This window comes from Pontibacter chitinilyticus (assembly GCF_039748935.1).
In the GTDB taxonomy this organism is placed as follows: Bacteria; Bacteroidota; Bacteroidia; order Cytophagales; family Hymenobacteraceae; genus Pontibacter; species Pontibacter chitinilyticus.
Genome location: NZ_JBDIZJ010000007.1, coordinates 172,337 through 212,815 on the forward strand (window position 1 = coordinate 172,337; position 40,479 = coordinate 212,815).

37 protein-coding genes and 1 CRISPR repeat array (1 of these 38 running past the window's edge) are annotated in these 40,479 nt (G+C 50.2%); of the genes, 16 read left to right on the top strand and 21 right to left on the bottom strand.

Translation table 11 applies throughout. The features are described from left to right. Nucleotides 1-1,652: the 5' portion of a Tex family protein gene (locus tag ABDW72_RS12635; protein ID WP_347158933.1), read on the bottom strand. Its footprint begins 610 nt before the window's first position; the window shows 1,652 of its 2,262 coding nt (coding positions 1-1,652); it begins with the start codon at nucleotides 1,650-1,652; the stop codon falls past the left edge of the window. 174 nt (nucleotides 1,653-1,826) lie between these two features. On the opposite strand from ABDW72_RS12635, the gene ABDW72_RS12640 reads away from it, so the two are divergent. The 6 genes from ABDW72_RS12640 to ABDW72_RS12665 all read left to right on the top strand — a co-directional run bounded on the left by ABDW72_RS12640 (nucleotide 1,827) and on the right by ABDW72_RS12665 (nucleotide 8,840). Next, nucleotides 1,827-3,314, top strand: a complete 1,488-nt coding sequence (locus ABDW72_RS12640) for a mechanosensitive ion channel family protein (RefSeq protein WP_347158934.1) — start codon at nucleotides 1,827-1,829, stop codon at nucleotides 3,312-3,314. 389 nt (nucleotides 3,315-3,703) lie between these two features. After that, a complete protein-coding gene (locus ABDW72_RS12645; protein ID WP_347158935.1) occupies nucleotides 3,704-5,068 on the top strand; it encodes a neutral/alkaline non-lysosomal ceramidase N-terminal domain-containing protein in 1,365 nt (454 codons plus the stop codon). A gap of 322 nt (nucleotides 5,069-5,390) precedes the next feature. Continuing rightward, nucleotides 5,391-5,624, top strand: a complete 234-nt coding sequence (locus tag ABDW72_RS12650; RefSeq protein WP_347158936.1) for a hypothetical protein — start codon at nucleotides 5,391-5,393, stop codon at nucleotides 5,622-5,624. 215 nt (nucleotides 5,625-5,839) lie between these two features. Then, nucleotides 5,840-6,400 (top strand): hypothetical protein, encoded by a 561-nt coding sequence (locus tag ABDW72_RS12655; protein WP_347158937.1) that lies wholly within the window; start codon nucleotides 5,840-5,842, stop codon nucleotides 6,398-6,400. A gap of 223 nt (nucleotides 6,401-6,623) precedes the next feature. Beyond that, complete coding sequence (locus tag ABDW72_RS12660; RefSeq protein ID WP_347158938.1) at nucleotides 6,624-7,982, top strand: MptA/MptB family glycosyltransferase; 1,359 nt, start codon at nucleotides 6,624-6,626, stop codon at nucleotides 7,980-7,982. 237 nt (nucleotides 7,983-8,219) lie between these two features. Beyond that, on the top strand, nucleotides 8,220-8,840 hold the full coding sequence (locus ABDW72_RS12665; protein ID WP_347158939.1) for an HAD family hydrolase: 621 nt from the start codon (nucleotides 8,220-8,222) through the stop codon (nucleotides 8,838-8,840). Between the two features lie 111 nt (nucleotides 8,841-8,951). Here ABDW72_RS12665 and ABDW72_RS12670 read toward each other — a convergent pair whose 3' ends face one another. From ABDW72_RS12670 to ABDW72_RS12700, 7 genes are all read right to left on the bottom strand, one after another. Continuing rightward, nucleotides 8,952-9,638 (bottom strand): DUF2461 domain-containing protein, encoded by a 687-nt coding sequence (locus tag ABDW72_RS12670; protein WP_347158940.1) that lies wholly within the window; start codon nucleotides 9,636-9,638, stop codon nucleotides 8,952-8,954. 238 nt (nucleotides 9,639-9,876) lie between these two features. Then, on the bottom strand, nucleotides 9,877-10,485 hold the full coding sequence (locus tag ABDW72_RS12675) for a TIGR04282 family arsenosugar biosynthesis glycosyltransferase (RefSeq protein WP_347158941.1): 609 nt from the start codon (nucleotides 10,483-10,485) through the stop codon (nucleotides 9,877-9,879). A gap of 60 nt (nucleotides 10,486-10,545) precedes the next feature. Beyond that, nucleotides 10,546-11,613 (bottom strand): arsenosugar biosynthesis radical SAM (seleno)protein ArsS, encoded by a 1,068-nt coding sequence (arsS, locus tag ABDW72_RS12680; protein WP_347158942.1) that lies wholly within the window; start codon nucleotides 11,611-11,613, stop codon nucleotides 10,546-10,548. Between the two features lies 1 nt (nucleotide 11,614). Continuing rightward, a complete protein-coding gene (locus ABDW72_RS12685) occupies nucleotides 11,615-11,950 on the bottom strand; it encodes an arsenosugar biosynthesis-associated peroxidase-like protein (protein WP_347158969.1) in 336 nt (111 codons plus the stop codon). A gap of 179 nt (nucleotides 11,951-12,129) precedes the next feature. Further along, nucleotides 12,130-12,843: a TIGR04282 family arsenosugar biosynthesis glycosyltransferase gene (locus ABDW72_RS12690; RefSeq protein WP_347158943.1), complete on the bottom strand. Its 714-nt coding sequence runs from the start codon at nucleotides 12,841-12,843 to the stop codon at nucleotides 12,130-12,132. 138 nt (nucleotides 12,844-12,981) lie between these two features. Further along, nucleotides 12,982-13,815: an anti-sigma factor gene (locus tag ABDW72_RS12695; protein ID WP_347158944.1), complete on the bottom strand. Its 834-nt coding sequence runs from the start codon at nucleotides 13,813-13,815 to the stop codon at nucleotides 12,982-12,984. Continuing rightward, a complete protein-coding gene (locus ABDW72_RS12700) occupies nucleotides 13,808-14,362 on the bottom strand; it encodes an RNA polymerase sigma factor (RefSeq protein ID WP_347158945.1) in 555 nt (184 codons plus the stop codon). Before ABDW72_RS12700 ends, ABDW72_RS12695 begins: the two co-directional genes overlap by 8 nt. A 191-nt stretch (nucleotides 14,363-14,553) precedes the next feature. On the opposite strand from ABDW72_RS12700, the gene ABDW72_RS12705 reads away from it, so the two are divergent. Next, entirely contained in the window at nucleotides 14,554-15,918 is a 1,365-nt protein-coding gene (locus ABDW72_RS12705; RefSeq protein WP_347158946.1) for an NAD-dependent succinate-semialdehyde dehydrogenase, read from the top strand. Between the two features lie 160 nt (nucleotides 15,919-16,078). Here the strand turns inward: ABDW72_RS12705 and ABDW72_RS12710 are convergent, their stop codons facing one another. From ABDW72_RS12710 to ABDW72_RS12725, 4 genes are all read right to left on the bottom strand, one after another. After that, entirely contained in the window at nucleotides 16,079-16,843 is a 765-nt protein-coding gene (locus ABDW72_RS12710; protein ID WP_347158947.1) for a YdcF family protein, read from the bottom strand. Between the two features lie 139 nt (nucleotides 16,844-16,982). Beyond that, nucleotides 16,983-17,204: a DUF2905 domain-containing protein gene (locus ABDW72_RS12715; protein ID WP_347158948.1), complete on the bottom strand. Its 222-nt coding sequence runs from the start codon at nucleotides 17,202-17,204 to the stop codon at nucleotides 16,983-16,985. Nucleotides 17,205-17,228: 24 nt separating this feature from the next. Beyond that, a complete protein-coding gene (locus ABDW72_RS12720; RefSeq protein WP_347158949.1) occupies nucleotides 17,229-17,840 on the bottom strand; it encodes a hypothetical protein in 612 nt (203 codons plus the stop codon). Between the two features lie 16 nt (nucleotides 17,841-17,856). Next, entirely contained in the window at nucleotides 17,857-18,687 is an 831-nt protein-coding gene (locus ABDW72_RS12725; protein WP_347158950.1) for a metallophosphoesterase family protein, read from the bottom strand. A gap of 261 nt (nucleotides 18,688-18,948) precedes the next feature. Here ABDW72_RS12725 and ABDW72_RS12730 point away from each other — a divergent pair, with 261 nt between their 5' ends. Continuing rightward, nucleotides 18,949-21,408: a type IA DNA topoisomerase gene (locus ABDW72_RS12730; protein WP_347158951.1), complete on the top strand. Its 2,460-nt coding sequence runs from the start codon at nucleotides 18,949-18,951 to the stop codon at nucleotides 21,406-21,408. A 59-nt stretch (nucleotides 21,409-21,467) separates the two neighbouring features. On the opposite strand, the gene ABDW72_RS12735 is transcribed toward ABDW72_RS12730, so the two are convergent. Continuing rightward, the gene (locus tag ABDW72_RS12735) at nucleotides 21,468-21,878 is read right to left on the bottom strand and encodes a hypothetical protein (RefSeq protein WP_347158952.1); all 411 of its coding nucleotides are present in this window, start codon (nucleotides 21,876-21,878) and stop codon (nucleotides 21,468-21,470) included. Between the two features lie 449 nt (nucleotides 21,879-22,327). Between ABDW72_RS12735 and ABDW72_RS12740 the strand changes: the two genes are divergently transcribed. Continuing rightward, the gene (locus ABDW72_RS12740; RefSeq protein ID WP_347158953.1) at nucleotides 22,328-23,248 is read left to right on the top strand and encodes an SWFGD domain-containing protein; all 921 of its coding nucleotides are present in this window, start codon (nucleotides 22,328-22,330) and stop codon (nucleotides 23,246-23,248) included. A 49-nt stretch (nucleotides 23,249-23,297) separates the two neighbouring features. On the opposite strand, the gene ABDW72_RS12745 is transcribed toward ABDW72_RS12740, so the two are convergent. After that, complete coding sequence (locus ABDW72_RS12745; protein ID WP_347158954.1) at nucleotides 23,298-23,429, bottom strand: hypothetical protein; 132 nt, start codon at nucleotides 23,427-23,429, stop codon at nucleotides 23,298-23,300. A gap of 18 nt (nucleotides 23,430-23,447) precedes the next feature. Here ABDW72_RS12745 and ABDW72_RS12750 point away from each other — a divergent pair, with 18 nt between their 5' ends. Further along, nucleotides 23,448-24,068, top strand: coding sequence for a porin family protein (locus ABDW72_RS12750; RefSeq protein ID WP_347158955.1), 621 nt, complete (start codon nucleotides 23,448-23,450; stop codon nucleotides 24,066-24,068). Between the two features lie 168 nt (nucleotides 24,069-24,236). Here ABDW72_RS12750 and ABDW72_RS12755 read toward each other — a convergent pair whose 3' ends face one another. The 4 genes from ABDW72_RS12755 to ABDW72_RS12770 all read right to left on the bottom strand — a co-directional run bounded on the left by ABDW72_RS12755 (nucleotide 24,237) and on the right by ABDW72_RS12770 (nucleotide 28,741). Further along, entirely contained in the window at nucleotides 24,237-24,911 is a 675-nt protein-coding gene (locus ABDW72_RS12755) for a carbonic anhydrase (RefSeq protein ID WP_347158956.1), read from the bottom strand. Between the two features lie 41 nt (nucleotides 24,912-24,952). Next, on the bottom strand, nucleotides 24,953-26,527 hold the full coding sequence (locus ABDW72_RS12760) for a SulP family inorganic anion transporter (RefSeq protein ID WP_347158957.1): 1,575 nt from the start codon (nucleotides 26,525-26,527) through the stop codon (nucleotides 24,953-24,955). A gap of 145 nt (nucleotides 26,528-26,672) precedes the next feature. Next, the gene (locus tag ABDW72_RS12765; RefSeq protein ID WP_347158958.1) at nucleotides 26,673-28,064 is read right to left on the bottom strand and encodes a HAMP domain-containing sensor histidine kinase; all 1,392 of its coding nucleotides are present in this window, start codon (nucleotides 28,062-28,064) and stop codon (nucleotides 26,673-26,675) included. Next, a complete protein-coding gene (locus ABDW72_RS12770; RefSeq protein ID WP_347158959.1) occupies nucleotides 28,061-28,741 on the bottom strand; it encodes a response regulator transcription factor in 681 nt (226 codons plus the stop codon). The genes ABDW72_RS12765 and ABDW72_RS12770 overlap by 4 nt, the downstream gene beginning before the upstream one ends. 414 nt (nucleotides 28,742-29,155) lie before the next feature. On the opposite strand from ABDW72_RS12770, the gene ABDW72_RS12775 reads away from it, so the two are divergent. The 3 genes from ABDW72_RS12775 (at nucleotide 29,156) to ABDW72_RS12785 (ending at nucleotide 29,704) form a co-directional block, all read left to right on the top strand. Continuing rightward, nucleotides 29,156-29,320, top strand: coding sequence for a hypothetical protein (locus ABDW72_RS12775; protein WP_347158960.1), 165 nt, complete (start codon nucleotides 29,156-29,158; stop codon nucleotides 29,318-29,320). A gap of 85 nt (nucleotides 29,321-29,405) precedes the next feature. Beyond that, entirely contained in the window at nucleotides 29,406-29,555 is a 150-nt protein-coding gene (locus tag ABDW72_RS12780) for a hypothetical protein (RefSeq protein ID WP_347158961.1), read from the top strand. Beyond that, entirely contained in the window at nucleotides 29,549-29,704 is a 156-nt protein-coding gene (locus ABDW72_RS12785) for a hypothetical protein (protein ID WP_347158962.1), read from the top strand. Before ABDW72_RS12780 ends, ABDW72_RS12785 begins: the two co-directional genes overlap by 7 nt. 31 nt (nucleotides 29,705-29,735) lie before the next feature. Here ABDW72_RS12785 and ABDW72_RS12790 read toward each other — a convergent pair whose 3' ends face one another. The 3 genes from ABDW72_RS12790 to ABDW72_RS12800 all read right to left on the bottom strand — a co-directional run bounded on the left by ABDW72_RS12790 (nucleotide 29,736) and on the right by ABDW72_RS12800 (nucleotide 34,992). After that, nucleotides 29,736-30,095 (bottom strand): DUF1801 domain-containing protein, encoded by a 360-nt coding sequence (locus tag ABDW72_RS12790; protein WP_347158963.1) that lies wholly within the window; start codon nucleotides 30,093-30,095, stop codon nucleotides 29,736-29,738. 187 nt (nucleotides 30,096-30,282) lie between these two features. Continuing rightward, nucleotides 30,283-30,927 carry a DsbA family protein gene (locus ABDW72_RS12795; RefSeq protein WP_347158964.1) on the bottom strand — a complete coding sequence of 215 codons (645 nt, stop codon included), beginning with the start codon at nucleotides 30,925-30,927 and terminating at the stop codon, nucleotides 30,283-30,285. Between the two features lie 657 nt (nucleotides 30,928-31,584). Then, complete coding sequence (locus ABDW72_RS12800; protein WP_347158965.1) at nucleotides 31,585-34,992, bottom strand: ThuA domain-containing protein; 3,408 nt, start codon at nucleotides 34,990-34,992, stop codon at nucleotides 31,585-31,587. Between the two features lie 492 nt (nucleotides 34,993-35,484). On the opposite strand from ABDW72_RS12800, the gene cas9 reads away from it, so the two are divergent. The 3 genes from cas9 to cas2 are packed head-to-tail and all read left to right on the top strand — an operon-like array spanning nucleotide 35,485 to nucleotide 39,860. Further along, entirely contained in the window at nucleotides 35,485-38,634 is a 3,150-nt protein-coding gene (gene cas9, locus ABDW72_RS12805; protein WP_347158966.1) for a type II CRISPR RNA-guided endonuclease Cas9, read from the top strand. A gap of 3 nt (nucleotides 38,635-38,637) precedes the next feature. Continuing rightward, nucleotides 38,638-39,540 carry a type II CRISPR-associated endonuclease Cas1 gene (gene cas1 / locus ABDW72_RS12810; protein WP_347158967.1) on the top strand — a complete coding sequence of 301 codons (903 nt, stop codon included), beginning with the start codon at nucleotides 38,638-38,640 and terminating at the stop codon, nucleotides 39,538-39,540. Further along, a complete protein-coding gene (cas2, locus tag ABDW72_RS12815; RefSeq protein ID WP_347158968.1) occupies nucleotides 39,525-39,860 on the top strand; it encodes a CRISPR-associated endonuclease Cas2 in 336 nt (111 codons plus the stop codon). The genes cas1 and cas2 overlap by 16 nt, the downstream gene beginning before the upstream one ends. Nucleotides 39,861-40,008: 148 nt before the next feature. Then, a CRISPR array of direct repeats spans nucleotides 40,009-40,440; the repeat unit is 37 nt; unit sequence ACTTTATACTTTAAATCTCTGAAATCAAATCACAACT. Nucleotides 40,441-40,479: the final 39 nt, after the last annotated feature.

The following is a 40,479-nucleotide window of genomic DNA, read 5'->3' on the forward strand; positions in this document are numbered from 1 at the left end:
TTTTTCGCGTCGCGGATGCGGAGGAAGCCGGCTGCCTGCTCAAACGCTTTGTCGCCCAGGCGCGCTACTTTCTTCAGCTCAGTGCGTGTTTTAAAAGGGCCATTCTGGTTACGATACTCCACAATATTCTGCGCCAGCGCCGGGCCCAAACCGGACACGTAGGTTAGCAACTGCTTGCTGGCGGTGTTTACTTCCACACCCACGGCATTTACGCAGCTCATCACCACGTCATCCAGCGTATGCTTCAGGGCTGATTGGTCCACATCGTGCTGGTACTGGCCCACGCCAATGCTTTTCGGGTCTATCTTCACCAACTCCGCCAGCGGGTCCATTAGGCGGCGACCAATGGAAACGGCGCCGCGCACCGTCACATCATAGTCCGGAAACTCCTCGCGGGCCACGTCAGAAGCTGAGTAAATGGAGGCGCCGCTTTCGTTCACCATCACCACCTGCACGGAGGTTGGCAGGCCTAAGCTGCGCACAAATGTTTCGGTTTCGCGGCTGGCGGTGCCATTACCAATCGCCACGGCTTCTACCTCGAAGCGGCTCACCAGGTATTTTACCTCCTGCCCCGCCTCCTGTGCCTTGTGCTGGCCAGTGTGCGGGTAAATGGTTTCGTTGTGCAGCAGCTTGCCCTGTTTGTCGAGCACTACCAGCTTGCAGCCGGTTCTAAAGCCCGGGTCCAACGCCAGCACAGTTTTCTGGCCTAACGGCGAAGAGAGCAGCAACTGGCGCAGGTTATCAGCAAATACGCGGATAGCCTCTTCGTCAGCACGCCGCTTAGAGCTCAGGCGCACTTCGGTTTCCATACTTAGCTTGAGCATGCGCTTGTAGCAGTCTTTTGCCGCCAGCCGCACCTGCTCCGAAGCCGCATTATGGCCTTGCACAAACAGGCTTTCCAGCTTCGCCAGTGCCAGCTCTTCATCTGGCTGGGCGCTCAGCATGAGCACCATCTCTGTTTCGCCACGGCGCATAGCCAGCACACGGTGCGAAGGCGCTTTCTCAATCGGCTCCTCCCACTCAAAGTAATCTTTAAACTTTTGGCCTTCTTCCTCCTTGCCCAGCATCACACGGCTCTTGAACACACCATTCTTCTCGAATAACTGGCGCATGGTGGCGCGTGCTTCGGCGTTCTCGTTCATCCACTCCGCCATAATGTCGCGCGCTCCGGCAAGGGCTTCGGCGGTGTCTTTTACCTCTTTTTCTTCGGAGATAAAATTGGCTGCCTCTGCCTCCACATCAAAGTTCTCCTGCTGAAAAATTCGCTCGGCCAGCGGCTCCAGCCCTTTCTCGCGGGCGATGGTGGCTTTGGTGCGGCGCTTGGGTTTGTAAGGCAGGTAGATGTCTTCCAAAGCGGCCATTGTCTCGGCAGCCATAATTTGCGCCTCCAGCTCCGGCATCAGCTTCTCCTGGTCGCGGATGGATTTGAGGATGCTCTCGCGGCGCTTGTCCAGCTCACGCAACTGCTCCATGCGGTCGCGGATAGCGGCAATCTGTACTTCGTCGAGTGAGCCGGTTGCTTCTTTGCGGTAACGGGAAATAAAGGGTACGGTCGCTCCCTCGTCCAGCAGTGTGGCCGTGGCCTCTACTTGCTTGATGGTGATAGAAAGCTCCGAGGCAATCTTCAATAAGTGTTCTAGATTTGGTTCCATTATAGTTTAAAGGACTGTAGACAAAAGAAGAAAGGCGAAAGAAATGACGTTACATATACATGGTGCTATACCAGACCCTGCACTTCGCCTCCACGTTCATGCTGTTATGCGTTGTTACGGATATTCTGAACGTCAAATTTAAGGCTTATTGCCCAAACCCGGAAACAAGTTGCCTTGCAAATAACCTACATTGGCAAATCAGGCAAGTATAAAACTGGCTTGCGTTGCTGCCCTCCCGACGAAAGTGCTTTAACGAAAGAACTTATACTTCAAACGTTTACTTCTCTGTTTATACTTCCTACCTTTGCGGTGCCGCACGAAGTATATCATATTTCCATGAAAATTGCCTTTCTTAAAAACCAGCTCAACCATTGGGCTTACCACCAGCTGGTAAAATTGGGCGTGCCCGCCCAAACGGCTACCTACCTGAACATGCTCGCGCTGCTGGCACTCCTGCTGCTGCTGATGTATACCTGTAAGGTGATCACCAAAAAGCTGCTGGTTGGCTCGGCTCAAAAGCTGGCGGGCAAAACAGCTTCCAAGTTCGACGATTACCTCATTCAGAACAAAGTGCTGGTATACCTGGCCCAGGTCGTACCGCTGATTATGGTAGTGCAGGCGCTACCTATCATCTTTTACGCTTTTCCGGGGTGGATGCTGCTCCTGCGGCGACTCACGGATGTATACACGGTGCTGCTGGGCATGTGGACGGCACAAGCTTTTCTGCGCACCTGCAAAGACTACATGAAAACGAAGGAGACCTTCCGCGGCAAGCCCGTGGAAAGCTTTGTACAGGTATTTGTGATTGCGCTATACTTCATCGGCGGCCTGCTCATCTTCTCCTTACTGACGGGCAAGTCGGTGTGGGCTTTTGTGACGGCGATGGGCGCGGCCTCGGCCATTCTTTTACTGGTGTTTAAAGATACCATACTTGGTTTTGTTGCCAGCATCCAGGTTTCTAGCAACGACATGGTGCGCATCGGCGACTGGATCACGATGGAGAAGTATGGGGCAGATGGCGACGTGATCGAGATCAACCTGACGACGGTAAAGGTGCAGAACTTCGACAAGACCATCACCACCATCCCTACATATTACCTTATTTCTGATTCGTTCAAGAACTGGCGCGGCATGCAGAGGGCCGGCGGCCGACGCATTAAACGCTCTATTCACATCAAAATCTCCAGCATCCGCTATTTGTCTGATGCTGATATCGAACGCTTTAGCAAAATACAGCTTATTAGCGGCTACCTGGCGCAGAAACAGCAGGAGATCAGCGCTTATAATGAGCGGAAGGACATCGACAAAAGCCTGCTCATCAACGGCCGCAGCCTCACCAATGTGGGCGTTTTCCGGAAATATATCGATGCCTATATTGCCCAGCACGAGTTTACGCACAAGCAGATGACCATGATGGTGCGGCAGCTGGAGCCCACCACCACAGGCATGCCGATAGAGCTGTATGTGTTTACGAATGAAGTACGCTGGGAGCGTTACGAGCTGATCATGGCTGATATTTTCGACCATTTGCTGGCAGCTGTACGGTATTTTGACCTGGAGGTGTTTGAGATGCCTGCCGCCGATGATGTGCGCAGCCTGCAGTTTCTGCGCCATGGCTATGCATCCGGCTTATACCCTAACATGGAGCAGATGCAGAACTGAAGGTGCAATGGTCAGGCACAAAGAGAAGCGGAAGTATAGACTCGTGCGCTATACCTCGCTAAGCTAGCACTGCAGATACTTACTTTGTTCCGGCAACAAGTTTCGGATGGCAAGCAGCTTTACGGCGTTTTCGTTGGATACGCCAGTGCCTGCGCCGTGCGCGAAACCGGAGAAAGTATGCTCTAAAACTCTCCGGCTGAAAAAGCAGCCAGAAAGCGGAAGCAGCAATGAAACACAATATTATCAGCCACCATATCATAGTTTAGTTTACGCATGCAACAAAGGAGTGGTTTATGTAAACCTCAGAATATATCAGTTTAGGTATAGACTTAAGCTGCGTTGTAGTACTTACCTGTTTTCTGGTGTTGCTGCTATTTTGTACTTTCGCCTTGTTGAGATCTCACCGCTACCATACGATCCTGCTGTTTTACCTGGCCGGGCTTGGGCTGTTTTGCCAAAGCTGCGTGGTACGGCCCCTGGATGAAAAACCTTTTGCACAATCCAGCTACTACCAGGCCACTTTGCACCAATTGCAAAACACAGACTCTGGTTATCTTGAAGGCGATACGCTGCAGGTGGGCTGGGCAAAGGTGAACATTACACCGCCTGTGGGCACACCGCTGGCAGGCTATGGCAAACGGCGCGGCATGCGCTACGAGCAGGTCCACGACTCGGCCTGGGTGCGCACGTTTGCTTTCAACAATGGCTCCCACACCGCATTCCTGGTAGCAGTAGATATGCTGATCGTGCCGATGCGCGTGGCGGCGCAACTGGAGCAGGCATACCCCAAGTTGGGACTAGGTCCGGAACAAGTATACCTCACCGCCACCCACAGTCACACTAGTTTCGGCGGCTGGCAGAAGAAGCTGGCCGGTCGGTTAATGGCGGGCAAGTATAACAAGGCTGTCGTGCGGCAAACGGTAGAGCACATCCTGCAAAGCATCCGGCTCGCGCAGCAACAGCTGCAGCCTACGCGTATTGGCTACGGGCAGGTAAGTGTACCGGACCTGGTACAGAACCGCCTTACCGGCTCGCGCATTAACCTCGATTCTACCCTGCGTTTTATTCGGTTTGAGCAAGCATCCGGCCGCACCGCTGTATTTTGCACCTTCGCTGCCCACCCTACTATCCTGCCTTCTATGCAACCTATACTTTCGCGCGATTACCCTGGTGCGTTGGTGGATGCCCTGGAGGAGCAGGTAGATTTTGCTGCTTTTGCTGCGGGTGCGGTAGGCAGCCACCAGGCAGTATATACCGGCGACACCTTTGCCAGCACCCGGCAAGTAGGCCAGCAACTTGCCCAAGCTGTCACACAACAGATGGCAGCAACTCCGATGGCCTATACCGCTACCCTGGGCTACAGCCGGGTGCCGCTCCTGCTGCCAGATCCGCAGTGGCGCATCGGCGACCATAAGCGCTTCGCACCGGCTCTGTTCTATACTTTCTTTGGCAGGTACCCCGCTGCTGTTAACGCGCTGCAGCTGGGAGATATGGTGCTGCTGGATGTACCTGCCGATTATTCCGGCGAATTTATGCCGCTCCTGGAAGCGCAGGTTGCCCGACAACAACAGCATGTGCTGCTAACAGGCTTCAACGGCGGCTATGTTGGGTATCTGGTTCCGGAAGAACATTATGCACTGCACAAGTATGAGGTGCGTGCCATGAATTTCTATGGTCCGCTTGCCGGCAATTATGTTACAGCAGTACTGCTGCAACTCCTGCAACAGCATCGCCCTGCTCACCAGCGGCGGTGAGTCTGATACAGCACCGCTACAAGGGCTGCCTTATACCTTAAAGGAAGTACCTGGAACCTGCCTCGCTTTGCTACTGCCGCTGACAGAAAAAGTGTTCTGACGCAGCTTGGGATGTAAATTTCACATGCCTAGAAAGGTTTGTTCCTCCTGTTCATAAAGTGCCTGATTATACAATTTTAGAATAATACAACTACATAGTATAACAAAACCTACTATCGCAATTATTATCTTTATAAAATACTAAACAAAAGTATCGGAATAGGGGTTTAATTAATTGTACCTGTACAGGTAGTATGGATGTGAATATTAAAGACGAAAAGAGATGGAAGCGACACTATTTACGTTACCGAATATAATTTTCCTAACCTTACTGGTAATATACCTGCTGCTTTTGGGGCTTATGCTAACATGGGTCTACTTTGATGCAGAGCAACGCGGCATAAATGGCTGGTTTATACTTACGATTACCTTTTTGTCCGGTACACTGGCCGGCATCCTGGGCTGGTTGCTACTACGCCCAAAACTGCAGCCACAACCTATTCCCGTCAGAAAGTAACAGAAAGACTGCTATAACGCTTAAATCCGGCCGCTTACAGAAATTATACTTCCGTAAGCGGCCGGATTTTGTTTTGAACCGTGGCAATCAATCCGTGCGCATGCTGGTACTCTTGCTGGTGTTTTAGGACTTCGTGCCGGGTTCTGTAACCCTTTGCTCCTTTCAGGAGTTTTTCCGGAAGAGAAATATTCCTGTCCTAGCATAAGTCACATTACATGAAAGCATCCGTACGTATAGCGCTGATCCTGCTTTTAAGTCCTGTTCTGTTCTCCTCCTGCAATAATTGCGATACACCCGTTGTCACATCCCTACAGCCGGAGGATACCGCCTGGTTGCCTTACAAACAAGGCGACACAATACGTTACCTAAATGAAAGCAATGCCGCCGTCTTTTTTATCTGTACAGAAGTTGCTCAAGGCACCATACCTGCCGACGGCTATAGTCCTGACGAGAAGTGTATCGATAAGCAGAATACGCAGGCTGACTATATCATCAAAGACATAAAGGACAAGTATAATGCTCTGGCTACACTTATTGTGAGAAAGCCAGAAAGCCTGGAGGTTAAACTGGCGGCAGAGAAAAACAGCTCCTGGGAGATAGATGAGAACAACCCGAAGTACCCAAGCCTGGAACTGAACGGCACGACATACAGCCAGGTGTTTGAAGTAAACCTGGACAGTACCAAAACGGGTAGCCTAAAGCGCCTGCTCTACAGCCAAACCAACGGCTTCATTCGGGCAGAATACTATGACGGGAGGCTGCTGCAGCTTAGATAACAAACACCGGTAAGCAACTCATGCGTGTTTTGGTGCTGGAGCAAGAGTTTGCCGGCTTCTACATGTAGTTATACTATAATTTTAATCTTCTGTTTCTTTTCAGGTCACCCGCTCCGGCCTGTTACTATTGCTGCGAATTACTTATCTTTCCTTTAGTGAAGCGCCTGGCACACCGGAAGTAAAACGTCGGGCACACGCTTCTGTCAGGCTATAGTTGCAGCACATGTATGAACATCCTGTACCCTCGCTTCCCCGTGTGGCACCCGCCAGGCGCCACAGGCTAGCCTATGCGCTTCTTGCGCTATCGGGGCTGTCTTATATGGTGCTGGGCTATGCCACGCCACGCACCAGTTTTACGCTATTGCTGGTGTTATTTACTTGCTGCTTCGGCGGGTACCTGTACATTACCAACCACCGGATAAACCTCTGGCACGGCATTGCGGCAGCCATCCTCTTCCGGGTGCTGCTGCTTTTTGCCACACCAGCCCTCTCTTTCGATTACCTGCGACTTTTGTGGGATGGTCATGTACTAGCAGCAGGCCTAAACCCGTACGCCCACCTGCCCGCAACACTGCTGCCAAACACGCTGCAGGTGGCAGGCATCACCAGGACAGAGAAGTGGCACCTGATCGCACCGGCAGCCTACAGTACTAATCTGCCGGTGGCACTGGCAGTTGGTTGGCTGGGCGCGAAGCTTTCCTCCGGTAACCTGCAAGGCAGTGTGGTAATCATCCGGCTGGTGCTGGTGCTGGCTGATATTGGAAGCATCCTGCTGCTCCTGCGGCTACTGCGCAAGATGGCAGTCCCCGAGAAGCACCTGCTGCTATATGCTCTTAATCCCTTGGTTATACTTGAATTAACCGGCAACCTGCATACTGAAGCGTTGCTGATCTTCTTCCTGTTACTCACCCTGCTGCTGCTGTTTCAGTTGCGGGTAGTACCGGCAGGGCTTGCCTTCGGGCTGGCGATAGGCGTCAAGCTGCTCCCGCTACTGTTTCTTCCTTTTGTGCTCCGCCGCCTTAGCGCCAGGCAGTTTGCGGTGTTTGGGCTAGTGCTCCTGCTTACGCTGGCAGGCCTCTTTTTCCCGCTGCTGTCTACTGTCAATCCGGCGCAATTCCTGACGTTATACTTCCAACAACCCAGTTTCAATGCCAGCTTATACTATGTGCTGCGATGGCTTGCCATGCAGGTGGCTTTGCCTAAGTTGGTGCCGCTGCTGCCATTGCTGCTTGCTGCAGCGACAGCGGGAGCTATTTTGTCGATGGCTGCGGTAAAAAGGCTGGGCTCCACGCACCGCCTGATGGGCTATATGGCTGCCACACTGACTGTGTGCCTATTACTGAATACAACAGTTCAGCCCTGGCACATTCCGCTGCTGCTGGCACTTACCATCGTTAGCCATTTCCGGTTTGCAGTCGTATGGAGCGGCCTGATCATACTACCTTATGCTGCTTACCATACTCAGCCTGTTGCGGAGCATTTGCTACTGACGGCACTGGAACATGGCCTGGTCATTGCCTGGATGCTGGCAGAGTTGTACCTATATCGCCAGCGGCGGAAGCAGGCTAACCTGGTGAGCTAAGGAAGAGAGCCTGTAAGATCACATTCGCCTGTTCTTTGCTGAGGCAGCCGGTTCATTCATTCCTATAATTCAGGCTCTTGTGCAGTTGGAGATGAATGGTATATTTTCGCTTCCTTCTTTTGCCAGCAGTACGGCAAGTTGGTTACACAGCAGCACCGCTTCATTTAAATACGGGCTTGGCCTGCCTCTTTTTTTTCTTAACCGTACTATTACCCTAAACCACAACCAGGGCCGATAATGGAACAAACGGATGGAAAAGTGCAGGTAGTCGTTTTCGACCTGAATGGTACCTTTTACAACAAAAGCTCGAAAGATGAATTCTTTAAATTTGTTTGCTCTAAAAAGCCGCAGAATGCCAGGTTTTACTTTCAGATGCTATACTATAAGCTCCTGGTAAAACTGCACCAGGTCAGGCAAACAGAATTCAAGGAGAACTTTTTTAACTACCTCGACAACATTCCGCCCGAGCAGGTGGAGACTTATGCCCGTGAGTTCTGGCAAAAGGAATATCCGGAAAACTTTAACGACGAGATCAAAAGCCGCCTGGATACCTTGAAAAAAGAAGGTGCTGAAATTTGTTGTGCCACCGGAGGTTTAGAACTCTATGTGAAGCCGCTGTTTCAGCTTTACCCGGTTGATTACCTGGCCGGGACCAGAGTAACCTACGTCGATAATACTTATAAAGTAGAAGGAGAAGCGTGCAAGGACGAAGAAAAGCTAAAGCGCCTGGAACAGCATTACGACGGCCGCTCCATTACAATCATCGAGGCTTACTCTGATAGCAAGGAAGCTATCCTTGACAAGGCAAAGAAGGCGTACCTGGTAAAAGACGGCAAAATAACACCGTATGAGCAGTAAGACTGCTACTGCCCCTGCAGTTGATGCGCTAGCGTTAGTCTCACAAATATCAAATTACGCAGGAGCTGCATGGCGCGAAAACAACATGCGGAAACAGAATTCAAGCAACTACTAGCTTTGCTCTTTGATCTCACGCAAAGGGGCTGTTAAGAAGTCATTGAGGGGTTTGAGTGCTTGGAATCCATCCAATACCACTTCCACAAAATTGTCCTGCAGCACCACTTCATCTGTTAGGGGCATGATGCCATTCCAGCTTTTGTGGCGCAGGTAATCGATTGCCGGGTTCTCCTTGTCATATCCTTTGGGAGTCGTTTTGAGTTGCTCGCCCTGCAGGTTGCCAAAGCGTTTCCGGAACGCCTCCGCCTCCACTATTCCCTTAAATGTATCCAGGCTATAGTCTATCTCCTGTCGGATGGCTTTTAACTGCTCTGCAGGCGGATACCAGAGACCACCGGCCAGAAAAGAATTGTTGTTAGGCGCCAGGTGCAGGTAATAGCCCGGCAAAACCGATTTACGGCCGCCCTCGGCAACATAGGCACCGAAGTGATCTTTGTAAGGTCGCTTGTCATTGGAGAAGCGCACATCGCGGTACACCCGGAACATCAGGTCTTTGCCCTGTTGGCCACGCGCGGCTGGCTCAAACTGCTGCATTCCCAGCAGCAGGTCATCTAAAAAGCTACTGTAATTTTTCCGGGCCGCTTCATAGCGCTTTTTATGTTCGTTGAACCACTCGCGGGTATTATGCTCCGCCAGATCGGATAAAAAGGTAAGGGTTGCTTTAGCGATAATTTCAGACATGCTTGTTCCTAATTGATAACTCTACTTTTCGCCGGCCTGCATACTTGTGCGGTGGCAGTATGCAAGCTACAGCTTTCTGCTTTCCAGAACGAGACAGCAGGCCATTTTTGTCTCACTTTAGGCTATATTTTGTCTTCTCCCGCCACTTAGCTGCAGTGTTCTTTTGCCTTTAGGTACAGCCAGCCTATAAGTTATACTTGATCTACCCGGCTGCCGCACCCGAAGTATGGAAACAACACTACCCTAGGATATCGGCCAGGGAAGTACCTGCCAGATCATCTGCGTGATCAACGTCGGAGAGCAGGGGCAGCAAGGCATACGACAGGTGTAACTGCGAGATATCGTGCAGGGTGTCGGGGAAAACATGCTCTGTGCTCCAGCGCTTATTCCGGAAGAGCGCCGTATGCAGTTTTTTCATCCCCAGGAGGTAATAACCGCCATCCAGTGCCGGCCCTACTACCACATCCTGCGTCTGCAGCAGTTGGTAAGCCGCTGCTATTATTTCTTGTGTCAGGTGCAGGCAGTCGCTGCCAATGATTACCACAGAGTTATACCCTTCGGCAAAGGCCGTAGTAAAAGCGGTTTCCATTTTCTGGCCCAAATCACCTTCCGGCTGCACCCGCTTCTGGTATACTGCCACTGGCCACAAGTCGTGCTGGGCTATGGCTTCGGCATAGTATACCCGCTTCTGGACGGGCAGCTGCTGTGTGATGGAGCGTGTGTGCCGTAGCAGGTGGATGTATACTTCGAGCGCTTTCTCCGGCCCTATGGTAGCTGCTAAACGCGTCTTTACTTTGCCCAACTCCGGGTTGCGAACGAAAAGCAGTAAGAGTTCTTTCTCAATCATGCAGCCTTTATGGTGTAAATAGTAAACGTTGGCAAGGTCTCCTGCCGTGCTCCTGCGCCGCTATTTTACAGTTTCGCCGCCACAGCTAGAGCCGGCACCTGCTGTGCAGCCATAGCAATGCTGGTTCAGCACAATAGAACGCTCATCCAATGCGGCCATATCAAAGTGCCGGATGTGCTGCGAGGCGGCCGGTGCTACTTTCAGGTCCAGCATCTGGTTAAAGTCACAGTCGAAAAGATAGCCGTCCCAGCCAACGGAGATAGTGTTGCGGCACATTACGCCGGCAGCAGCAGCAGGATTGAAGGCATCCACCAGCTTTTGCATATAGCTGTCGTAGTTGCCGCTGCTAATCAGGTAATCCAGGTAGCGGCTGATGGGCAGGTTGGTGATGCAGAACAGGTTGTTGAACACTACATGATAGTTTTGGGCGAGCCTGCGCTTGAACTCCGCCTGCAGCGAGGCCTGGCCGCCCGGCAGAAAAGCACCCGACGGGTTGTACACCAGGTCCAGCAATAGGCCTGTGCCTTCCTTGCCGTAACCAACTTCGTTCAGCATTTGCAAGGCCCTGATCGACTTATCAAAGACGCCATCTCCGCGTTGCGCATCAGTGCGGGAAGCCTGAAAATAAGGCAAGGAGGATACCACGTGTACACCATGCTGCCGGAAAAATTCGGGTAGGTCGTGGTACTTTTTGTTTGCAAGTATAATCGTAAGGTTGCAACGCACAATCACCTGCCGCTCAAGGTTGGAAAGCGCTTCTACAAACCAGCGGAAATCAGGATTCATCTCCGGTGCGCCCCCGGTCAGGTCCACAGTGGTGATCTGGGGGGCCTGTTGCAGCGCATCCAGGCATTGCTGCATCGTGTCGCGCGTCATGATCTCTTTGCGATCTGGGCCAGCATCAACATGGCAATGCTTGCAGGTCTGATTACACATCTTGCCCACATTCACCTGCAGTATTGTGGTGCCCGTCGGTTTCAGTGGGTAAAGGCCGTGTTCCTGCAGCCGAACGGCAAAAGCCTGGAACTGCTCTCCCTGTTTACCTGGCTGCTGCAGCACCCGGAGCTGGAAAGCTGCGTTAGCCAGTTCATGCTGCTGGCCGTTCAATGATTTTACCGTCGATCCCATACTACATCGTCAACTCTTTTATCTTGTTCATCATCTGCACGCCGTGCACCAGCGCGGCCCCGCCTTTAATGGCCGCCGCCACATGCACAGCTTCCATCATCTGGTTCTCATCGGCACCTTTCTGCAGGCAATCAGTGCTGTAGGCATCGATGCAATAAGGGCACTGCACGGCATGGGCAACAGCCAGCGCAATCAGCGATTTCTCCCGCTCGGTTAAGGCGCCTTCTTTAAATACTTCGCCATAGTAGTCAAAAAACTTGCGGCCCATCTCAGGCTGCAACTCGGCTATATTTCCAAATTTGGCCAGATCGGCAGGGTTGTAATAGGTATTTTCCATCATGAGCGGTTATGTTTAAGGATTCGTACGCGTTCAGCAACGCAGGCAACGTGGTTTTCTCAAAATACAGGCAACGCTTGAGTTTTAAGTATAAAAACATGCTGCCGGCAAGCCCCTCAGAAAGCAGGAGACAGCTGGTATAACAACTTGTAACAGGTGCAGAAGTTTAGAAAAGCAACTTAAAGCGGCGGAGCCCGCAACAACGGCTGCCCCAGATAAAGTTTGAAAGGCTTTACCAGCAGGTGAAGAAAGGAATGTTTGCGGGAGGTATCCTTGCAAAGTATAGCCAGCAGCTTTTTCCGGAGCGCGTGTGTGGCCGGCAACTGCTGCAGGGCCAGCGTTAGATCCGCTGCAGAATCGATATCAGCTTTATCCTGCAGCAGCACAAAGCTGTTGAGGCAGGCATGCAGCCGGAAAGCATACAGCTTCAATTCATCCAGCACCTTGCTGGTTTGCCAGTTCAGCATAGAGAAGGCTTCGGGATTAAAGCTGCTGATGTGCATGCCAATGAGGTATGCGCCGCCATCAGCAGCAGGGCCGATCACCATGTCATGCCCTTCCAGCACATTTGCCGCTTTCAGAATATCCTGCACCGTCAGCGTCGGACAGTCGCTGCCCACGCAGATAATGCGCTGGTAACCTGCGGCAAATCCATCCTGAAAAGCATTGGCCAAGCGTTCCCCGAAGGTACGGCCTTTTTGCTGTGCTGTGAACACCTTTACCACAGGCAGGCCACTTTGCGCCAGTACCTGCTCGGTATGCTGAAGTAACACCCGCGCTACCTGCAGGTTTTTAGTTGTACCCTGCGCCGCAGCCATTACTTTATACTGCGCCTCGTTGTGCGGGGCATTAGCAAATAGCAAAATAGCAGTAGCGGGCGTAGTATCTTTCAAAGTATAACCGGATGTAAGCCTTACTACCTGCTTTTGTACTTTTTGTTGCACAAATTTAAATAGCAGTAGGCATATTCTTAAATATACCAATTAACTGATGTTAAAGCTACTAAACCGAAAAATAAAAGAAAACTACGATCAGGATTTTACCTCTCCCATCACATACATTTGATCGAGGGTAGGACTGGCGCTGCCGCCGGTTGGCTCCAGGGTGATGGCAAATGCCTGTGCAGCGGCGATCTGTTTCATTTGTTGTAAGCTGGGGTTGCCATTCGTTTGCAGCACGCCGGCATCTATTGGCTTTCCATTATCCAGCGCCCATAGTTGGTACTGCTTGCCATCCGGTGCTGGTGGTAACTGCACGGCATTCAGGTATACTTTCTGTTGCTCTGGGCTCCAGTACACGAGTACGTTAGCCTCCGGGTGAGCTGCTACGCCTTTCAGCTTCACCGGCCTATAATCTTCATCGCGCAAGAGGCGCAGTAATAGTTCCTGCTGGCTGATGGTAGCCGAAGCAGTATGATAGTTTTGTGCCAGCCGCTGCTCCGACGCAAGCGCCTGCGACAACTGCTGCTCGGCAGATTGCCATTTCTGGTAAAAATGATAGCTCAGGAAACCGGATAGCAGGAACAGCACAACGCTGGCTGCAAACATCCATTTATAAGGGCCACTTTCCAGCTCTGTTTCTCTGTAGAGTGGCCGCACATTATCTGCTGCATCTTCTTCGGCGGGTATGATCGAAGAAGTTTCGGCCGCCAGGCGGTCGAGCACCTTTTGCTTCAATGCGGGTTTGGGAGGCACAGCATACAGCCGGGCATAATTCTCCATTATAGCGCACGCTTCCTCCAGAGCAGTATGCACTGCTACAGCATTTGCTGCCCTGTGTTCCACCTCCTGCCGTTCCTCAGGGCTTAGTGCCCCTGCGGCATATAGTTCCAACACGCCGGACGCTATGTATTCTTCGTCAGTCACGTCCTTTAAACAACTTTCCCAATACTTTAATTGCACTTCTGGCTCTTGTCTTTACAGTTCCAAGAGGTATCCCAAACTCCTCAGCGATCTCACTTTGCGTCATGCCCTCAAAATACATCAGATCAATGACCTGCTTTTGTTCCGGACTTAGATTCTGCGTGATTTCCCGTACCCCGATATGCTCCGGCCGAAATGCATCGGCTCCAAAGTCAGCGCGGGGGGAGGTTGGTATCTCTTTTGTCCTGAGACTTACGCGATGCTGTTTCGATCGGATTTTATCGATGGCCAGGTTCCTGCAAATATTTATCATCCAGGTAAACAGGCGGCCTTTGCTTTCGTCATAACTAGGAAACGAGTTCCATATTTTTACAAAGGCTTCCTGCAACACATCCTCCGCTGTTTCTTCTACTTTTACAATCTGTAGCACCACCCCATACAGGGCAGCGCTATACATATCATAAAGCACAGAAACAGCTTGCGTATCACGGACACGCAAGCGAGTGATCAGTTCCTCTTCGGTGAGCTTATGTGGGTGTCTGTCTGGCAAAGGTTCAGCTCAATTGTGCAGATGGCGCTTACCACCTGCCTCAAATTTATAACATAATCTGGAAAACTGTTCCTATAACTATGATAAGCTGAAAAATGTTATCCTTTTTACAAATCTGTCTGCCTTAAGAAAGGGCAACCGCACCTACGTAGCGCCGTTCTGTAATAGAGACAAAGCTTATTGAAAAGATTATGCCAATAGAAACGATAAACCCAGCCACCGGCCAGGTGGTAAAAACTTTTGAACCGCACACGCCTGAAGAAGTAAATCAAAAAATAGAAGCGGCCGAGCAGACATTCCAAAGCTGGAAAAAAGTTAGTTTTCCGGAGCGGGCAAAGCTCATGCAACGGCAAGCCGATATTCTGGAGAACGAAGCCGAGACGTATGGCCGCATCATCAGCCTGGAAATGGGCAAGCCCCTGAAAGATGCTGTGGCTGAAGTAAAAAAATGTGCAAAGGTATGCCATTACTATGCGGAGAATGCCGCCGGCTTTTTGCAGGACGAAACGATTACTACCAAAGCTTCCCGCAGCCTGATTGCCTATGAGCCGTTGGGCGTAGTACTAGCCGTGATGCCCTGGAACTTCCCCTTCTGGCAAGTATACCGTTTTCTGGCGCCGGCTCTTATGGCTGGCAACGTGGGCCTGCTGAAGCACTCGTCTAACGTACCGCAATGTGCTCTGGCTATCGAGGAAATCGTTCGGAAAGCAGGTTTCCCGGAGAACACGTTCCAGCCACTCCTCATTGGAGCACGTGCTGTAGATGCCGTGATCGCGCATCCGCTGGTACGCGCCGTTACCCTGACGGGCAGCGAAGCCGCCGGCTCCAAAGTAGCCGAGAAAGCAGGTCAGGAGATCAAGAAAACAGTGCTGGAGCTGGGTGGCAGCGATCCGTTTATAGTGCTGGAGGATGCCGACCTGGAGCAGGCCGCTACTATTGCGGTAAAGTCGCGGATGGTGAACTCCGGGCAGAGCTGTATCGCGGCCAAACGCTTTATAGTGGTAGAAGCCATAGCCGATGCCTTTCTGAAGCGGATGAAAGAAATCATGGGCAGCCTGAAAACCGGCGACCCGCTCACTGAAGATTGCGACTACGGCCCGATGGCGCGCAAAGACCTGGCAGAAGAACTGCAGCAGCAAGTGCAGGACTCGCTAAAAAAAGGTGCGCAGGTAGTGCTGGAAGGCGGCAGAACAGATACGGAAAGTGCGTATTTTAAACCGATGATCCTGAAGAATGTCGCGCCAGGCATGCCTGCCTACGACGAGGAAATGTTTGGCCCCGTAGCCGCTGTTATCGTGGCGAAAGATGAAGAAGATGCGATCCGCATTGCCAACGACTCCCGTTTTGGCCTGGGTGGTGCCGTGTGGACACAGGACAAAGACCGCGGCCTGCGCGTGGCCCGGCAGGTAGAAACCGGAGCCATGTTCGTCAACACCATGGTTGCCTCATCCCCGGAGATGCCCTTTGGTGGAATTAAAAAATCTGGTTATGGCCGTGAACTGTCCTACCTGGGCATCCGCGAGTTTGTGAATCAGAAAAGCATTTGGGTGGAGTAAGGTCCCTTTGAAGTACGTGTGAGCGCCTTGATTTCTCTTCACTACTAAACAAGTATAGACGCAAGCCTTTGCGTCTATACTTGTTTTTATTCTCCCAAGCTCAGCAGAACAGCATGTGGTAGCTCCTAAAAAGCAACCAATAGCAACAAACAGGTTATACTTAGCAATACCCCATTGCTTTGTACACAACATAACCCGTGATCTCGTGGATGAGTAAATGCCAGAGCGCAAATGCATCGACGCTTGGCAGGATGATCTCGTCCGGGGTATAGCTCCGGGGCTGAGAATAAAAGTCAGTGCTGTACACATCGGGGTGCAGGCCTACTTTTTCAAAGCAACCAAGGGCACGCCGCATGTGGAAGGCCGAGGTAACCAGCAGTTGGCGCTTCCATTCCGGGTGCTGTGCCAGCACTTTTGCGGTATTTACGGCATTCTCGCGGGTGTTGCGGCTGTTGCTCTCGGTTATAATGTCTTCTTCCGGCACGCCAGCCATCAGCAAAATCTTCTCAATTTGTTCGGCCTCGGGTACCACCTCGGCCAATAGATGGCCATTCCCGCCTGATATCAGAAATTTATCAAATTTGCCCATCCGGTATAGTTGCAGCGGCTGCAGAAAGCGGTCTGCACCCTTGGCAGTGTGAATACGGTCCGGAATATCTTCCCTATACTTGGTAACGCCTGTCAGAATAATCGCCACATCATGATGTTGCACGTCTTTAACAGGCACCGCCGGCACCTCCCATGCGCGGATGGCTTCGTTTGCCAGAAAGGGATTACTTAGCACTACGAGCAGCACCACAGCAACAAGCAGGCACCTACGGCTCCACTTTACTGATCTCAGGAAAAGAGCTAAAAAAAGCAGCGCGAGTACCCAGAGCAGGGGCATCAGCAGGTAATCCAGCGTTTTGGATAGTATAAAATACATAAAGTTTGTTTCAGAACAGCAGCAGGCCCAGACCAGGTGAATGATGGACTCGACGCCTGCTGTATTTAGCTTGCCAGGAGCCGCGCGTTTTTGCCGCGGCAAGATAGGAAAGTATAGCCCAAGCCTGCAACAGCTGGGGTTAAAGGAACCTGCGGAACACCCACAGCAGCAAGGAGAGCAGGATGCTCAGCAATAGCATACTGGTAATAGGTGCATAGAAACGCACGTTTTTACGTTCGATGCGGATGTCGCCGGGCAGGTGGCCAAACCAGTTCAGTTTGTCGCCGGCCAGCCACACGGCTAATCCGACTATCACCAGCACCACGCCAAGTATCACAATAGTTTTCCCGATCGGCTGCATAAATTTTATACTATCGGCAACATACTACCTGAAACTGGCCCGCAGCCCAACACCAAAATTGACTATATCCCAGGCATTCAGCGTCGGATCTTTTATGGCAGATGTCACGATCAGATCATATGTATCTATATTGCCATAAAGGCTCAGTTCGCGGAAGGTAGTATTGTGCGGCAGTTCATAATTGATGGCAGGCCCTAAACCGCCGGTTACCCGCAGGCTGCTTGTCCACCAGTAATAATCGTTGGTAGGGTACGCATTAGACCAGTTGGTAGAGAACTGGCTTCTGAAATAATAGCTAAGACCCAGGCTAACGCGCAGCGGCGTAACAGAAAAGCGGTTTTTTAGTGGCACTTTCTGGAAGGGCTTGTACACTACCCTAAAGGTGCCAATATGCAGCGCCTCTTCTGCGTCAAACTTAGGCACATAGCCGTAAAACAGCTCAAGGTTCAGTTTATCGTGCGCCAGGCTGTAGCTTGGCGCAATGGCAAACATGCCAATATTGCCTGCAAACTGCAGTGTAACCGCATCCGGCGCATACCATTTGCGAGTAGTAGTGCTGTCGCGAGAATCCTGGGCGTGTGCAAGAGCAGGAATTGTTGTCAGGCAAACCAGCACCAGTAGTATTTTATAGTTCATGTTGTATTGCGCTTCGTTAATAGGTAATCCGTTCGAAACTGACCTGATCGCCTATGACGGTAAACAGGAGATATTCCCGGTCCTCGGCAGTGGTCGTCTCCACATAAGGAACAGTGTCGTCGTAAGGCCGCGAATATTTAAAGCTGTGGTTATGGCCATGCAGCGAGAAAGCAACTTTATACTTGCTGAGCAACTGGTAATAGCGTTGTGTATTCTCCTGCCCGAACTCATAGTTCTCCGGCGGAATATGCGATAGCACAAACACGTTGTCGTAGCCGGTAGAAGCCGCCAGTTCCTTCTCAAGCCAGTCCAGGTCGGGTACCTTTTCGTCAAATTCAATATAGTTGGTATTCAGCAGGATGAACTTGCTGTTGCCCACTGCAAAGCTGGTGTTGTAATCACCATACATGGCTTTAAATACCTGCTGCCCATTGTTTACCGAATCATGGTTTCCCACGACGGCCACATAGGGCATCACCAGACTATGAAAGCTTTTGTGGATCATTTTAAACTCCTTTGCCAAGCCAAAGTCCGTCAGGTCGCCACCCAGCAGTAGAAAGTTAGCATTGGCGTGGTGCTGATTGATATCCCGCACCATGGCGGCATCCTCCTCATAAAAGCCCTGTACATCGGCCGTCAGGATAAAGCGGAGTGTATCTGTGGGAGCGAGGTGCTGTGCTTCAATTTTGGCGATGTTGCGCTGGTTTATATTTTTTTCGGAATCATCGAGCCGGATCTCGTACGGGCTATATTCAAATTCTTCGCACGCCTGGCTGGCAAGCGCCAGCAGCAGGCACACGGCCGGCAACAGAAAAGGACGACCGGTTAGTTTGAGCTTCTGTAACATATTCTTAATTCACAGGCTTTTCGCGGGCAGGAGCAGTTGCTTTACAGTAAAGTTTATACGTGCTGCCACTTTAGCCATTCAACTGGTTTAAATTATATTACCGCAGTATACTTATAACACCATATTCTTGTTGCCGGCTTCTACCTGCCTGCCCCGGGCTGTGTGGTTCCTGCGGGTGCAGATAGTGGTGCCTGCACTGCTGAAATACGGCCGGAAATTCGTAAATTTGACTTCTATTACAACCTGTAAAATTCAATTCGTTTGAAAGTTTGCATTGCTGAGAAACCGAGTGTAGCCCGTGAAATTGCGTTGGTGCTGGGTGCCAAAACCAGGAAAGACGGCTACTATGAGGGCAACGGCTACCAGGTTACCTGGACCTTCGGGCACTTTTGTACCCTGCGCGAGCCCGACGACTACCGCCCCGAGTGGAAGCGCTGGAGCCTCTATGACCTGCCCATGCTACCCGACAAGTATGGCATCAAACTGATGAAGGACAGCGGCGTGCAAAAGCAATTTCACATCATCAAACAGCTGCTGGACAAAGCCGACGAAGTGATCAACTGCGGCGACGCCGGCCAGGAAGGAGAAGTGATTCAACGTTGGGTGCTAACCGAGGCCAAGTATAAACGGCCGTTTAAACGCCTGTGGATTTCCTCACTCACAGAGGAAGCTATCCGGCAGGGCTTTGCCCAACTGCGTGAAGGCGCTGAGTTCGACCTGCTGTACCAGGCAGGCAAGAGCCGCGCCATTGGCGACTGGCTGCTGGGCCTGAATGCGACGCGCCTGTTTACCTTAAAGTATGCGCAGGGCCGTCAGACACTCTCCATCGGCCGTGTGCAGACGCCCACGCTGGCCATGCTCGTAAACCGCCACCACGAGATCGCCAATTTTGTGCCCCAGCCATACTGGGAGCTCAAAACCGTATACCGCGATACCACCTTTGCCAGCACCAACGGCCGTTTTCAGAAACAAGAAGAGGCGCAGCAGATTATGGAAGCGATCAAAGAAGCGGAGCTGACGGTGACGGATGTGGAAACGAAAAAAGGTACTGAGTCGCCGCCCAAGCTTTTTGACCTGACCTCGCTGCAGATCGAGTGCAACAACAAACTGAGCATGTCGGCAGACGAGACGTTGAAGACCGTACAAAGCCTGTATGAGAAGAAGGTGGTCTCCTATCCGCGTGTAGATACTGTGTTTCTGCCGGATGATATTTACCCGAAAATTCCCAGTATTTTGCAGGGCCTGAGCAACTATCGCCAGGAAGTAGCGCCGCTGCTGGAGGGCAAGATCCGGAAAAGTAAAAAAGTCTTCAACAACAACAAAGTCACCGATCATCACGCCATCATTCCTACAGGGGCAAGCGCCGGCAGCCTGTATGGGCGCGAAGCCGACGTCTATGACATCATCACACGCCGCTTTCTGGCCGCTTTTTACCCGGATTGTATCGTGAGCAATACCACTGTTATGGCCGAGTCGGCGGGGTATACGTTCCGGGTGCGGGGCAAGCAGATTCTGGAACCGGGCTGGCGCGTGCTGTATGGCGCCGAAGACGTGAAAGAACAGCCTGCCACATCCACCAAAGATGGCGAGAACAAGGAGGAAGAAGAAACAGCAGGCGTGCTACCGCACTTCGATAAAGGCGAACACGGACCGCACGCGCCGCTGCTGGAGAAGAAAATGACCAGCCCGCCAAAGGAGTATACCGAGGCCACGCTGCTGCGCGCCATGGAAACCGCCGGCCGCCAAATGGATGACGATGAACTGAAAGAGGCGCTGAAAGAAAATGGTATCGGCCGCCCTTCTACCCGCGCTGCTATTATCGAAACGCTGTTCAAGCGCCAGTACATCCGCAAAGAGAAAAAGAAGATCGTGCCGACGCAAATGGGCATCGACCTGATCGGCGTAATCCCGAACCAGACGTTAAAATCGGCTGAGATGACGGGGCAGTGGGAACGCAAGCTGCGCCAGATAGAAGGTGGCGAGTTTAAGGCCGACGCTTTTTTGCAGGAACTTCAGGAGTTTGTAGTGACATTGGTGCAGGAAGTAAAGTATGACAGAGCAACCGTAACTCTGGAGCCGCAGCCAGAAGCACCAAAATCTGCCGCCGCTAAAGCACAGCAGAAGAAAACCGCCAAGACTGCTGCGCCCAAAACTGCCGCAGCACCCACACATGGGCTTGGCACCTGCCCAGCCTGCAAAGAAGGGCACATTCTGAAAGGCGCAAAAGCCTTTGGCTGCATCCGCTATAAAGAAGGTTGCCGTTTTCTTATCCCGATTGAGCAACATGGTAAGCAACTGACAGAAAAGCAGGTACAGGCCTTGCTAAGCAAAGGCAAATCGCCTGTTATAAAAGGCTTTACCAATGCACAGGGCGAAAGCTTCGATGCCATACTTACGCTGGATGCACAACAGCAACTGGCAGTGCAACCAGTAGAGAAAGCGATTGCCGCAGACCCTTTTGAAACCTGCCCGCGCTGCAAACAGGGCAAGCTGCTGAAAGGAAAGGCGGCGTATGGCTGCAGCCGTTTCCGGGAAGGCTGCCATTTTCTGGTGCCTTTTGAAAAAGGCGGCAAGCAGCTCTCCGAAAAACAGCTGGCGGCCCTGTTACTCAAAGGCAAAACACCCAAAATAAAAGGTTTTACTTCGGAGAAGACGGGGCAGACCTTTGATGCAGCACTTGCCCTCAACGAGCAGTGGCAGGTGGTTTATCAATTCGATTAAATGCAAAAGCGGCCACTATATGCATATAGTGGCCGCTTTTATACTATGTGTTGGCAGGCCTACTTTACATTAAACTTTACTTCCTGCACTGTTACGTTGGTGCGCTTGTCTGTGGCGGTAACTATAAGGGTATAGCTGCCGGGCATAAAATTACTCGACGTTAACAGTGTGTCGAACTCCAGCACTGCTTTGTCGGCAAACTTGGTAAAATTCACCAACGGCTTTTCACCAGCCCCCGCCTTCACCACAAAATCGATTCCTTTAAACTGGTCCTTATCTACTGCCGTGATATTAACACGGAGCCCGTTCGTGGCAGTTACAGTTTGATTATTGGATGGGTTATTTACAGTGATGCTGGGCTTGGATCCATCGGGTTGCAAACTCCCGTTTTCAAACAGATCCTCGCATGATGTAAGCGCTAGCGAGCTTACCGCTGCCATAGTCGCCAGTATTGTTTTTATTCTTATCATGTTGTAGCTAAAAAGTACTGTTGTTTTATCTGTTTCGCTAAGTAGCGACCGCTAATAATAATCTCTAAACAACTCCCGCTAAGTTACTAAGGAAGTTTATTTTTCAAAACCTGATTGTAAAAAAATTCCAATTTTGCTAACAACATTTATTCAAAATGAGTGCAATAAAAGATAGCTACTTTGCTTACAAAGCCTATTTATGCGATAAAATCAATTTATATAAGTATATAGTCAAACTTTATCTTATTAATTTATAATACAATTATCTACAATGAGTTCAACTAGTGTTAAGATGGCTGGACCGAAGCATGGCCGCACCCAGGTGGAGAACTAATCTGCAGCAGTGCCATATAAAACTTATAACCTTCGTAGTCGTAAAAAATACTATAGCCGCGGTTTAACTGTGGCAGTATAAGAAAGAAATTTTTTAACCTATAAAACCTGACACTATGAGAAGCTATGAAAATTCGGGATATAACCCGTACAACGACAATCAGCGTTCAGAATCAATGAGCGCAGGACGAAATTATTATTCTAACGACTACGAACTAGGTAACGGAAACCGAAGCAACAGCTTTGCCAGCAACCGCAGAGATGGTATGGGTTCCGGCCGTGACTCTTTTGCAAACTCCGGCTACGGCAGCTCCAGCTACAATAACAGCTTTGGCAACGACTCCGGATCAAGGTCAAACTACGGATCAGGCTATGGTTCTAGTGCCAATGATGGCTACAGCAGCAGGTCCAGTTATGGTTCCGGTAATAACAGCTACAGCGGTAACTACGGTTCTTCTGGCTATGGCAGCTCCGACAGAAATCGTTATGGCTCACAAGGCAACTATGGCTCGTCTAATAACTACGACCAGGACCGCTACAGCCAGAGCAGTGACTGGAACAACAGATCTAACAACGATAACAGCATCTGGGACCGTACCAAGAACAGCGTGTCCAACGCCTGGGACAATGTAACCGGCGATAACGACAGAGATAACAGAGACAATAACTACAGAGGCTCGTCGTACAACCGCGATAACAACTACAATCGCTATGGTTCCGGTTCGTCTTACGGCAGTGGCTACAGCTCAGGTGGCTATGGCTCCTCGTCATACAACGACTATGACAGAGACCGCAACTATGGCTCTTCTGCCGGAAACCGTTATAACAACGACTACGACAGGAACCGCAACAGCGACCGTGGCTTCTTCGACAAAGCCGGCGACGAGATAAAGTCCTGGTTTGGCGATGATGACGCAGAGCGCAGAAGAAGAAGAGATGAGCGCTATGACGGCGGCACCAATTATGGTGGCAGCAACACCTCTTATGGACCTCCGTACTCTTACGGATCTTCATCACGCAGAGACTATGAGTGGTAGGTTATCTGCCGGTTGCCGTATACTTGCGGCTCCCTGCAGTAACCAAGCCTTAGAATAGTGGATGTATCTCCACAGGAAAGCCCCCCTGCTCCGGCAGCGGGGCTTTTTGCTTTTCATGCGGCATTACCACCAGGTTTTTATACTTTTGCCCCGCCACAGCAGCGCCGCTGCCGGCATCCAAACCCTTATACTTTAGTTTATGAAAAACCTTATACTGGTAGTTATATTTGCCTTGATGGCAGGCATGGTAAGCGCGCAGAGCGCCGGTATAAAAGCCGGTTTAAACTACACCTCCTTTACAGGTGATGCGGCCGGCAACTTCGACTACCGCCCTGCTTATACTATAGGCGTACTGGCGCGCACCGGTCTGAACGACCTCATCGGCGTGCAAACAGAAGTACTTTATACATCCAAAGGCGGTAAGATCGAAACGACACAGAACAGCACAACCACTGAGAGCAGCACACGCCTGAATTACCTCGATTTGCCGGTACTGTTGAGCGTGCAGACAAATGGCCTTTTCTTTGAACTGGGGCCGCAGGTGTCTTTCCTGCTGAAGGGCCGGCAGGTATCGGAGGTAACCACCACATCGGGTAGCCGCACAACTACAACTAAAACTGAGGTGGACATTACGGATGACCCCTACCCTATTGATTTTGGCTATGCGGCCGGACTTGGCTATCGTTTGGCGAATGGCTTCGGCATCGGTTTCCGCTATAATGGCGGGCTTAAGAATGTGGATGATGAAGGCAGTTATGAAGGAAAATCACGCCACAACACCAGCTTTCAGCTAACGCTGAGCTATACGACCAGCCGTTAAAGCTTTTCGGTTGCTTTTGCCAGCTATGGCTTCGTATCTACTGCTTCTGAGAGTAACTGTATACAATAGTTATACTTGCTAAGTTAAAATGATACGTGCACAGCATTAATAAATCAAAGCCCCCGTCATCTAGACAGGGGCTTCTTGATTAAACTACACCTCACTCTACTATTCTGCGGCTTCCTGTGCTTCAATTTCCGCTTCTACGTTCAGCTCTATATCACCCTGCACCCCATAAATGTGTTCATAGCGTTTAAAAGCGTTCACATCAATGTTGAGGTTGCGGAGCAGGCCTTCTTCAATATCGTAAACCAAGCCATGTAATTTGGGCGGATTACCAGATTGCATGGCATTCTGGATGATAGAAGTCTTTGACAGATTGTGTACCTGCTCGATCACGTTTAACTCCACCAATCGGCGCAGGCGCAGCTCCTCATCAAACAGGCTCATTACCTCGCGTTCGTGCAGCCGGATGACGTCTTTGATGTTGCGCAGCCAGTTATCGATCAGGCCATATTGCTTGTTGCTGGCGGCCGCAGCCACGCCTCCGCACCCATAATGCCCGCATACAATGATGTCTTTTACCTTCAACACGTCTACGGCATACTGCAGCACCGAGAGCAGGTTTACATCGGTATGCACCACCAGGTTGGCAATGTTGCGGTGCACGAACATCTCGCCCGGCCCTGTGCCCGAAATCTCCCCGGCCGGCACACGGCTGTCGGAGCAACCGATGAAGAGGTAACGGGGCTCCTGCCCCATCGCCAGCTTTTTAAAGTAATCTTTATCCTCCCGCAGTTTTTGCGTTACCCATTTCCTATTGTTCTCAAATATCTTTTCCATGGCTATTTTCTTATTCTGTAAGTATGGCTGTTTATATTAGCTTAGTGCATGCTCATTACCTGCACTTCCGGCACATTCCGTAGCTCCACATCGATGTTGCGCTCGTGGGCTGTTTTCTTAAACTCCTGGATCGCTTCCACCACATCGTAGTCGATGTAGGCAGAGTTCTCCGCGTCGATGATCACATGGCTGTTGGGTGGCAGGTGATCGAGAGTTAAGATGATGCTGGCTTTGTTCAGGAATGACACATGCTCGCTTAATTTAATGTGGATCTTCTCCCGGTTCTTATGTTCCTCTTTGTGATAAAAGTAAGGAGATTTGTAGTTGGCTTTCAGGATGTATAATACTCCGATGCCGAGGCCAATGCAAATGCCTACCAGCAGGTCCGTCATCAGAATAGCTACAATGGTTACAAAGAAAGGGATGAACTGGTCCAGCCCCAGTTTCAGTTGGGCTTTATACAGGCTGGGTTTGGTGAGTTTATACCCCACCAGCAACAGCACAGCCGCCAACGCTGACAGCGGTACCTGGTTTAGGAATCCGGCCAGGAAAAGCACGGCAAATACCAGCAGCAGGCCATGTACAAAAGCCGATACTTTGGTTTGGCCGCCGCTTGCCACATTTGCAGAGCTACGCACAATTACGGCTGTCATGGGCAAGCCCCCGATCAGGCCGCTGATGATGTTGCCAATGCCCTGCGCCTTCAGTTCGCGGTTAGTAGGCGTGCGTCGCTTGTGCGGGTCCAGCTTGTCTACAGCTTCCACGCTCAGGAGCGTTTCGAGACTGGCTACAATGGCAATTGTAAAGGCCACCACATACACTGTAGGGTTGGCAAACTGCGAGAAATTAGGGAAGCGGATCTCCTGGCTCATACTTTGCCAATCATTGATGATCGGCAGGTTGACCAGGTGGGTGCTGGCTACTGCCCACGTTGGCAGCGCCTCCTGAAAGAACAAGTTTGCCGCCACCGATACCAATACGACAATCAGGGCGCCGGGCACCAGTTTGAAGAACTTATACTTCTTTAATGTCGCATTTTCCCACACAATCAGAATACAGAGGGAGAGCAGGCCAATTACAAAGGCACCTTTGTTGATAGCGGCAAAGGCATGGCCCATTTCAGAAAAGGTGGTGCGGCCATCCGGCTGCAGGAAGTTCATCTCTCCGAAAAAGTCTTCATCAGCACCCAAGAAATGCGGAATCTGTTTCAGAATAAGTATAAGACCAATAGCGGCCAGCATGCCGCGGATCACAGCGGATGGAAAGTATAAACCGATCACTCCCGCTTTCAAAAAGCCTAACACCAGCTGCAACACGCCTGCCAATACTACAGCCAACAGGAAGTTCTCGTAGCCCTGAAGCGACTCGATGCCATTCAGCACAATCACCGTCAGACCTGCGGCAGGGCCACTCACACTCAGCTGCGAACCGCTCAGCCAGGCCACTACCACTCCCCCGACAATACCCGTGAGGATACCGGCAAACAGTGGTGCCCCCGAGGCGAGCGAAATGCCCAGGCACAGTGGCAAAGCCACCAAAAAAACCACTAATCCGGCGGGAATATCTTTCCCCAGGAAGGCGGTATACTTCTTCGATCCAGTTTCTAATTCTTGCATGTGCGCTTTATCCGTTTTGAGCGTCGGTTAGCGGCAGCACCATCTTCAAGGTGCTATACTTGCGCCAACGACTTTCTTATGTTACTGCAAACTTACAGCGGCAACATTAAGCCGGAATTAAAGCCACATTAAAAGGAGATTAAAATTAGAAATAGGGCGGCACAAAAACATAGGCCAGTGGCAAAGTTATACTTACTTCCGTGCCTTCGTTTATCCTGGACCGGACGGAGATGGTGCCCTGGTGTAATTTAAGAATGCGCTCGGCCAGCGGCAGCCCGATGCCATGCCCCGTGATAAACCGCACATTTTCAGCCCTGAAAAAAGGTACAAACACATGTTTCAGGTCTTCGGCCTCAATGCCTAAGCCTTTGTCCTGTACCTGTAACCGTACCTCCTGCTGCAGCACCTCCAACTGGCATTGCACGCTTTGGCCTTGGGGCGAGAACTTGAGAGCATTTTCCAGCACGTTTACCACAGCTATTAGCAGCAGTGCCTCGTTCCCTTTTATCACCAGCCGCTCTTCCTCCTCCGGAAAATTAATGAAGTCGATGTCGATTCGGGCATTAGGCTTTCGTTTCAGCGCCTGCTCGCGCGCCATCCATACCAGCTCATCGAACCGCAGGTGCTGCTGTTTTATTTTGGATGCATCTATACTCGCCTGCGCAATCTGGAGCAGGCCGTTGGAGAGCTCTGCCAGCAGCCGGGCATCTTCCAGCGTCGATTGCAGCACCCGCTGGTATTCCGCTGCCTCGCGTGGCTTCATAAGGGCCACTTCCAGCTCGCCCATCATGGCCGTAAGGGGCGTGCGCAGCTCATGTGAGGCATTGGACACAAAGGTGCTTTGCATTTCAAACGCCAGCTCCAGGCGGTCCAGCATGTTGTTAAAGGTCTGCGCCAGGTGCGATACTTCATCTTTGCCGGTGGCATTGCTCAGGCGCCGGTGCAGGTCCGAGGCACTGATCTTCTCCACTTCGCGCACGACATCTGTAATCGGGCGCATGGCCTGCTTCGCGAAGGCCCAGCCAGCCAGCAACACCACCACCATAGACCCAAGGAAGCCCACAATCAAGATAACTTTCAGGTGTTGCAGCTTCTGCAGGCTATACTCGTCCACGGAGGATGACAGCACCACGAAATCGCCTTGGTTATCAGGATAATAGATGCCAACAACCTGCCGCACGCCCTCTGCAAAACGCACTTCTTTGTGCAGCACAATCTGGTGGAGCTGTTGCTGGTCTACGCCCAGGTTTCCTTCGCCCTCTCCGAAGTATAAGGTGCCATCGGTGCGGTAAATGCGCACTGCTTCGTGGGGCAACACCTGGTAATAGAGTACTTGGTTGTGATGCTGCGCCACCGCGTCCTCTTCATCAGCCTCCAAAAAATGATGCGCTGCTACGTATGCCCTGCGCTCAATACGCTTGTAAAAATCGTCCTGCCGGTAAAGGGAGGTGAAGTAGTAAATCACCAGTGAGAACAGCACCAAAATAAGCGCGAAGATACTGGCGAACTGCAACGTTAGTTTGGCTCGGATGGTCATGCGTCCTCTTCTTTCAGTACATAGCCCATGCCTACCAGCGTATGAATGAGCCTCGCATTATGCCCTTTATCAATTTTTTTGCGCAGGAAATTGATATAAACATCGATCACGTTGCTGCCGGAGTCGAAGGAAGTTTCCCACACCTGCTCGGTTATGTCTACCCGCGACACCACCCGCCCCTGGTTACGCAGGAAATAGTGTAGCAGGGCAAACTCGCGGGCCGTTAGGTTGATGGGGTGGCCACCGCGCGTAACGGTTTTCTTCACCAAATCCATTTCCAGGTCGGCTATACTTAGCTTCTCACCATTGCTGTTATCGGTGCCGCGCCGTGTGAGCGCCCGGATGCGGGCCAGTAGCTCCTTGAACTCAAAGGGCTTGGTCAGGTAATCGTCGGCTCCAGCGTCCAATCCAGTAATCTTATCGTCGGTGGTGCCCAATGCCGTCAGCATAAGTATGGCCACAGAAGTATCGTGCCGCCGTATTTCACGACACACATCCAGGCCATTCATGTTGGGCAGTATAATGTCCAGAATTACCAGGTCATACGCGTGCTGCAGCGCCAGTTTCACCCCAAAGGTGCCATCATAGGCTTGGTCTACCTCATAGGTCTGCTCTTCCAGCCCCTTTTTGATGAAGGAAGCAACCTTCGGTTCATCCTCGATCAGCAGTATTCTCATAGTTATGCCCTGTGTTGTGTGGCTAGTACAGCCATCCTGCATGTAATATGTCGGACAGACAAATGTACGAAGTAGACTCAAAACTGCTAGCCTGCTCCTTTGTTGCTTTACTGCAGCAAAATAAGCACTGTTTCTGTTTCCTCACTATGGCATACGACCACGTTACAATCACCACCATCATGCCGGCCGGCAATACAAAAAGCTTACTTCCTGAACCTTTGGTTTACGATACTGGAGCCCTTTGGTGGCTTGAGAATCAACAGTATGGCCATCCTTTCAGATGCTCTATACGACTTGGGTGATTTGCTCTTGTTGGGCTGATATTTTGAGAAAGTAGCCAAGTGTGGCCGCTACGCGCAATACACATTTTGCTACATGTGTTTTTCGCTCCAGGGTGCTGGTGCTGTATGAAACGTGCCGTGCATCTGGCACCAGGAGCCGGTAAATGCTACAGGTATGATGGGCTTTGCTATAATTGGTTTTCTGGTAAACAGTACAGCAGTACTGCGCCTGAAGGCAGGCAGCTCGCTGAACGAACGCGTGGTGCGCCTGCACCTGATGGAAGTTATGCTGGGCTAGGTGGCGGTGCCGATAGGAGACGTTTCCCTTTACTTTTTAATGTGCCGGTTATCAACTTTTGTTGTCGCTGGGTATCACCTGTTATGTGCTTTACAATGCGGGGTACCACCTGTGCCAGAGTCTGAATACCCTGCTACAGGGTACGCCGGCCAACGTGAACCCGGCAAAAGTACAAGCGCGCCTGGAGCAGTCGCCCAACATTCAATCTGTCCACGACCTGCACACCTGGTGCTGAACGGATCCTACAACATCCTGATGCTGCACACCTTAGTGGAGCCTGGAATGCAGCTGCAGGATGTCGGAACTGTGAAACAACGTGTACGCGAGTCCATGGCTGCGATGATTATGAGCCATATAACCGTGAAGCTGGAGGCGCCGGATTAGCCCTGCCAGCAACACAATTTTAACTCGGAAATTAATTTTGATTCAGATGAACCGCTTCGCGCACCAGGTCAGCAAAGTATTCTTCGTCGATGTCGTCGAGCGTGCGGATCTTGATGTGGGGTGTCTGGCCATTGCGGCTAACAAGACGGCGGGACGGGTCGTGCAGCTCTTTGCCCCGGAAAAAGCCTAAATGTATGCCACTCCGGGACGGCGAGAAATAACAAACGGGTCCATAAAAGAAATAGCAGGCTTTATCCCAGCGAATGTTTTCTTCTAAATGGGCTACTGCAGATTTAATAATACGGCGCACTTCCTGTGCTAAGGGTTGTTTTTCGGGTGCCAAATGCCTGAGATACTCGTCTACCTGATTTGCTGTTGCTTTACTTCTCATATGCTACAGATCCTCGTAAAAGGGGAAAGATTTAATTTATTAAATATACGGATGTATTAATATTTTGGTCAACTTTAACCGTTCTTTTTTACATAAAAATATTAACATCATCCTATACTTTGTTCTTTCATCCTCTAAGTAGCTATATTTTAACTAGATACAAGTAAAAACAAATTGGCAAGCCGCATCAGGAACCCGACTGCTCCAGCACCTGTAGCAGCCGCTGCTCCAGTTCATCTAAAGGGCAGAATCCTCTGGAAAGTAGCTCCGTACCATGTGCCGTTGCCAGGTACACACCAGGTAAGCGGCCGGCAGTTAAGTGATCTACATACTCGAACTCATTTTTTAACTGCTCCGTTATTTCATCCGACTCAAACAGAGCCAGAAACAGATTCTCCGTAATACCGAAAAGGCGTGCGATACGGACCAGCACACCGGTGTTGGCAAGATCCAACCCATCGGCAAAGAAAGCAGAATGCATTGCGCGCAATACTTCCAGCGTAAGCACGGGCCGCAACAGGCGGATGCAGAGCAGGGCCTGGCAGGCCGGCTCGGTATTGAACACACAATTTTTCTGCAGGAAAAAACGGTAATCGAACGGTAGATAAGTGCGCTCCTGCACACGGTGCCACAGGAGGGCCATTTGTTGCTTCTGCTCAGGCAGCAATGGTTCTGTCGCGGGGGCCTGTAAATCGCCGAGCAGCACCTGCACATTCAGGCGCTTGTGCCAAAGCGCACGCAACCGGCGCAGCACCGGCGTCATGCCATAACACCACGTACACATCGGGTTGGTGATATAAATCAAAGTCAGGTTATCAGGTAAATACGCCATAGGCCATCTTGTTGGTCTCCAGGTTTGTTTTACCCTTCGTTGGGGAGAATGGTTAAAGAAAATGCCGGATGAGGTGCCGGAGCTAAATACTTTGGCAAATTGTGAAAGCAAAGGCTTTGCGCTTATTTTATCTGGAGATAGGCAGCAGTTTACTTCTCTCCTGCTATCCGGCAGGGCATTTCTTAATTTATTTGTTGGCTATACTTGCAAGCCCAAGCGAGTTCTTAGGTGCAAGTCGTATATTTGTTTGATAGCGTTTGTGTGCTCCGTTATACTTCCGTTGGTACTTGCTAGCTGCTATTTGCCTTTCCCTTGTGACTATACTTGAAAATCAAAATCTTCTACACGCTGCTATCGATCTGCTAGAACTGCCGGATTTCTTCTGTTTTATACTTGCCATACTTCATCTTTAGCTTGGGAACGCTTTGACCCGCACGAGCACATCGTTGCGTATGGCTTATTATAAACCTAACCCGTAACTGGCTCACAGAAGGGCCTTACGCCCATACACTACCAAGAACATACTTCATAAGTAGCTATAAAAACTAACAGCCCCAGCAGGTACTACTGCTGGGGCTGTTAGTTTTTATAGTCTTTTAATCAGACACCTATAACCAGATCATAAGATTATCAGGTGACTTATTTCAGAAATGCTTGTCAAGAATTGGCTGCAGGCAAGAACTGCACTGACTTCAGCAAAGGTCGCATCTGCTCGGATGTCAGTTGGCGCACCACAATGTATACATCGTGCTGTTTGCCTCCGCTTACCTGCTGCAACGGAATAGTAGTGGAGGTGTTTCCTTTGCTGGCTCCAAAACTTACTTCTCCTTCACCAATCTTCTGTCCGGTTGGCTTATCCAGGTGCACTTCTACCTGGTAGCGGCTAGCGGTTCCACTGCCCAGGCTGGTCAGGGTAATGCCACGGATGCCGGTCAGGTCCAGTTGAGCTTCTTTCAGCCATCCCTCTGCCGCCGGTAACAGTACGTAGCCTCTCACGCCCGACTCCTTGGTATCCATTCCTTTCATCTCATCAAAGTTCACCGCCTGAATCAGGCTGTTCCGCAGGTATACTGCCTGTGCATCAGATAAAGGACGAATGCCATTGCCACCCTGGTCGGTGTAAGAGGCCGTCAGCTTCAGCACGGTGTTGTCCTTCTTCGTGGCGTCTACTTTCGGATTGAGTGTTCCGCTGGCAGGGAGTGATTTTTTGGCATTTCCTTCGTCATTCAGCGACAGCACCCACTGCACAATTTGGCGGGCATCTGCATCGCTCATGTTCGGGTGTGCCGGCATGTTGGCCTCGCCCCATACACCACTTCCACCTTTCTGAATTTTATTCGTGAGGTGCGCATACGCCTGGGCATTGTCTTTATAATGAAGTGCTACCTGCTTAAATGCCGGCCCAATCGATTTTTCATTCAGTTGGTGGCATGACTTACAATCAGAGCTCATCATCAGGTTTTTGCCTTGTATGGCGCCAGATACTACCTGGTGTCCCATAGAGGCGCCAGCCATATCCTTGCCCTCTACATAATCAGCCGATACAAAGAGGTTGCTTGCCTCTACCTGGCCATCTGCATCCGTTACATTCACGCGGTAAGGCACCGGCCGGCCTTCAAAGTAAAAGCTGCTGTTGCCCTGCACGGCAATATCTACTTTTGGCTTCTCATTTCCGGCGTAAATGGTTACATCGTCGCTCTTTGCGGTGGCGTTGTCTTTATCCAGTACCTCCACACTGATTATATGATCGCCTGTATCGGCAAAAGTATACTGCAGGCTTGGCTCCTTTGTCTCTTTTACCTGCTTGTCGAGGTGCCAGCGGTAATGCAGTTCATCTTTTTCCGGATCAGATACTTTTACTTGTGCCGTAACGGTCAGCGGCGCTTTGCCACTGGTTTTGTCTACCGTCAGGTCCGTGATCATCGGTGGGCGATTGCCTGGCAAATAATCGATTCTGGAAAGGCCGGAATCATCATTTTTAGCAAACCAGCCGGAGCCATACTCCAGTACGTAGATCTTGCCATCTGGTCCTACCTCCATGTCTTCAGGAGCAGTAAGTTTGATATGCTCCATAAAAGGCTCAATCTTGTCCAGATCTCCGTTGGGCTTCAGCGTCAGCACTTTTATCCAGTTACGTACCCAGTCATAGATAAAGACCTTGCCATTGTAATAATCGGCATAGCGCGTCTCCTTCGGGTACATATCGGTGTAGTATACAGGCCCAGCCATGGCCGTACGACCACCTGTTCCTATGCTAGGAAAATCAGTAGTAGCGCCATATGGATACCAGATAAAGGCAGGTTGTGCCGGCGGCAACTGCTTTAGACCTGTGTTGTTGCGGGAGTCGTTTACAGGGTTAGCGGCTACAAAAGTTGGCCCTGACTCACCGGTTGCGTAGTTATAATGATGGTAGGCATAGTTGTTACCAATAAACAACGGCCAACCAAAATACCCCGGTTTGCGGGCCTGGTTTACTTCATCATACCCTTTTGGTCCACGGGTGTCCAGGCTATCTGCACCGGCATCCGGGCCCACATCGCCCCAATAGACATAGCCATTCTTCTGGTCTACAGAAATGCGGTAGGGATTGCGGTGCCCCATTGTATAGATCTCCGGACGTGTGTTAGGCGTGCCTTTCGGAAACAGGTTGCCCTCCGGAATGTCGTACGTGCCATCTTCGTTGATCTTAATGCGGATGATCTTGCCCCGCAGGTCGTTGGTATTGGAAGCGGTGCGGCGCGAATCAAACTGCTCATGTCCCGGCCGGTCGTCGAGTGGTGCGAACCCATGGCTCACATACTTCTGGCCTTTCTCATCAAAAGGAGTAGAGTTATCGCCGGTGGATAAATATAACATGTGGTTGGGCCCGAAAGCCACTGATCCACCTGTATGGCAGCAGATATTGCGTTGTGAGTAAAACTGCAGCACTACTTTTTCCGAACTGTTATCCAGTTTTCCGTTCTTGAATACAAAGCGGGAGAGTCGGTTAACCGACGTATCGGCCGGACTGTAGAACAGATAAACATAGTTGTTTTTGCTGAAATCCGGGTCTGCGGCAATGCCTAGCAGGCCTTCTTCAGCGTTCACTCCTTCAATGTTAGTCTTATAGTATACATTCAAAAAACCTACCTGCGACACGTCGCCTGTCTTTTGGCTGTACTGCATTAGTTCGCCACGGCGCTGCGCCACCAGAATGTCTTTACTAGGCAGTATGGCTATTTCGGTTGGTTCAAAGAACTTCCCGCGTGTGAGTGTTGTCTTCACAAAGCGGTTTTCTTCCGGTACCCGCTGTGTTTTCGCTTTATCATAAGCAAGTTTAGCATTATCGCCCATGGCGTATTTGATACCGCCTAACAGGTGCTGCAGGTACAGCGGGTCCTTGAATGACTCGTCGGTATGCCCTAATTCGGTGTAGAACGAACGGCCACCGTCATAATCGTGGTACCAGGCCATCGGGTGCTGGGCACCGTTTGTACCGCCTTCGTAGCTGCTTTCATCTATCGTCAGCAACACCTTGTTATCCGGGTTCAGCTGCTTAAAATTATACCACTCATCGGTGCGCTTCCAGGGGTCGGGCAGGTTCTTGGTGGCTGGATTGTTTTTATCGGCTACGTGCAGCACTGCCTCCTGTATTTTCGGGTGCCCATTAAAGTAAGCACCTACCAGGCGGCCATACCAGCCCCAGTCATACTCAGTATCTGTAGCGGCATGCACGCCTACGAAACCACCGCCGGACTGTATGTAGCGCTCAAAGTCAGCTTCCTGGTAATTGTTCAGCACATCGCCGGTGGTGCTCAGAAACACAACTGCAGCATACTGCTGCAAACTGTCTTCGTTGAAATAAGATGCGTTGGTGGTCGTATCTACCTCAAAGCCATTTTCGGCACCCAGCTTGAGGAGGGCCGCGTTGCCAGCTGCGATGGAGGCGTGGTGGTAGCCACTGGTTTTGCTGAATACCAGCACTTTAGGTTTTCCGGGCCGCACATTATTGCTGCACGAAAAAAGCGTGAACGCGCCTACCAGGCTGAGGTAAAAGGCGCTTTTAAATAAAGCCTTCGTTATCATGTAATTTAGTATAGGGCTATGGTTTAGTGATGTAAGGTGTACGCTTTGAGTTGAACTGATCCGCCATTCGGGCTTTGCAAACAGAAGCGAAGCAGGCGAAGGTTAGGCTTTACCTGAGTAATCACTTCCGCTTTCAGTTAGCAGCTTTTCTTTTCTATGAATGAACCTCTAAGTTTAAGCATTTTCTTTCAAAGTGACAACAAAGATTATTCTGCAGAAGTTGTTAAATAAATTCAAAATGATTGCGGCAGAGAGAGATAAGCTTGTTGACCTCGCTATAAAAGGAGAATGCAGCTCATTCTTATAAATAAGACAGGAAGTATGTTGAGATATTTCTTGAGCTAACATATACAAAAATGGGCGCTACCGAAGCAGCGCCCAAGACTTTCGTCTACGGGATTTTTCACCCTTATTGTGACAAGATTTCAGAGATTATTTTGTCATTGTTAGTCCAAAGATATATATTGATATTACAACAACAAACTTTTAGCTATGAAAATTTTAGGACTAGACCTGGGCACCAACTCTATTGGCTGGTCAGTGATTGATGATACCGCAAAACAAATACTTGGCGCAGGTGCACACATATTCCCGATAGGTGTGAATGTAGATGCCAAAAGCAAAGCCGAAACCTCGAAGAATGCAAAGCGGCGGGAACATCGCCAGAAAAGACGACAGCTTTTCCGCCGCAAGTTCCGAAACAACTTGCTACAAAAGGCGCTCAAACAGGCAGATTTGATGCCCGCCACACTTGAAGCGAACGATCCTTTCTGGCAAGAATGCCCCTATCTGCTCCGAAAAAAAGCATTGGCTGAGCCACTCACCTCGCACGAATTGGGCCGTGTCATTTTCCACCTGAACCAGCGCCGCGGCTTTAAGAGCAACCGAAAGTCAGGCACGAATGAAGAAGGTGCCCTTTTCAAAGGCGGGAATGGCAAAACCGGTATTGACGATACGCTGGCCGAGTGGCAGCAGGGCGGCTTTAAAACCTTCGGCTCGTACCTGGCTTCGCTGGACCCCCATGTGCAACGCCTCCGCAACCGCTATACTTTGCGCAGCTGGTTTGAGCAGGAAATGGAGGAGATCTGGCACGTGCAGCAACAGTATCACCCGGATAAACTCACTCCTAAACTGAAACAGCAGCTGACTTCACCGGACTTCGGTATCATGTTTTTTCAGCGGCCACTTAAATCGCAGAAGCACCTGGTTGGCAAGTGTACCCTGGAACCACAGAAGCCGCGTGTGCCCATCAGTCACCCTGATTTTGAAGAGTTCAGGATGTGGCAGGTCATCAATAACCTGCAGGTGGCCGGACCGGGCCGGTTTAACGAGCCGCTGGACGATGAAGAGAAAACCAAACTCGTAGAACTGTTCTACACCAAAGACAAAATTAAACCTACCGATATCCGCAAAAAGCTGAAACTGACGGAGGACTATACTTTTAACTATGAAGAGGGTGAGCAGTTTACGGGCAACGAAACAAGTATAAAGCTCTCTAAGCTATTCGGCAAAGCTGTTTGGGAAACCCTGCCCGACGAAGACAAAACCTTGCGTACTTCCAAAACAGTTGAGAAAAACATCACCAAGCTGGATGTATGGCATACCTTGTTTTTTGCACAGGATTCTGACTGGCTTAAAATATATGCTGCTGAAAAATGGGGCTTCGACGAAAAGCAGCTGGAGAAACTGGCAAAAACACACCTGAAAGAAGGGTATGGCAGCCTGAGCCTGAAAGCTATCCGAAAGATGCTGCCTTTCTTACGCCAAGGGGAAAGGTATGACAAAGCAGCACAGCTGGCCGGCTATCACCACAGCCAGGTAAGTGAGTATAAAACCGGATTGGAGAAGCTGGAAGACCCAAAAAACATGCGCAACCCCATTGTGCAGCAGGCGCTGCATGAGATACGCACCCTTGTAAACCAGCTGCTGCAACAGTATGGCAAGTTCGATATCATAAGGGTGGAGCTTGCCCGCGACCTGAAAGTATCGGCTACAAAAAGAGCAGACATCAGAATTGAGCAGTTAAAGAACAGAGCCCGTAACGAGCGCTATTACCAGGAACTGATCAAACAAGGGATCAATCGCCCAAGCAAAAACGATATTGATAAGTACCAGCTTTGGGAAGAATGCAAGAAGATCTGCCCCTACACTGGTAGAGCCATCAGCTTCAGCGACCTGTTCGAATATGGCCGCTTTGATATTGAACACATACTGCCTTACAGCCGAACTCTGGACGATAGTATTGCGAACAAAACGTTGTGCGAGAAAGAGTTTAACATTAAAAAAGGAAACAAAACACCACACGAATGCCTGAGTGGCGATAAAGCTAACTACCTGCTGGTGCTGGAGCGTGTTCAGAAAAACATGCCGCGTAAACTGGCCAGGTTTAAGCAGGAGAAAATTGAGGAGGATTTTGCACAGAAACAGCTGAACGATACCCGCTACATCAGTAAAGAAGCGAAAGCATACCTGAAAAGTATTTGCGACCGTGTAGATGTAGCCACCGGTACCACCACAGCACCCTTGCGCCACTACTGGGGCTTAAACTCGATCCTGAACCAGGATAAAAACAAGAAGACCCGCGACGACCACCGTCACCACGCCGTGGACGCCCTGGTGGTAGCTTTAACTACGCCACGCATGCTGCAGGAACTGAGCCGCTGGAACAGCCTGGACCGCTCTCCGCAGATGCACAATTTTGAAATACCCTGGGATACCTTTTACCGCGATGCCAGAACAGCCATTGAAAACATACTGGTATCGCAGAAAAAGAACAGCAAAACGGTAACCTCCTGGAACAGGAAAGTAAAAGACAAAGACGGAAAAGCTACTACACTGCGGCAGGTGTCGGCACGAGGGCAACTGCACAAGGAGACGGTCTACGGTAAAAGGATAGACTTATTTAGTAAAAAGGATTCTGTGGAATATGGCGAAGAATTCTACGCAGTCAGAAAACCGCTGTCAGAACTATCAAAAACAATGATTAACAATATCATAGATCCTGTTATCAAAACAATTATTAAAGAACGCTTAAAAGAGTATAATATTTGTATTGATTCCGAAGCAGAAATACCAAAAAATGTTCTTAAGGTAGCTTTCAATGATCCGCTTTACATGCCAAACAAGAGAGGTAAAAGTGGCAGGCAAAATGAAATCAAAAAGGTAAGAGTAAGAGTGCCATCCACAAAGATGCTTAAGCTAAAAGACAATATTAACCAATGGGTAGAGCCAGGGAATAACCACCATGTGACTATATTCAGAGGAGTAGATGGAAAGTTATATGATGAGGTGATTTCCTTCAAGGAAGCGGTAGAAAGAAAGAGGCAAAACTTACCTGTGCACAAAACTAAATCGGACAAAGGAGATATAGCTATCACAATAATTGAAAACAATGATTTTTTCTTGCTAGGTCTTTCAGAAGATCAAATTAGCTGGAATGGCCTAGAGCAGAAAGAGCTAACTAAACATTTGTATAGAGTAAGAGCAATTTCGGGTGGTTATTACAATTTTATGCATCATTGCGCCGCTTCGTTGAATAACAAGAAACAAGAAGAAATCATCATTGCAAGTTTTAGTAAGTGGGAAAGACTGTCTCCAATCAAAGTTAAAATAACGCCAACCGGACAACTAAAGAAAGTATAGCCTATGCTGAAACGGACGATATACCTGGGCTCTCCGCTGGATATGAACATCCGGCTGGAGCAGTTAGTACTGGTAAACCGTGAAACAGGCGAAATAAACAAAGTGCCTGTAGAAGATCTGGGCGTAGTCGTGCTGGACCACCCGGAGCTGATCTACTCGCAAGCCGTAATGCAGAAGCTATTGGCGAATAACACAGCAGTAATATACTGTGACGAGAAGCACCACCCCACCGGTCTGCTGTTGCCACTTTGCGGGCATTCGGTGCAGAACGAGCGGTTCCGGCAGCAGCTGTCAGCCAAAAAGCCTTTACAAAAACAGCTCTGGCAGCAAACTGTACAAGCTAAAATAAGAAACCAGGCTTTGCTGCTGCGATACCACGAGCTGCCCCACGAGCCCTTGCTCCGGTTCTGGAAAGAAGTGCGAAGCGGCGACAGCACTAACCTGGAGGCCCGGGCAGCACGGCACTATTGGCAGCATGTGTTCTCGCCACTACCCTTCCGCCGCGATCGTTTTGGCGAAGCGCCCAATAACCTACTAAACTATGGCTATGCCATACTACGGGCAGCCGTGGCAAGGGCACTGGTAAGTTCCGGCTTATTGCCTACCATTGGCATACACCACCACAACCGCTACAATGCTTACTGCCTCGCCGATGATATCATGGAGCCGTACCGCCCTGTGGTAGATAGGGCCGTAAAGCAGCTGATTTGCCAGTACTCCGATTGCAGCGAGCTAACCAAGCCCATGAAGGCCATCTTATTGCAAACCCTAACACACGATGTGCGCATTAACGGCGAGATCAGCCCCCTGTTGGTTGGCCTGAATAAAACCACCACCTCGCTGGTAGCTTGCTTTGCCGGCGAGAGAGATGACATCGCTTACCCTGAACTATGCAAAACAGACTAAACGCCTATCGCAGTATGTGGCTATTCGTTTTCTTTGACCTCCCCACCGAAACTAAGCAAGACCGTCGTGAATATACCACTTTTCGGAAACGGCTGCAGAAAGACGGCTTCAGCATGATGCAGTACTCGGTGTACACGCGCCACTGCGCCAGCCGCGAAAGCGCCGATGTACACGTAAACAGGGTAAAGCAAATGCTCCCGCCTAAGGGGTTGGTAACCATTGCCCAGTTCACAGATAAGCAGTATGGCCGCATCATCAACTTCTGGGGCAATGGCAGAAAGGCTGTAGCCCCTGCCCCTAAACAACTCGAAATGTTTTAACGCAAAAAGCCCTGCCGAACTGTCAGTGCCGGCAGGGCTTTTGCTTTAAAAAGTATAAAACCTGTTGTGATACATAAGGTATGAGAAGCATTTTTCATGCAAAACACACTTGTAACTACCTATAAATAAACACCTTACACAGCTATCTACTTTATACTTTAAATCTCTGAAATCAAATCACAACTGCCGCGCTAAGAGTAACTTTTTGTTGAATACTTTATACTTTAAATCTCTGAAATCAAATCACAACTAGGTATGTCACCAGCCGAACCACTGCTCACTTTATACTTTAAATCTCTGAAATCAAATCACAACTCATACTTCTTAGTACCTAGAAGACTATATACTTTATACTTTAAATCTCTGAAATCAAATCACAACTGCTGATGTTGGACGTATCGAGGGAAGCCGACTTTATACTTTAAATCTCTGAAATCAAATCACAACTTGTCGGAGGCGGCCAGCTCTGCCAGCCGGACTTTATACTTTAAATCTCTGAAATCAAATCACAACTCGGTGGCTGTCGGGTCCGTGGTCGTGATGACTTTATACTTTAAATCTCTGAAATCAAATCACAACTCGGTGGCTGTCGGGTCCGTGGTCGTGATGACTTTATACT

What these genes read in the sequence shown, in the direction of transcription:
- ABDW72_RS12710 (WP_347158947.1), bottom strand. Translation starts at nt 16,843, where the DNA reads ATGTATTTTATACTATCCAAAACGCTGGATTACCTGCTGATGCCCCTG.
- ABDW72_RS12750 (WP_347158955.1), top strand. Translation starts at nt 23,448, where the DNA reads ATGAAAAACCTTATACTGGTAGTTATATTTGCCTTGATGGCAGGCATG.
- ABDW72_RS12705 (WP_347158946.1), top strand. Translation starts at nt 14,554, where the DNA reads ATGCCAATAGAAACGATAAACCCAGCCACCGGCCAGGTGGTAAAAACT.
- ABDW72_RS12790 (WP_347158963.1), bottom strand. Translation starts at nt 30,095, where the DNA reads ATGAGAAGTAAAGCAACAGCAAATCAGGTAGACGAGTATCTCAGGCAT.
- cas9 (WP_347158966.1), top strand. Translation starts at nt 35,485, where the DNA reads ATGAAAATTTTAGGACTAGACCTGGGCACCAACTCTATTGGCTGGTCA.
- ABDW72_RS12650 (WP_347158936.1), top strand. Translation starts at nt 5,391, where the DNA reads ATGGAAGCGACACTATTTACGTTACCGAATATAATTTTCCTAACCTTA.
- ABDW72_RS12655 (WP_347158937.1), top strand. Translation starts at nt 5,840, where the DNA reads ATGAAAGCATCCGTACGTATAGCGCTGATCCTGCTTTTAAGTCCTGTT.
- ABDW72_RS12800 (WP_347158965.1), bottom strand. Translation starts at nt 34,992, where the DNA reads ATGATAACGAAGGCTTTATTTAAAAGCGCCTTTTACCTCAGCCTGGTA.
- ABDW72_RS12660 (WP_347158938.1), top strand. Translation starts at nt 6,624, where the DNA reads ATGTATGAACATCCTGTACCCTCGCTTCCCCGTGTGGCACCCGCCAGG.
- ABDW72_RS12725 (WP_347158950.1), bottom strand. Translation starts at nt 18,687, where the DNA reads ATGTTACAGAAGCTCAAACTAACCGGTCGTCCTTTTCTGTTGCCGGCC.
- ABDW72_RS12795 (WP_347158964.1), bottom strand. Translation starts at nt 30,927, where the DNA reads ATGGCGTATTTACCTGATAACCTGACTTTGATTTATATCACCAACCCG.
- ABDW72_RS12720 (WP_347158949.1), bottom strand. Translation starts at nt 17,840, where the DNA reads ATGAACTATAAAATACTACTGGTGCTGGTTTGCCTGACAACAATTCCT.
- cas2 (WP_347158968.1), top strand. Translation starts at nt 39,525, where the DNA reads ATGCAAAACAGACTAAACGCCTATCGCAGTATGTGGCTATTCGTTTTC.
- ABDW72_RS12770 (WP_347158959.1), bottom strand. Translation starts at nt 28,741, where the DNA reads ATGAGAATACTGCTGATCGAGGATGAACCGAAGGTTGCTTCCTTCATC.
- ABDW72_RS12675 (WP_347158941.1), bottom strand. Translation starts at nt 10,485, where the DNA reads ATGATTGAGAAAGAACTCTTACTGCTTTTCGTTCGCAACCCGGAGTTG.
- ABDW72_RS12765 (WP_347158958.1), bottom strand. Translation starts at nt 28,064, where the DNA reads ATGACCATCCGAGCCAAACTAACGTTGCAGTTCGCCAGTATCTTCGCG.
- arsS (WP_347158942.1), bottom strand. Translation starts at nt 11,613, where the DNA reads ATGGGATCGACGGTAAAATCATTGAACGGCCAGCAGCATGAACTGGCT.
- ABDW72_RS12735 (WP_347158952.1), bottom strand. Translation starts at nt 21,878, where the DNA reads ATGATAAGAATAAAAACAATACTGGCGACTATGGCAGCGGTAAGCTCG.
- ABDW72_RS12715 (WP_347158948.1), bottom strand. Translation starts at nt 17,204, where the DNA reads ATGCAGCCGATCGGGAAAACTATTGTGATACTTGGCGTGGTGCTGGTG.
- ABDW72_RS12760 (WP_347158957.1), bottom strand. Translation starts at nt 26,527, where the DNA reads ATGCAAGAATTAGAAACTGGATCGAAGAAGTATACCGCCTTCCTGGGG.
- ABDW72_RS12685 (WP_347158969.1), bottom strand. Translation starts at nt 11,950, where the DNA reads ATGGAAAATACCTATTACAACCCTGCCGATCTGGCCAAATTTGGAAAT.
- cas1 (WP_347158967.1), top strand. Translation starts at nt 38,638, where the DNA reads ATGCTGAAACGGACGATATACCTGGGCTCTCCGCTGGATATGAACATC.
- ABDW72_RS12665 (WP_347158939.1), top strand. Translation starts at nt 8,220, where the DNA reads ATGGAACAAACGGATGGAAAAGTGCAGGTAGTCGTTTTCGACCTGAAT.
- ABDW72_RS12755 (WP_347158956.1), bottom strand. Translation starts at nt 24,911, where the DNA reads ATGGAAAAGATATTTGAGAACAATAGGAAATGGGTAACGCAAAAACTG.
- ABDW72_RS12740 (WP_347158953.1), top strand. Translation starts at nt 22,328, where the DNA reads ATGAGAAGCTATGAAAATTCGGGATATAACCCGTACAACGACAATCAG.
- ABDW72_RS12670 (WP_347158940.1), bottom strand. Translation starts at nt 9,638, where the DNA reads ATGTCTGAAATTATCGCTAAAGCAACCCTTACCTTTTTATCCGATCTG.